Below are 57,671 nucleotides of genomic sequence, written 5' to 3' on the forward strand. Positions count from 1 at the left end.
GCCACCGCGGCGTACCAGATCGAGGGAGCCGTCGCCGAGGACGGACGCGCGCCGTCGATCTGGGACACCTTCTCGCACACTCCCGGAAAGATCGCGAACAACGACAACGGCGACGTCGCCTGCGACCACTACCACCGCTGGCGCGAGGACCTCGGCCTGATGCGTCAACTCGGCGCCAACGCCTACCGGTTGTCGATCGCCTGGCCCCGCGTCATCCCCGGCGGCGACGGCCCGACCAACCCCAAGGGCCTCGCGTTCTACGACGAGTTGGTGGACGGACTCCTGGAAGCGGGCATCACCCCCTCCGTCACCCTCTACCACTGGGACCTGCCCCAGGCCCTCCAGGACCGCGGCGGCTGGCCCGAGCGCGCCACCGCCGAGCACTTCGCCGCGTACGCCTCGGTCATGGCCGAACGCCTCGGCGACCGCGTCACGCACTGGACGACCCTCAACGAGCCCTCCTGCTCGGCCTGGATCGGCCACCTCGAAGGCAAGATGGCGCCGGGTTGGACCGATCTAACGGCCGCCGTCCGCGCCTCCTACCACCTGCTGCTCGGTCACGGCCTCGCCGCCCAGGCGATCCGTGCCGCCGCCCCCGACGCCCAGGTCGGCATCGTCAACAACCTCTCCACGGTGTACCCCGCCTCCGACCGCGACGAGGACGTCCAGGCGGCCCGCCGGCAGGACGGCCACGTCAACCGCTGGTGGCTCGACCCGACCCACGGCCGCGGCTTCCCGGCCGACATGGTCGAGACCTACGGCGTCGAACTCCCGGAGCAGCCGGGCGACTTGGCGACCATCGCGGCCCCCCTGGACTGGCTCGGCCTGAACTACTACTTCCCGGCGACCGTCGCCGACGCCCCCGACGGTCCCGCCCCCTACACCCGCGCCATACGCCGCCTCGGCGTCCCGCGCACCGGCATGGACTGGGAGATCGACGCGTCCGGCATCGAGACCCTGCTGCTCCGCCTCACCGAGGAGTACGACCCCCGCAGGATCTACGTCACCGAGAACGGCTCCTCGTTCCCCGACGTCGTCCGCCCCGACGGCACCGTCGACGACCCGGAGCGCCAGGACTACCTGGTCCAGCACCTCGCCGCCTGCGCCTCGGCGGCCCGCAAGGGCGCCCCGCTGGCCGGCTACTTCGCCTGGTCGCTGCTCGACAACTTCGAGTGGGCGTACGGCTACGACAAGCGCTTTGGACTGGTCCACGTGGACTACGAGACCCAGGTCCGCACGATCAAGGGCTCCGGCCGCCGGTACGCGGACATCATCCGCGACCACCGCAGCCGGGCCCGGCGCGCGGCCTGAGCAAGGCCGCCCCGGTGGGCGCGGGCGGGGGAGCCCGCACCCACCGGGGCACCACCATCCCCACATGTGTCATGCGCACGACAGCCATATGTGCGTCAGCACGAGCACCCCCAGAAGGAGATCCGCCCCTCAAGGAGACCCGCATGCCCGCACGCACCCTGCTCACCGCGCTCACCGCGCTGGCCCTGCTCTCCGCCACCCCGGCCCTCGCGGCCCCCGCCCCGCAGGCCGCAGCCGCCGCGACCTGGGACACCGACCGCGCTGCCGCCGCCTACGCCGCGAACCCGGCCGCCGTCACCGCCTCCGGCAGCGAGAACGCCGGCACCACCCCGGGCCTCGCCTTCGACGGCGACGGCGCGACCCGCTGGTCCAGCAACTTCGCCGACGACGCCTGGATCCGCCTCGACCTCGGCAGCACCCTCCGCATCGACCGCGTCACCCTCGACTGGGAGGCGGCCTACGGCAAGAGATACGTCCTGGAGGTCTCGAAGAACGGCACCGACTGGACGCCGTTCTACACGGAGACGGCCGGCACCGGCGGTTCGGTCACCACGAGCACGTACCCCCAGGAGGTGACGGGCCGTTACATCCGCCTGCGCGGCTTGGAACGTGCCACGCCCTACGGCTACTCGCTCTACTCGTTCAAGGTCTACGGCGGCGAACCGGTCCCCGCGTCCACGACCCGCACCAACCTCGCGCTGAACCACCCGGCGTACTCCAACTACTACCAGCACAACGGCGTTTCACCGGCGTACGTCACCGACGGCGGCTGGCCCGCCAACCTCAAGGACGACGCGACCCGTTGGTCCAGCGACTGGAACGCCGACCGCTGGGTCTCGGTGGACCTGGGCGCGACCTCGACGATCGACACGGTCGACTTCTACTGGGAATCGGCGTACGCCGTCGACTACCTGCTCCAGGTCTCGGACGACAACACCACCTGGCGCACGGTCTACGAACCCTCGGCCGCCGACATCGCCGCCCGCCGGGCGAACATCCAGGCCCCGGCCGACGCGACCGGCCGCCACGACACGGTCACCCTGCCCCAGCCGGTCACCGGCCGCTACGTCCGCATGCTCGGCAAGGAACGCCGCTCCTTCTACAACCCGGCCCCCTACACGGCCCAATTCGGCTACTCCCTCTACGAGTTCCAGGTCTGGGGCACCGGCGGCAGCGCGGCGGCGGCCTACCCCGCACTCCCCGCCGACCAGTCGGGCACGTACCAGACCACGTTCTTCGACGACTTCACGTCGGCGGCCCTGGACCGCTCCAAATGGCGGGTCGTCCGCACGGGCACGGAGATGGGATCGGTCAACGGCGAGTCCCAGGCGTACGTCGACTCGACGGACAACGTCCGTACGCAGAACGGCGAGTTGATCCTCGCGGCGAAGTACTGCAAGGGCTGCACCCAAGCGGGCGGCGGCACTTACGACTTCACGTCGGGCCGCATCGACACCAACACGAAGTTCGACTTCAGCTACGGCAAGGTCAGCGCCCGCATGAAGCTGCCGGTCGGCGACGGATTCTGGCCCGCCTTCTGGCTGCTCGGCAGCAACGTCGACGACCCGTCGGTGTCCTGGCCGGCCTCCGGCGAGACCGACATCATGGAGAACATCGGCTACCCGACCTGGACGAGCACGGCCCTCCACGGCCCCGGCTACTCGGCGGACGGCAACATCGGCGCCCGCCAGACGTACCCGAACGGCGGCACCGCCGACCAGTGGCACACGTACGCCGTCGAATGGACCCCGACCGCGATGCGCTTCTACGTGGACGACACCCTCGTGCAGGAGACCACCCGCAACAAACTCGAATCGACCCGGGGCCAATGGGTCTACGACCACAACCAGTACGTCATCCTCAACCTCGCCCTGGGCGGCGCGTATCCGGCCGGCTGGAACCAGGCGACGACCCCGTACTGGGGGCTGCCGCAGTCGAGCGTGGACAAGGTCGCGGCCGGGGGAGTGCAGGCGGAGGTGGACTGGGTGCGGGTCGAACAGAAGAAGTAACAGCTGGGCCGGTCCGGAGCGCGGCACCGGACCGGCCCGTTCCGCCGCCGGTCAGCAGTCCCTGAACTCCGGTGACTGGTTCAGCACTTGGGATCGCACCGACGTGAACCGCGCATACGTCTCCCCGTCCAGCGCCCCCGGCCGGAACGCCGCCACCCGATGGCAGTTCTGGAAGGCCAGGGCCACCCCGAAGTGGCGCTCCAGGCTGGCCCGGATCGCGTCGCTGGCCAGCGCCCGCAGCAACTGGCCGCGTTCCTGTTCGGACGGGGGCGGGGTCTGGTTGTCGGTGAACTCGGCTGTGCCGTCGCGGAGTTCGGTGGCGAGGCCTGCGATGAGGTCGTAGGCGTACGGGAGGGACGTGCGGACCGTGTCCACGAAGTCCGCCTCGCGGATGTCACCGTGCTCGGCCTCGGCGAGGAGCTTCGGGGAGACGTCGAGAGACATGAAAAGGGGTGTCCTGTCCGGTAGTTGGGGATGGGGGGCGGGGTGTCGTCAGGGCTGTGATGTCGGGCCCGGCACGTAGTCCGGGTCCACCTGGGCCGCGAGGTTCAGGCCCGTTGCCCTGTCCCCCCACGCGGTGGCGTTGCGGAGGTGGAAGTCGACGGCGTGGCGGTGCAGGGTCGGCCAGTCCCTCGGGTGAGCGTCGACCGCCTCGCGCAACACCTGCATGGCGTGCACGTTGTGCGGCTCCAACTCGCCCTGGGCCCGCCCCTGTTCGGCGGCGCGGACGGCGGGGGAGTGGACCAGGTGGGTCAAGAGGTCGTCTCCCACCTCCTCCTTGAGGAAGAGCAGGTCGTCCTCGCCGCTGATCTTGTTGCCGATCACGGCGAGGCGGATGCCGAACTCCCGTGCGTGGTCGCGGTACTGGCGGTACACGGAGACGCCCTTGCGGGTGGGTTCGGCCACCAGGAACGTCAGGTCGAAGCGGGTGAACAGGCCAGAGGCGAAGGCGTCGGCGCCGGCCGTCATGTCGACGACCACATATTCGCCTGGGCCGTCGACGAGATGGTTCAAGTACAGCTCCACCGCGCCGAGTTTGGAGTGGTAGCAGGCCACCCCGAGGTCGCTCTCCTCGAACTCGCCCGTCGCCATCAGCGGTACGTCACCCGCACGGACCACATGCCGGGCGTGCACCTCGTCGTCGCCGAGCAGGCGCAGAAGGCGTGAGCCGCGTCCCGGTGGGGTGGTCTTGATCATGGCCTCGGGGGAGGCGATGCGGGGGTTGGTGCCGCGCAGGAAGTCCTTCAGCTCGGTCAGGTGGGCGGCCAGGGGTGGGGCGGTGACCGGTTCGGTGCCGGGAGACGAGCCGGGGGACGTGCCTGGGGACAGGGCCTCGGCCAGGTGCTGGTTGATGTCGCCGTCGATGGCGAGCACGGGGGCGCCGGCGCGGGCCAGGTGGCGGGCGAAGAGGGCCGACAGCGTGGTCTTTCCGCTGCCGCCCTTGCCGACGAACGCGACGCGCACTAGCGGTCCGCCGCGATCACGGTTTTGAAAATGAATGTCATGTGACTAGGTTTTAGGCGGTGGCCGCGAGGCTGTCAAATCGAGTGGATCAAGGGCGATCCAGGAACGGTCCAAGAGTGATCAAGGCCCAGGAGTCTTAATGCATATGATGTGCAAGTGCTTGACTACTGCATCAGGGCGGCAGGCCCGGACGATATCGACGGTGCGCGTGCCGTGATGCTCGACACCGTCTACCGCGACTTCCGCACCGGCTACGTGCCCCGCTGGCACGGCGACGTCATCGACCCGGCCGCGGCCTATCTCGCCCCGGCCCGCCACACCCTCCTCGTGGCGCTCGACCCCGCCGACGGCACGGTCGTGGCGACCGCCGCACTCGACTCCCGTGGACCGGTCCACCCGCCGAACCCGCGCGACCTCGCCGAGCGCTACCCCTCCGGCGAGACCGCGCAACTGCGCCGCGTCTACGTCCGCCCCGCGCACCGCCGTCGCGGCCTCGCCCGGGTCCTCGTCGCCGAACTCCTCGCGTTCGCCGCGGCCGACGGCGGCTACCGCGCCGTATATCTGCACACCGATCCCGCCGTGCCCGGGGCCGAGGCCTTCTGGCGGTCGCTCGGGAAGGTCGTGCACGACGAGCGCGACGATCCGGGTGGCGGGCAGGGGATCGTGCACTTCCAACTGGCGATGGAGCGATGACCGTAATGCGACCTGGACGAACCCGCCCTGCCCGCCTGCTCCTCGCGCTCACCCTCGCCCCGCTCCTCACCGGTTGTTTCGCCTCCGCCGGTGAGGAGAGCGGGGACACGACCGAGGAGTCCGGTTCACGGCTGCGCGTCGCCCTCGCGTTCCCGCCCGCCGAGAACCTCTCCCCGTACGGCGCCGACGCCACCATCCTCAGCCGCCTCGGCGTCACCGAAGGCCTGACCTCCCTGGACGCCAACGGCTCCGCCGCCCCCGCGCTGGCCCGGTCCTGGCAGCGGGAGGGCGATCGCGGCTGGCTGTTCACGCTCCGCGAGGCGATCTTCCAGGACGGCACCGAGGTCACCCCGGCCCGCGTGGCCACCGCCCTCGGCCATGCCGCCGAGGCGAAGCCCGCCCCGGCCGCGCTCACCGGTGTCACCCTCACCGCCGAAGCCGTGGGCGGCGACCGCCTGCGCATCACCACCAACTCCCCTGATCCCGTACTGCCGTTGAGGCTGGCCGGGCCCGCCCTCGCCGTCCTCTCGCCGAAGGCGTACGAGGAAAAGGACCGCGTCGACCCGGTCGGCACCGCCACCGGTCCCTTCGAACTGACGAAGGTCACCGGCTTCACGGCGGCCACCCTCGACCGCTTCGACGACTACTGGGGCGGCCTCGCCCAGGCCTCCGGAATCGATGCACGGTTCATCGCGGACGGCACAGCCCGCACCAACGCACTGCGCACCGGGCAGGTCGATGTCGCCGAGGCGATACCCGTCGCCCAGGCCGCCACGCTCGACGCGGGCACCCGCCGGGAGACCGCCACCACCCGCACCACGAGCCTCCAACTCAACACCAGGACAGGCCCGTTCAAGGACCCGAAGCTCCGCGCCGCCGCCCGCGAGGCCGTCGACACCTCCACACTCGCCAAGGGCGTCTATGAAGGTCATGCCGACGCGGGTACGGGCATCTACGGCCCGGCCGTCACCTGGGCCGCGGGCAAGCGCGAGCAACCGGTGGGCCGGGCCGAGCCCGTGACGCCCGGCGGGCGGACCATCACCCTCGCGACGTACGACAACCGGCCCGAACTCCCCGAAGTCGCGCAGGTGTTGAAGCAGCAGCTGGAAAAGGCCGGATTCAAGGTCGAGTTGGAGGTGCGCGAGTACTCGCGGATCGAGAGCGACGCGCTGGCCGGGAAGTTCGACGCGTTCGTCGTCGCCCGCAACACCCTGGTGGACACGGGCGATCCGGTGGCCGTGCTCGCGAGCGACTACACCTGCGACGGCGGCTACAACCTTGCCCTGCTCTGCGACAAGGACGTCGACCGGGCCGTGGCGAAGGCGGAAGGCACGGCCGACACCTCCGCACGGCAGAGCGCCGCGATGACGGCCGAGGCCGAGATCCTGGGCACCGACGCCGTCGTACCGCTCGTCCACCAACGGGTCGTCACCGGCGTCGGCACCTCGGTGCGGGGCGTCCTCCTCGACCCGTACGAGCGCACCCTCGTCGGCCCCGGAACCCGGCGCTGACCATGCCGCACCGCACGGCCACGCTCCTGTGGCGCGCCTTCCTCGCGGCTGCCCTGGTGAGCGCGGTGGGCCTGCTGCCCTGGCTCTCCCGCACCGACCCGGCCCTCACCGTCCTCAAGGGCCGCTCGGCGGAACGCGACCCCGACCCCGAGGTCCTCGCCACCATCCGCACCCAACTCGGCCTCGACGACGGCCCGTTGCGGCTTCTTGGCCAGTGGCTCACCGGCCTGCCGCGCGGCGACGCCGGCCGCTCCTGGATCTCCGGCGCCGAGGTCATGCCCGGAGTGCTCCAAGCCCTGGGCGCGTCCCTGCTGTTGATGGGCGCGGCGACTGCAGTGGCCCTTGTCACGGCCGGGTTGGTGTGCGCGCGGACGTTGCGGCGGGGCGGGCGTGCGGTGGACCGCCCCGGTGGCACCGGCTCCGCCGCTCTCGCCGCGCTCCCCGAGTTCCTCACCGCGTCCGTGCTCGCCACCGTCGTCGGGGTGCAGCTCGGGTGGTTGCCCGCGCTCGGGTGGTACGGGCCGCGTTGGGTGGTGTTGCCGGCGCTTGCGCTGGGGTTGCCCGCCGGGGCTGTGCTCGGGCGGTTGCTCGACGACTTGCTGCCGGGGGCGTTCGGCGAGCCGTGGGTGCGGGCCGCTGCCGCGCGGGGGTTGTCCGGGCGACGTATCGCCCGGCAGGCCGTGCGGCGGTGTCTGCCCGGGCTGTTGCCCAACATGGGTTTGTTCGTCGTCGGGTTGACCGGTGGGGCCGTCGCCGTCGAGCAGATCTTCGACATCCCGGGGCTCGGCCGCACCACCCTCCAGGCAGCCCTCGCCCAGGACTTGCCCGTGCTGCAGGCCGGCACCCTCGCCCTTCTCCTGCTCGCCGCCGTCGCCGCCGGACTCACCCGCCTCGCGGCACGCCTCCTCATCGGCCCCGCCCTGGGCGCCGACGCCCTCCCCTCCCTTCACGGGCCCAGCACCCCAACTCCCGGACGAACCCTGCCCTTTGTCTACGGCGCACTCCTCCTCGGTGTCGTCGCGCTCGGTCTGCCCCGCGATCCCCTCGCCCTCGACACCGGGCTGCGTCTCCAACACCCCACCTGGGCGCACCCGTTCGGGACCGACGCGCTCGGCCGGGATCTCCTCGCGCGGGTCGCCCACGGTGCCGTCGACACTCTGCTGCTCGCCCTCGCGATCAGTGCCGTCGCGCTCGGTACCGGCGTACTGCTCGGGCTGTTGCCCCGGCTGTCCAGGCCGCTCGTCGACACGGTGAACGCCGTACCGCCGGTCCTGGCCGCCCTGTTGGTCACCGCCGTCGCAGGAAGCGGGGCGGGGACACCCGCCCTCGCCGTGGCCGCGCTCGCATGGACCCCCCTCGCCGCGCACACCTCCGCACTGCTGCTCCAGGAACGTGCCACCCTGCACGTGACCGCCACCAGGGGCCTGGGCGCGGGCCGTTGGCACATCCTGCGCCACTCACTCCTGCCCGCCGTCCTGCCACCCGTCACCCGGCACGTCCTGCTCCGCCTGCCCGGTGTCGCCCTCGCCCTCGCCTCGCTCGGCTTCCTCGGCCTCGGCGCGCAACCGCCCTCCCCGGAATGGGGGTTGCTCCTCGCCGAGAACCAGCCCTACGCCGAACGCGCCCCCTGGGCCGTCCTCGCCCCCGCCGCTGTACTCGCCCTGCTCGGCGCACTGGCGGTCACGGCGGCCGGAAGTACGCAAGGGGCCAGAGGGCGAAGGGAATTGGCCGCCCCATGACCTCCGTGGCTCTCGTGCGGACCCCGCTCTCGCCGCTGCTCCGGCTGCTGATCCTCACCCAACTCGCCTTCAACATCGGCTTCTTCGCCGTGCTGCCGTTCCTCGCCGAGCACTTGGCGGACGCGATCGGCATGGCGGGCTGGCTGGTCGGGCTTGTGCTGGGACTCAGAACTTTCAGTCAGCAGGGGCTGTTCGTCGTCGGCGGGGCCCTCGCCGACCGGTACGGCGTCCGGCCCGTGGTGCTCGCGGGGTGCGTGCTGCGGATCGCCGGGTTCGGCTGGCTCGGGTATGCGGAGGAGACCTGGGGCGTCGTCGGGGCCGTACTGCTCATCGGGTTCGCCGCCGCGCTGTTCTCACCGGCCGTGGAGTCGGAGGTGGCGCGGCAGGCCGTCGAGTGGGAGGAATCGGGCGGGGGATCCCGTACGCGGGTGCTCGCGTTGTTCACTGTCGCGGGTCAAGTGGGGGCGTTTGTAGGGCCGTTGCTCGGTGCGTTGTTGCTAGCCGTGGACTTCCGGGTTGCGTGTCTCGTCGGGGCCGGGGTCTTCGTGCTCGTTCTCGCGGGGCATGCGTGGTTGCTTCCGCAGCACATTCCCGGGCGGGCGCGGGTGACGGAGAGGGGCGGCCCTCGGGCCTTGGTGCGCAACCGGCCCTTCCTGGCGCTGTGTTGTGCCTACGGCGCCTATCTCCTCGCCTACAACCAGCTCTATCTCGCCCTGCCCGAGGAGGTGGAGCGCGCCGCGGGCTCGCAGGCGCCGTTGGCCTGGCTGTTCGCGCTGTCCTCGCTGCTCGTGGTGACGGCGCAGTTGCCCGTCACCCGGTGGGCGGGGGAGCGGCTCGATCCGCGCCGTTCCATGGCGGCGGGGTTGCTGCTGATCGCCGTAGGGTTCGTGGCCGTGGCGATGGCACGCCCCGCCCAACTGACCGGTATCACCGGGCTGTTGCCCGCGACCGCGCTCGTCGTTCTGCTCACCCTGGGTCAGATGCTCATCGCCCCCGTCGCCCGCGCCTGGATCCCCGACCTCGCCGAACCCGGCCGCCTCGGCCTCTACACCGGGGCCTTGTCCTCCGTGTCCGGCCTGATCGTCCTCCTCGGCAGCGCGGCCACCGGCACCCTCCTCGACACGGGGTTGCCCGCGGCCGTGACGTGGCTGGTGCTGGCCGCCGTACCGCTGGTGGCGATCGGACTGTTGCCGCGCCGGCCACGCCAACTGCGCCTGAGATGAGCCGCAGGGCCCCCGCGTCCCTGGGCCCCCGCGTCCCAGGGTTCCCGTATCCCAGGGCCCCGGCGTCCTAGGGTCCCGTGTCCCACGGCCCCCGCGCTTGGACCGGTCCCGCAGCGCCGTATCCCGGTAAATCAACGCATGCCCGCACGAGTTCCCCCACTCGCACTGAACGCCCCACCCGCCCCCGCCGTACCAAGCCATGAACCAGATATGAGCTGCCCCCTAAACCGCCATCGACGGCTTCGGCGGCAGCGGTGCGTGGGAGGATCCGTCACCATGAGCGCATCGTCGGCGGTTCGGAGCCTGCGCGCCGCGGTGTTCGCCGCGGTGTGTGTGCTGCTGGCTGCCGCCGGGCACGGGCTCGCCACCGGTGCCACGCCTCCGTTGTGGGCGGACGGTGCCGGATTCCTCGTCGTGTTCGTCATGGGGTGGCTGCTCGGCGGGCGGGAACGGTCCCTTTCCGGCATCGGTGCCGCGATGCTCGCCACCCAGGCCGGACTCCACCTCGGGTTTGACGTCGCGCGGCCACGGACCGGCATGGCGATGGCCGGCATGGCGCACATGTCGGGGCACGCCATGGCTCCCATGCGGCAGACGCAGGCGATGACCCCGCACGCCGTGGCCGCCCATGTCGTCGCCGCGCTCGTCGCGGCCTGGTGGCTGCGGCGCGGGGAGGCCGCGCTGTGGTCGCTGCTGCGCTGGGCCGTCGCCTTCGTGCCGGGGCTGGTCGCCTGGTGGCGGGACGCTCCCGTGCCCCAGACCGCCCGTACCGCCCGCCGTCCCGGACGTTCCGCCGCCGACGCGGCCCCCCTGCGCCAGCTCCTCCTGCGGCACGCGGTCAGCCGTAGAGGACCACCGGTCCCGATCCCGTACCCGGTCTGACCACCCAACTTCCTTTTCCCGTACGGAGATCACCTCACCATGTCCGCACACCGCACCACCCTGCGCCGCGCAGGCACCGTCGCCGCGCTCGCCACCGCCGGAGTCCTGGCCGCCGCCGGGGTCGCCTCCGCGCACGTCACCGTCCACCCGGAGAGTTACGCCAAGGGGGCAACGGACGGTGTGCTCACCTTCCGCGTCCCCAACGAGGAGGACAAGGCGAGCACCACCAAGGTCCAGGTCTATCTGCCCACCGACCACCCCGTCCTCGGCGTGCTCGTCACCCCGCAGAACGGCTGGACCGCGAAGGTCACCACCAGCAAGCTCAAGACGCCGGTGAAGACCGACGACGGCACCATCACCGACGCCGTCTCCCAGATCACCTGGACCGGCGGGAAGATCGCGGCCGGACAGTACGAGGACTTCAACGTCGCCTTCGGTCAACTGCCCGACGACACTGACCAGTTGGCGTTCAAGACGCTGCAGACCTACTCGGACGGCGACGTCGTCCGCTGGATCGAGCAGACCACGGCCGGGGACGACGAGCCGGAGAACCCGGCGCCCGTCCTCAAGCTCACCGCCAAGGAGAGCGAGGACGGCGACGCGACACCGGCCGCCTCCGCCTCGACGGCGGCCAGCGCCACGAAGACGACGTCCGCCTCCGCCTCCTCGTCGAGCAGCGACTCGACCGCCCGCGGGCTCGGTATCGCCGGGCTGATCGTCGGCGTGCTCGGCCTCGCGGCGGGCGCCTTCGCGATCGTGCGCAGCCGGACCCCGCGGTCGTAGCACCCAAGGGGTACGCCGAAGGGCCCGGATCATCAGTGATCCGGGCCCTTCGGCGCAACCGTCCCTACTGCGAGACCAGTTCCAGCAGCTTCTCCTCCGCCGGAACCTCCTCGACGAGGGAGGTGCGGGAGGTGCGCCACAGCCACAGGATGTCGCGGCCGAAGGACCACACCAGCGTGCCCAGCGCGAGGGCCACCACGCCGATGTTGGCCGCGTGGGGCAGCAGGTTCGCGCCCGCGAGGAGCAGCAGGATGCCCTGCGTGGCGGCGACCGTCTTGCGGGCGGTGCTCGGCGGCAGCGGGGCGTTCAGCCACAGCCAGACGCGGGCCGCGGCGACGAACCCGTAGCGCATCGCGCCGATCAGCAGGACCCACGGGCCGAGCTGCGTGGAGACGTACACGCTGAGCACCAGGATCAGGAACGCGTCGACCTCCATGTCGAAGCGCGCGCCCAGCGCGGTGGAGGTGCCTGTGCGCCGGGCGACCTTGCCGTCGACGCCGTCCAGGATCAGGGCCACCGCCGTCAGTCCGACGAACAGCGTGACCGGCGGCGAGCTCTCGAAGGAGTCCGCGACCAGTGCGGTCACCCCGCCGACCAGGATGGCCCGGCCGAGCGTGACCCGGTTGGCCGGGCCGAAGGAACGGGTCCGGGTCCGGTGCAGCGCCTTGGAGAGCACGGCCCAGGTGGCGATCGCGAATGCCAGGCCGGTCAGCCAGCCGGCCGGTCCCATCCCGATCGCCGTGCCGAGCAACGCCAGCAACAGGATCTGAACGCCCGCTCCCACAGCGGTCTCCTGCTGGACCAGCCTTGCTTCGTATGTGTTGTTCAGGGCCACCGCACACCCTCCGGCCGTATGACAGAGTCGATCAACGCCGCGTACTGTGCGCGGCCTGTGGTTACCCGTACGTGAACAGCTTCCCGATCGTTCAGGAGGAATCCGATGAAGCGCACCGCGAGGGCGTTTTGGATCGGTCCACCGGGTCACGGCGAGATACGCGACGTCGTCCTGCCCGACCCCGCCGAGGACGAGGTGGTGGTCCGCTCGCTGTGGTCGGGCGTGAGCCGCGGCACCGAGACCCTGGTCTTCCGCGGGGGCGTCCCCGAGAACCAGCACGCGACCATGCGGGCCCCGTTCCAGGAGGGCGACTTCCCAGGTCCGGTCAAGTACGGCTACCTCAATGTGGGCGTGGTCGAGGAGGGCCCCGAGCGACTGCTCGGCCGTACCGTCTTCTGTCTCTATCCGCATCAGACGCGCTACGTCGTCCCCGCGAGCGCCGTGACACCGGTGCCGGAGTCCTTGCCCGCCGGGCGGGCCGTCCTCGCCGGGACCGTGGAGACCGCCGTCAACGCCCTGTGGGACGCGGCGCCGCTGGTCGGTGACCGGATCGCGGTGGTCGGGGGCGGCATGGTCGGCTGCTCGGTTGCCGCGCTGCTGGGCCGTTTCCCGGGCGTGCGCGTGCAGTTGGTGGACGCCGACCCGGCGCGCGCGAAGATCGCCGAGGCGCTCGGCGTCGGCTTCGCGCTGCCTTCGGACGCGCTCGGCGACTGCGATCTCGTCGTCCACGCGAGCGCCACCGAACAGGGACTCACCCGCGCGCTGGAACTCCTCACCGCCGAGGGCACCGTCCTCGAACTCAGCTGGTACGGCGACCGGAAAGTGAGCCTCCCGCTCGGCGAGGCCTTCCACTCCCGCCGCCTGGTCATCCGCAGCAGCCAGGTCGGCACCGTCTCCCCGGCGCGCGCCAGCCGGAGCTACGCCGACCGGCTCGCCCTCGCCCTCGACCTGCTCGCGGACCCGGCGCTGGACGCGCTGGTCACCGGGGAGAGCGACTTCGAGGAGCTGCCGGAACTGCTGCCCAGGCTCGCCTCGGGGGAGATCCCGGCGCTGTGCCACCGGGTGCGTTACGCCGACAACGGCTGAGAACTGTTCAATTCCGTACGAGCAAGAGCGTCTGACCTGAGAAAAGAGTGAGAGTCGGCTGAACAGGGGGAGTCGTGGAGCCGTACTACACGGCATCCCCCGGCAGGGATCAGCCGGGGGACCAGACGCGCCGCACCTGGAGGGTCGTCCGTTGTTCAGCATCACCGTTCGCGATCACATCATGATCGCCCACAGCTTCCACGGCGAAGTGTTCGGGCCCGCCCAGCGGCTGCACGGAGCCACGTTCCTGGTGGACGCCACCTTCCGGCGCGAGCAGCTGGACGACGACAACATCGTCGTCGACATCGGACTGGCCACCCAGGAACTGGGCGCCGTCGTGAGCGAGTTGAACTACAGAAACCTCGACAACGAACCCGACTTCGCCGGGGTCAACACCTCCACGGAGTTCCTCGCGAAGGTCATCGCCGACCGGCTCGCCGAGCGGATCGAGAAGGGCGCGCTCGGCGAGGGCGCCCGCGGCCTCACCGGACTCCAGGTCACCCTGCACGAGTCGCACGTCGCCTGGGCGAGTTACGAGCGTGCCCTGTGAGCGACGTGACCATCGACCGCGCCCCCTCGCTGGGATTCCTGCCCGCACAGCGCGCGGCCTCCCGGAATGCCGAGATCATCCCCATGTCCCTGCGCACCGTGCACTTCGTGATGCCGGGCGGTGTCGACGACCCGGCCACGCCGAGCGGCGGCAACGCCTACGACCGGCGGGTCAGCCTGGACCTTCCCGGCTTCGGCTGGCAGGTCCACAAGCACGCCGTGGACGGCGAGTGGCCCCGGCCCGGTTCGGCCGCCCGTGCCGAACTCGCCCGGGTGCTGCGGGAGTTGCCGGACGGCGCCGCCGTACTGCTGGACGGGATCGTGGCCTGCGGGGTCCCCGAGATCATCGTCCCGGAGGCCGACCGGCTGAGCCTGGCCGTCCTCGTCCACCTCCCGCTCGGCGACGAGACCGGCCTGGAGGCCGCCGTCGCCGCGGAGCTGGACGAGAAGGAACGGACGGTCCTGCGCGCGGTGTCGGCCGTCATCGGCACCAGCGAGTGGGCGGTCCGCCGCCTCGTCTCCCACCACGGCCTCGCCCCCGAGCGCGTCCACGTCGCCACCCCCGGCGCCGACATCGCGCCCCTCGCCTCCGGCACCGACGGCGTCTCCCACCTCGTCTGCGTCGCCACGCTGACTCCGCGCAAGGGCCAGCACCGGCTGATCGAGGCACTGGCCGCAGCGGCCGACCTGCCGTGGACCTGCGAGTGCGTCGGCGGCTTCGGCAACGACCCGGAGTACGTCGACCACCTGCGCGACCTCATCAAGCGCCACGGCCTCCAGGACCGGCTGCACCTCGCCGGCCCGCGGGCCGGCGCCGAACTCGACGCCACCTACGCTTCCGCCGACCTCATGGTCCTGATGTCGTACGCCGAGACGTACGGCATGGCCGTCACCGAGGCCCTCGCCCGCGGCATTCCCGTGCTGGCCACGGACGTCGGCGGGCTGCCCGAGGCGGTCGGACGCGCCCCCGACGGCGGGGTGCCCGGCATCCTCGTCCCGCCGGAGGCCCCCGCCGCCCTCGCCGTCGAACTGCGCGGCTGGTTCGGCGAGGCCGACGTACGGCGGCGGCTCAAGGCGGCGGCCCGCGGCCGGCGCGCGGCGCTCGACGGCTGGGCCACCACGGCCCGCAGCCTGGCCGGCGTCCTCACCCGGCTCCCCAGCGAGCCCCGGAGGGCGGCATGAGGAACACGCAGTCCGTACGGGCCGCGGCACAGGCTGGACGGATCCCGGCGCAGCCGGGGCCCAGGGGCGTACCGCTGGGCATGCTGGTCGCCCCGGTGCAGCCCGACGCGAAGGACCTGACGGCTGGACAGCCGAGGCCGGAGGACATCATGGCGGGAACGGTCCAAGCGGACGCCGACGAGCAGACGGGGCCAGGTGCGGTGATCCCCGGCGCCGGACCCGCGGGCCGCCCCGGTGAGCGGGCCACCGTACGGCTGCGGGACGTCGGGCCCGACGATCCGCCGCGCTACGCGCCCGAGTGGCTGGAGCTGCGGGAGGGTGCCGACGCCGTCGCGCGGGCGCCGGAACTGCTCGACCCGCTGCGCATCCGGCTGGCCAACCTGCCCGGCCGTTCCGGGGTCGTCATCCACGACCTGGGCTGCGGCACCGGCTCGATGGGACGGTGGCTCGCGCCCCGCCTCGACGGCGCCCAGCACTGGATCCTGCACGACCGCGACCCCTACCTCCTGCACTTCGCCGCCGTCGCATCGCCCCGCGCCGCCGCCGACGGCAGCCGCGTCACGGTGGAGACCCGGCGCGGTGACGTGGCCCGGCTGACCCCGGACGCGCTGGTCGGCGCCTCGCTGGTGACGGCCTCCGCACTGCTGGACGTTCTCACCCGCGAGGAGGTCGACGCCCTCGTCGCCGCCTGCGTCGGCGCCGGCTGCCCGGCGCTGCTCACGCTGTCGGTGGCGGGCCGGGTAGAGATCACCCCGGCCGACCCGATGGACGCGGAGATCGCCGACGCGTTCAACGCCCACCAGCGGCGCGACGGCCTCCTCGGCCCGGACGCCGTCACCGTCACCTGCGAGGCCTTCGCCGCCCATGGCGCGACGGTTCGCGTCCACCCGAGCGCCTGGCGGCTCGGTCCCGACGAGGCCGCGCTCACCGCCGAGTGGCTGCGCGGCTGGGTCGGCGCGGCCGTCGAGGAACGCCCCGAGCTGAAGGAACGCGCCGACCAGTATCTGGAACGGCGTCTCGCGGCTTGCGCGGCAGGGGAGTTGAGCGTGCTCGTCCACCACAGCGACCTGCTGGCGCTGGCCAGGCCGACGGGGGGCACGTCATGAGCGTCGAGACGATGCGGACGGTCGCACCGCGGCCGAGCACCAGGACACGCCGGGTGCGCGTGGACCGGTCCACGCCGGTGGCCCTCGCCCTGCGTACAGAGACCGCCGTAGAAGAGGTACGCCGGCCCAAGCACACCCCGCCGCTGCACAGTTCGGCCGTCTCCGGCGACCGCATCGGGGTGATCGTCGCCGCCCCGCGCCCCGGCACCGACCGCGCCTCCGGCGCCCGCCGCGTCCTGCGCGCGATCCTGACCCGGGTGAACTCCCGCGCGGTACGCACCCACTTCGGCACGGTCGCCGGCGTCACCATCCTCGGCGTCCTCCTCTGGCGCCTCGGCACCGGCGTCTTCCTGGACGGCCTGCGCCGCATCGACGCACCGACGCTGCTGATCGGCCTCGCGATCGGTGTGGTCACGACGGTGTTCAGCGCCTGGCGCTGGGCCCTGGTGGCACGCGGCCTGCGCATCAAGCTGCCGCTCGGCCCGGCCGTCGCCGACTACTACCGCGCCCTGTTCCTCAACGCGGCCCTGCCCGGCGGCATCCTCGGCGACGTGCACCGCGCGGTACGCCACGGACAGAGTGCCGGCGACATGGGCCGCGCCGTACGCGCCGTCGTCCTGGAACGTGTCGCGGGTCAGATCGCGCTGGCCGTCGTAGGAGTGACGGTCCTGCTGGGCCTCGACTCCCCGGTGATGGCCGACGCCCGCAGCGTCGCCCCGGTCGTGCTGCTCGCCGCCGTCGGAGCACTGGCCGTCGTGGCCGCCGTCCGCATGAACCGTCCGGCCACCGCCACCCGCCGGGGCCGCGCGCTGCGCACCACCCTCGACGAGGCGCGCGCCGGACTGTTCTCCCGCGCCAACTGGCCCGGCGTCACCTTCTCCTCGCTCGTCATCCTGGCCGGCCACCTCGCGATGTTCGTGGTCGCCGCCCGGGCCGCGGGATCCGCCGCCACCGTCGCCCAGTTGATGCCGATCGCGGTCCTCGCGCTCGTCGCCATGGGCCTGCCGCTCAACGTCGGCGGCTGGGGCCCCCGCGAGGGCGTCACCGCCTGGGCCTTCGGCGCCGCGGGCCTCGGCGCGACCAGCGGCCTGTCCGTCTCCGTGATCTACGGCGTGCTCAGCTTCGTCGCCGCCCTGCCCGGCCTGGTCGTGCTGGTCGCCCGCTGGGCCGCGGGCCTGCGCACCGCTCCCGGGCCCGGCACCGCCGTACCGGACCCGATGCCCGCTCAGGCCTCCGCGGTCAGCATCGAGAAATACGCGCCGAAGGAATCGGCGAGGCTCGCCAGCAGTGCCTTCCCCTTTTCCGCCGAGCCGAGGGACGGGCGCCCGATGACGCCCGACTCGGTATAGCCGGACATACCGAGCGTCAGGAGATGGCGACGGTCGTCGGCGACGAAATCGGAGGTTTCATATCCGGGACGGATCAATTCGGGGTGGGCGTGCAGAAGAATGGAGGTCTCGATTTCCCCCGCATGCATATCGGTGAGCAACGAGGTCAGTACCCCGGCCCGCTCCAGCGCCGTCTCCCAGTCCTCGGCGGCGGGGAACAGCGCCATCCGCTCACCGCGCGCGGAGGACTCCTGAACGACGTTGCCCAGCACGTAGTTTCCGCCGTGGCCGTTGACCACCACCAGGGTCCCGACCCCCGAGCGGCGGAGCGAGTCCGCGATGTCCCGCACCACCGCATGAAGGGTCACGGAAGAGATGCTGACGGTCCCCGGCCAGGCCGCGTGCTCGTGCGAGCAGGCCATCGTCACCGGCGGGAGGAGATGTACCGGGTACGCCGCGGCGATCTCCCGGGCCACGGCACAGGCGACCAACGTGTCGGTCGCCAGCGGAAGATACGGGCCGTGCTGCTCGAAACTGCCGACCGGAAGGACGGCGACCTGTGTTGATACTTCTGCCCCCCTAGACCGCACGTCCTCCGTGGTGTCCGCCGGCACCAGTCCGTATGCCGCCGTCCGTGAGCCCGAACCATTCATTTTTTCACGGCCTTTCGTCTCTGCTTAGGAACCAGATCATGACAGAAAACATTGGCGTACTCGGCAAGCAGAAGTCCGCGCAGCCCAGGGGCGCGGAACGCGTCGTGAATGCTCCCTTGCCCACCGTGTACGGCAAATTCCAGGCGATCGGCTACCTGGACCACGACCGCGGTGACGAGCAAGTGGCCCTGGTCTACGGTGACATCGGCACGGACGACGTACTCACCCGGCTCCACTCGGAGTGCCTGACGGGCGATGCCTTCGGCTCCCAGCACTGCGAGTGCGGCGACCAGCTGGACGCCGCGATGCGGGCCGTCGTCGCCGAAGGCCGGGGCATCGTCGTCTACTTGAGAGGGCACGAGGGCCGCGGCATAGGCCTGCTCGCCAAGTTGCGCGCGATGGCCCTGCAGGCGGAGGGCCTCGACACCGTCGAGGCGAACCTCGCCCTCGGCCTGCCGGTCGACGCCCGCGACTACGGCGTCGCCGCCGAGATCCTGCACGACCTCGGGGTGGCGAGCGTCCGTCTGCTCTCCAACAACCCGCGCAAACGCGAGGCGTTGCTGGAACACGGCATCAAAGTCTCCGAAGAGGTACCGCTGTTGATCCCGCCCTGCGAGAACAACATCACCTACCTCCGCACCAAGCGGGAGCGTCTCGACCACCACCTGCCCCATCTGGACGCGGTGGCGCACTGGTCCTGATTCGGGTGAGCGCGGTCCGGACAGGAAGAGGGAATGACCGACGACGTCCTCTTCCTCTCCGGCGACCGGGTCAGGCACCTGCTCGACGCCGACACGGCCATCGCCTCGCAGCGCGCGGCCTTCACCGCGCTCGGTGACGACAACGCGGACCTGCCCGGCAAGATCATGCACCCGAGCCGTTTCGACGACAGCGTCGTCTTCGCCTACGTCTCCCGGCTGTCGGCGGACACCGGGGCGGTGGCGAAGTTCGGCAGCGTCAACCCCGCCAACGCCCGCGCCGGACTGCCCACGATCCACGCGGTGATCAGCGCCCTGGACCGGTCCACCGGACAGCTGGTCGCGGTCATGGACGGCACGGCGGTGACGACCCTGCGCACGGCCGCGGGCAGCGCCGTGGCCGTGGATGCCCTGGCCGTCCCCGATGCCGACCGCCTCGCCGTCCTCGGCTCCGGCACCCAGGCCCTCGCCCACGTCCGCGCGATCGCCCGGGTCCGGGACCTGAAGTCCGTACGACTGTGGAGCCCGAACCCCGAGCGGCGCGCACGGGCCGCTGAGACGCTGACGGCCGAACTGCCGTTCCCCGTCGAGGCGGTGGCCACCGCGGAGGCAGCCGTGACCGACGCGTCCGTGATCGCGGCCTGCACGCTCAGCACCACCCCCGTGGTGCACGGCGCCTGGCTCACGCCCGGCTGCACGGTCGTCAGCGTGGGCTCCTTCGAACCCACCCGCAGCGAGGTCGACCAGGAGGTCCTGCGGCGATCGGCGGCCGTCGTCGTCGACGACCCGGAGACGGCCGCCGGGCACGCCGGGCCGATCGTCGACGCCCTGCGCGCCGGTCTGCTCGTCCCCGGTGACCTGATCCCGCTCGGCGCCGTCCTCACCGGCCGCCGCACGGCCCGTACCCGACCCGACGACATCGTCCACTACAACAGCGTCGGACTCGGCATCCAGGACGCGGCCGCGGCCTGGGCCGTCATCGACGCGGCCAAGAAGGAGCGCCCGTGAAGCGTCAGGCAGAGGTCGTCGTCATCGGCGGCGGGGTCATCGGCACCAGCATCGCCTACCACCTGGCCCGCGCCGGAGTCCGTGACGTCGTCCTCGTCGAACGGGACGAACTCGCCGCCGGGTCCACCTCCAAGGCGGCCGGCGGAGTACGCGCACAGTTCTCCGACGGGCTCAACGTGCAGCTCGGCGCCCGCAGCCTGGAGGCCTTCGGACGCTTCGAGGAGGACACCGGCCACGACATCGGGTTACATCGCGTCGGCTACCTGTTCCTCCTCTCGACACCCGAGGACGTCGCATCCTTCGAGAAAGGCGTCCGGCTGCAGAACTCCCTCGACGTGCCCAGCCGCATCATCGACCCCGCCGAGGCCCGCCGCCTCTCCCCGCTGATCAGCACCGACGGCCTCATCGCCGCCGCCTACTCGCCCGACGACGGCCACTGCACCCCCGAGGCCGTCGTGCACGGCTACGCGGCCGCCGCCCGGGCCCACGGCGCGACGATCCTGCGCCACACCGACGTCACCGGCATCGAGACCCACGGCGAGACCATCACCGCGGTCGTGACGACCCTGGGCCGCATCGACACCAACACGGTGATCTGCGCGGCCGGCGCCTGGTCCAAGGGGATCGGCGCGATGGCGGGCGTGGACCTCCCTGTGGAACCGCTGCGCCGCCAGATCGCCGTCACGGAACCGGTCACCGGACTGCCGCCGGACCTCCCCATGACGATCGACTTCACCACCAGCCTCTACTTCCACACCGAGGGCCCCGGCCTCCTCGTCGGCATGTCCGACCCCGACGAGCGCCCCGGCTTCGCCACCGACACCCACGACCGCTGGATCCCCCGCCTCGCCGACGCCATGCGCCGCCGCGCCCCCGACCTCCTGGAGCTGCGCCGCACCGGCGGCTGGGCGGGCCTGTACGAGAACACGCCGGACCACAACGCCCTGATCGGCGAGGCGACTTCGGTCTCCCGCTTCCTCTACGCCACCGGCTTCTCCGGCCACGGATTCCTCCAGGGACCGGCCGTCGGCGAGGTCGTCCGCGACCTGTACCTCGGCCACGTACCCTTCGTGGACGTCAGTCCCCTGAGCGCCGGCCGGTTCGCGGCCGACGCCCCGCGCCCGGAGGTCAACCTGGTATGACCGAGCTCCATCTGTGGCTGCGCCACGAGCCCCGCACGACCGAACGCCGCACCCCGGTCGTCCCCTCCGACGCCCGCCGCCTCGTCGAGAGCGGGGTGACCCTCACGGTCGAGGAGTCCCCGCAACGGATCTTCCCCATCGAGGAGTACGGGGCGGTCGGCGTCCGCGTCGCACCCGCGGACTCCTGGGCGTCGGCGCCGCGGGACACGGTGATCCTCGGCCTCAAGGAACTCCCGGACGAGCCCACCGAGTTGACCCACCGTCACATCTTCTTCGGGCACGCCTACAAGGGCCAGCCAGGGGCGAGTGACCTGCTGAGCCGGTTCGCGGCCGGGGGCGGAGCGCTGCTCGACCTCGAATACCTGGTGGACGACAAGGGACGCCGCCTCGCCGCGTTCGGCTTCTGGGCGGGCTACCTGGGAGCGGCCCTGGCCGTCCTCCAGCACCGGGGCCGGCTGGTCGCACCGCTGACGCCCACGTCGAAGGAGGAGTTGGACGAGCTGCTCCAACCCGCCGCAGGGGACGCCGAGTTCAGCGCGCTGGTGATCGGCGCGCTCGGGCGCAGCGGGCGTGGAGCGCGGGTCGCGTTCTCCACGGCCGGGATCGAACCGACCTGTTGGGACATGGCCGAGACCCAGAACCTCGACCGCCCGTCCCTGTTGGCCCACGACGTCCTGGTCAACTGCGTTCTGGCCACGACCCCCGTCCCGCCCTTCCTCCGCGAAGCGGACCTCGACGACCCTACCCGCCGCCTCCGCACCGTCTCCGACGTCACCTGCGACGTCGGCTCGCCCCTCAACGTCCTGCCGGTCTACGACCGCACGACCGAATGGGACGACCCGGTACGGCAGTTGCACGAGCGCCCCCCGCTCGACCTCATCGCGATCGACAACCTGCCGTCCCTCCTGCCGAAGGAGTCCAGCACCGACTTCTCGGCCGCGCTGCTGCCCCAACTCCTGGACTTCGCGACCGGCGAGGCGTGGGGACGCGCCCTGGACCTGTTCCGTACGAAGTCCCGTGCACTCGGAATTGCCGTGGCGGAAGGGGAGTTGGGCCATGTCTGACGTGGTGCGCGCGAGCGGTGCCGTCCACTGGATCGGCGCCGGACTCTCCACGGGCAGCGGCCTCGCCCTGCTCTGCGACACGGCCGAGCGGGTACGGCTGTGGCACCGCACCGAGGAGCGTGCGGCGCAGGCTCTGGACCACCTGGGCCTGACGGGACGCGCCGAACCGCGAGCGTTCGGACTCGCCGCGCTCACGGCCGAGTTGGCGCCCGGAGACGTCGTCGTCTCCATGCTGCCCGCGCCCGAACACGCGGCGCTGCTGGCGGTCTGCGTGCGGCGTCAGGCACACTTCGCCTGCTCCAGCTATGTGTCCGACGCCGTCCTCGAACAGGTCCCGGCGGCCGAGAAGGCGGGGATCGTCGTCCTCACCGAGGCAGGTCTCGACCCCGGCATCGACCACCTCTTCGCGCACAGCCTCGTCGCCCGCGCCCGGGAGGCGATCGGCGAGGGCACGGCGGCCTCGTACAGCCTCACCTCGTACTGCGGCGGGGTTCCCGCGGTGCCCAACGACTTCCGGTACCGGTTCAGTTGGGCCCCGGCCGGAGTGCTGGGCGCGCTGCGCTCACCGGCGCGGTACCTGGAGGACGGCGAGGAGACCACGGCCGACCGGCCCTGGGAGGTGACCCGGCCGCATGTCGTCGACGGCGAGACCTTCGAGGTCTATCCGAACCGGGACAGCGTGCCGTTCATCGGGCAGTACGGGCTGCCGGCGGGCTGGACGCCACGGACGTTCGTGCGCGGCACGCTGCGCCTCGACGGCTGGCTGCGGGCCTGGGACGCGGTGTTCGAGGAGCTGAAGGCGGGCGACGACACCCGGATCGCCGCGCTGGCAAGGGAGTTGGCGGCGACCTATCCCACCACGGACGCCGACCACGACCGGGTCGTCCTCGCGGTGTCCCTGGACGTGCGGGGCGACGCGGGCGGGACCTGGTCCGGCAGCTACCTCCTCGACCTGGTCGGTGACGAGGAGGAGAGCGCGATGGCCCGCTGTGTCTCGCGCCCGCTCTCCCTCGCCGTCCGCCACATCCTCTCCGACGACCTGCCGTCCGGCCTGAACCGGGCGGCGGAGACGGCGGAACGGTCGCGGGAGTGGCTGAGTGAACTGGCGGGGGAGGGGCTGGAGTTCACACTGCGAGTCGATCAGTAGCAGGTGCCGGGGGAGTGGCTGAGCCTCAGTCCGTGACGGCCTCGTGCACCAGCTGCTTCAGCTCGGGGATGATCTTCAGGGAGTGCTTCGGCCGGAGCTGGGTCATGAACTGCACGGTGAGATCGCGGCCCGGGTCCACCCAGAACGTCGTCGTCGCCGCGCCGCTCCACCCGAACGCGCCCAGTCCCATGGGGGATTGGGTGCGCTCGGGGTCGATGACCACGGACACGCTGAGGCCGAAGCCCATGCCGTCGTTGCCGGGTTCCTGGTGCGCGGGGCTGCCGAAGGCACGCATGTCGGCGCCGCCGGGGAGATGGTTGCTGGCCATGAGGTCGACCGTCTCGGGGGCGAGCAGCCGGGTACCGTCGAGTTCGCCCCGGCGCCGCAGGAACTCCGCGAACCGGTGCACGTCGTACGGGCTCGCCGCCATCCCGCCGCTGCCCGAGAGGAACCGCGGCCGGCCGCCCCGCAGCGGCAGCCCGGCGATCGGCTCGATACCGCCGCCGTCGGCGTCGCCGTACAACTCGGAGAGCCGGTCTGCCTTTTCGTCCGGGACCGAGAAGCCGGCGTCCGGCATGCCGAGCGGCCGGAAGATCCGCTCGGCGAAGAACTCGTCGAGCCGCTGCCCGGAGACCACCTCGATGATCCGGCCCAGGACGTTGGAGGCGACGGAGTAGTTCCACTGCGTGCCCGGCTCGAACTGCAGCGGCAGGCTCGCGTAGATGTCGATCGTCTCGGCGAGGTTCGCGCCGGGCGGCACGGACGACTCCAGGTGCGCTTCCCGGTACAGGGCGTCGACCGGGTGCGAGTGGTAGAAGGCGAAGGTCAGGCCCGAGGTGTGGGTCATCAGGTGGCGGATCAGCATCGGCTGTTCCACCGGCCGTGTCTTCACGTCGGCGCCGGAGCCGCTGTCGTAGACCCGCATGTCGGCGAAGGCCGGCAGATGACGGCCGACCGGGTCGTCCAGGGAGAGCTTGCCCTCCTCCATCAGGATCAGCGCGGCGACCGCGGTGACCGGTTTGGTCATGGAGTAGATCCGGTACAACGTGTCCGGCGTGACGGGCTGTTGGGCCGCGACATCGCGGTGCCCGTGGGCGGTGAGGTGGGCGACGCGGCCGTGACGGGCCACGGACACCAGGAAGCCCGGCAGGCGCTCCACGTCGACGTAGTGGGCGAAGTGCTGGTCCAGGCGGTCCAGCGCCTTGTGATCCAGTCCGACCTCGTCCGGGTCGACCTCTTGTCGCAGCTGTGCCATGGCTCTCCTCCGAATTGCGTTCACGAGGTGGGGTCCCGCATACCCGGCCCCGGACACCTCGGAACTCATCGTCGCGCAGGAACACCTGCGCGGTCTCCTGTAACGGGGGGATGTGTGAGCGACGCGATGTCCGCCCGGGCAGCGCGAGACAGGCGAGAGAGCCGGTCAGGGCCACCGCGGCGAGGATTCCGAGCGCCGACTCCCGGCCACCGGCGGCCATCAGCGCACTTCCCGCCGCGACCCCGAGCGTCGGCCCCACGTTCACCGCGGTCTGCTTGAGCCCGCCCGCCACCCCGGCCGACTCCACGGCGGCTTCCCGTACGACCACTTGGGTCGCCGCCACCAGGACCGTTCCAAACCCGGCCCCGAGCAGGGCGAAACCCCCACATACGGCCACCGTGCCGGAGGCCCGGGACAGCACGAGAACGGCCAGGGCTACGACCACCATCGCCACGCCGGCCGTGGAACGGTCCCCGACCCGGCGCAGCACCATGGCGGTCGCGGGTGCCGCGAGCACCATCGCGGCGGCCAAGGGCAGCCCTCGGAGGGCGCTTTGGAACGGGCCAAGTCCCATCGTGTCCTGCAGGAAATAGGTGACGACGAACAGCGTCCCGGAGAACGCGGCCGACGCGGCGAGCAGCATTCCGAGCGCCCCACGGATCGCCGTCGAGCCGACGACGTCCGGCGGCAGCAGCGGATGTGCCGTACGACGCTCATGCCGTACGAAGGCGAGGGCCGCGAGCACGGACACCGCGAGCCCGGCCGCCGAACCTGGGAGATCCACCAGGGCCTGGATGAGCGAGGCGAGGCAGAGCGCGAGGAGCAGGGCGCCGGGCAGATCGAACCGGACGCCGTCTGCCTGCCGTTGTCGCGGTCCTCGAACGGTGAGGGCGAGGACGCCGAACACGAGCGAGGGCACGACGTTGAGGAAGAACACCGCCCGCCAGCCCACCGCGCCCACCAACGCCCCGCCCACCAATGGCCCGGCAGCGGCCGCCACTCCGATCACACTCGTCCGTACGGCGATCGGCATGCCCAGCCGGTCGGGCGGGAACGCGGCGCGCAGCATGCCGAGCGTGGCCGGTTGGAGCAGCGCCCCGAACACCCCTTGGACGACCCGGAGTCCGATCACCCACCCCACCCCGGGCGCCAGACCGATCCCGGCCGAGACGAGTCCGAAGCCGAGCATGCCGAGTCCGAACACCCGCTGGTGCCCGTACCGGTCCCCGATCCGCCCGGCCGACACCAACAGGCTCGCCACGGCGACCAGATACGCGGTGCTCGTCCACTGGACCTGCGCGAGCGAAGCCCCCAACTCCCGTTGCAGGGTCGGCTGTACGACGGTGAGCACGGTGCCGTCGAGCGCGACGATCGCCGCCCCTGCCGCACTGCTCGCCAGCATGAGCCTTCGGTGGACCGTCATCGGGTGGCCTCCGGTCCCAGGTGCGCGTCGAGGGCCGACCGCAGCAGGGGGGCGAAGTCGGCGGAACCGGTGGCGAGTTGGAGGCTGCCCCAGCGCCAGAGCTGGGCGACGCCGTGCAGGTTCGCCCACAACGCGCCCGCGACCAGACGGGCGTCCACGTCGGGACGCGCCCGGCCGACCATGTCCACCAGGACACCGAACAGGGGAAGGCTGGTGTCCCGTAGCCCCAAGTGCCCGCTCTCCAGGAGATCGTGACGGAACATCAACTCGTACATGCCGGGGTTGTCGAGGGCGAACTCCAGATAGACGTGCCCGAGCGCCGTCAATTGCGCGCGGGGGCTCGCCTCGCCTTGCCCGAGGGCTTCCGTCGCCCGCTCGCCCAGGTCGGCGAAGCCGCGTCGGGCGATGGCAGACAGGAGTTCCAGGTGGGTGGGGAAGTAGCGGCGGGGTGCGCCGTGGGAGACACCGGCCCGCCGGGCGATCTCGCGCAGGGTCAACGCCTGCGCACCCTCCTGGGCCACCAGCTCCACACCTACGTCGACCAGGCGGTCCCGTAGCCCTGCTTCTGGTTCGCTCACGCTCATAGACACTGTCTACCAGCGATCCGTAGACAGTGTCTACTCACTGGTTCCCGGCTCGGGGAATGCGTGACCTGCTTCACACGGTTGATGAATGCATGACTCACGACGCGACGCAGGACGCACTGCTCCAGTTGCTCTCCGAGGGCCACGGCGGGGTACTGGTCACCCTCAAGAAGGACGGCCGGCCCCAGCTGTCGAACGTCAGCCACGCCTACTACCCCGACGAGCGGATCATCCGCGTGTCGATCACCGACGACCGCGCCAAGACCCGCAACCTGCGCCGGGACCCCCGCGCCTCGTACCACGTGACCAGCGCCGACCGCTGGGCCTTCACGGTCGCCGAGGGCACGGCCGACCTCACGCCGGTCGCCGCCGACCCGCACGACGACACGGTCGAGGAACTCATCAAGCTGTACCGCGATGTTCTCGGCGAGCATCCGGACTGGGACGACTACCGGGCGGCGATGGTGCGGGACCGGCGGCTGGTGCTGCGATTGCGGGTGGAACGGGCGTACGGGATTCCGGCGGGGGCGAACCGGGGTTGAGCCGTCCCGAACAGAGGTGACCCATCGTCACCATCCTTCACCGGCGCTAAGGTTGATCCGCTGATCGTGAGCGGACGACGGGGGAGTGCACGAGGTGATGGATCTGCTGTCCACGGGCGCCATCGGTGCGGTGTTCGGGGCCGTCGGCTCCGGGATGGCCGGTGAGGCAGGCAAGTTGGCCTGGGAGTCGGCCGGTGGGATGGTCCGTCGCCTCGCCGGACGCGAGGTGACGGCACCCGCCACCCCCGATGAGGTGAACGCGATCGCTCGCATGGTCCACGACCGTGTCCACAGTGACCCCGAACTCGCCCTCGCCTGGACCCGGTTCGCGCGAGGTGTGCGCATTCCGGAACCTCTCACCGGACCGGGGCGCCAGTGCCTCCCGTCGGCACCCCGTTCCTTCACGGACCGTCAGGACGCCCTGAAACTCCTGGACAAGGAGGCGACCCGCGCCTTCGACGGCCGTCCACGGCTGGCGCTCCTCCATGGTCCCGAGGGCATCGGCACCAGCACCCTCGCCTTCCACTGGGGCGCACGTCAGGTGGCCCGCTTCCCCGACGGGCAGCTCTACGCCGACCTGCGCGCGCTCGGCCCCGAACCGGTCCTGGCCACGCTGCTGCGCCAACTCGGCCTGCCCGACGAGGACATACCGCCCTCGATCGCCGACCGGGCCACCCTGTTCCGGTGCTCCCTGACCGACCGCCGCGCTCTCGTCGTGCTCGATCACGCGCGCTCCGCCGCCCAGGTACAGCCGCTGCTGGCACCGGCGCCGGACGTGGTCACCCTCGTCGTGGCGCGGAATCCGCTCATCGGCCTCGACGCCCTGCGAATCCCGGTCGGGCCGTTGGGTCGCCGGGACGCGAAACGGCTGCTCACCGAGCTGGTCGGCAAGCCCGCGGTCAGCGCCGCCCGCGCTACGCTGCCCGCCGTACTGGACCGCTGCGCCGGCTCGCCCTACGCACTGCGCGCCGCCGCACCCCGGCTGACCGAACCGCCCCTGCCGCCGGAGGCGTTCGCCGGGTCCGAGAACGACCCGGTGAGTTCCGCCGTCGAGGACTCGTACCGCCTGCTGGCCCCGGACGCCGCCCGCCTCTACCGCCTGACCGGCCTGTACGACTGGCCCGCCCTCGACGCCGCCTCGGCCGCCCGCGCCGCAGACATCGACGAGGCCGAAGCCGCCCGGCTCCTCGACGAGTTGGCCGGTGCCCTGCTCATCGAGCTCACGGACGACGCCCGTTACCGCTACCGGCCCGCCGTCCGCGCGCACGCCGCCCGCACGGCCGCCGGCGTGGACGGCATCGCCGCCTGCTCCGCCGCCGTGTCCCGCACTGTCGAGGGCTATCTGCACCTCGCACTCGCCGCGGCTCAGGCGGCGTTGCCCGAGAGCTGGCGCGTCCCGGCCACGCCCACACCGCTGTCGTACGAGAACCGGGGCGCGGGCGTCGCCGCACTCGCCGCCGAGGCCTCGAACCTGGTCCAAGCGGTGCACGCCGCCGAGGAGTTCGGCGACTGGGACACCGTCGTCCTGCTGGGCCAGGCCCTTTGGCCGCTCCAACTCAAGGCCGGCCACCACGACATACTGCTGCCCGCGTTGCAGGCCGGGGTCCGTACGGCGGACTCGCACTTCCCCGGCACCCGTATCGCCGGCGCTCTGCACGCCCAACTCGCCCACAGCCTGATGGAGTTGCGGCGCTGGGACGAGGCGGAACCCGAGGCGCTCGCGGCGGCACGGGACGAACGGGCGGGAGGGCATGTGCGCGGCCGGGCCTCCGCCGTCGAGTTCCTCGGCCTGCTCCGGCTGCGCCAGTGGCGCTTCGACGAGGCGTACGCGGCCTTCGGCGAGGCGTACCGCATCCTCGACGGCATCGGTCCCGCCGACGAGGGCGCCGCCGATCTGCCGCGCGCCCGCGCCCTGTTGGAACGCCACCGCGGCCGTGCCCTGCGCGGACTGGGCCGTCAGGCCGAGGCCGTCGAGCGCCTGGACCGCGCCCTGGCCTTCTTCCGTGCCAGTGGCGAGGCATACAACACGGCCCGCACCCTCACCGACCTCGCCGAAACCCGCCTGAACAGCGACGAGTTCACGGCCGCCCGCGCTCTGATCGACGAGGCGACCGCCGCCCTCCGCGACGAGAAGGCCGAGCAACACCTGGAGTATCTGCGCAGTCTGCGCGAACGCTGCGAGGGCTAGCCGCGAACGACCCGTACCCGGTGCACGGCCCCTCCTGTGTGCACGGTCAGCCCCTGGGTGACGACCTCGTGCAGTGACTTGCCGGACGCGAGCCAGGCGTGCAGGGCCGAGGCGCAGGCCGCCGGATCGGCGTCCGCGCCCGGCTCGGCGCGCAGGTGCAGGAGGGTGTCGTCCGAGGTGCGGACCGTGCAGGTGCCGGGGCCGGTGATGTACGCGGCGAGGGCGCACTGCGGGTGCCGGGCGAGCACCTCTGTCGTCCAGAGCGCGAGTGACCCGAAGCGCGGATCGTCGGCCGTGCCCTGGCGGAACACCACGTCGGCCAGGGACAGTTGGGACTGATCACGGGTGTCCTCGTGCACCGCCATGTGCGTCTCGCCCGTGCCGTCGGGCCCAGGGTGCGGGCCCGCGTACCGGACGACCGAGACCTCGCCCGAGCCCAACAACTTCGTCAGCACCTGGAGCGGGACCGTGTGCGCCGCGGGCTCGAACGGCGGGAGCGGGAGCGGTTCGAGCAGCGCGGGTGCGTCCGGTTCGGGGATGCCGATCATGTCGTAGAAGAGGCGTCGGAGGCGGGTCGCCGACTCGCCCGGCACGGAGCTGGTGAAGGCGGCGGGGTCGGGCAACGGGCTGTGTGCGGCGATGAGTTGGGCCAGTTGGGGGCGCAGCGGGAGTCCGGGGTCCAGGCGGGGTGCCGTACGGACGAAGGCGTGCACCGGGGCTTCGGGGGCGAGGCAGGCGAGGGGTGCGGCGCCGAGGAGGACCGGGGTGCCGAGTGCGGCGGCGTAGTAGGTGACCGAGCCGTGGTCGCCGATGACGGCGTCGGCGGCGAGCAGCGCCTGGCGCCAGCCGTGCAGGGGGTCGACGAGGGTGAGGCCGGCGCGGCGGGCGCGGTCGAGCCAGGCGCGGATCTGGCCGGGGCCGTGGCCGTGCCAGATGTTGGGGTGCAGGACGGCGGCGAGACGGTACTCGTCGACGGGGAGTTCGGAGGTCAGACGCGGGAGCAGGGAGGGCAGTATGTCGTCGCCGAACAGGGATTCCGGGTTCCAGGTGGAGTTGAGCACCACCAGTCGCTGTGCCCGTCCGACACCGAGCGCCCGCCGGTAGCGCTCCCGGTACGGGCGGGCCGCGAGCATGCGGTCCCAGCAGGGATCACCGGCCAGTACACCCGTGGGCGCGGCCTCGGGGCAGACGGCCCGCAACCGCTCCAACTGCTCGGGGTGCGACAGCACCAACGCGTCCGCGACGGGCCGCCCGCTTTCGTCGAGCAACCACTCCGGCGACAACCCGAAAACCGGAGCCGCCGCTTCCGCCGCCTCGCTGCCGGGTGTTGGGTGTTGGGTGTTGGGTGTTGGGTGTTGGGTGTTCCCAGTTTTTTAGGATATCCGACGCCGTGTGACAACACGGCCAATACACCGGAAAATGCCCGGAGTTGACCGCCGAAGCTCGCCGACACCGCCAAGTCGACCGGAGTCTGAACGGCCTGGTCCCAGGGCACCACCGGCACCCCCGTTTCCGCCAGCAACTCCGCGACCCCCGCCCGGAACGCCGACGACTCCGTGCACGTCACCAGCAGCTGCACCCGGAAGTCGTCGTGGAACAGCGGCAGTACATCGAGCAGCCGGGTCGCGGAGGTCACGTTGTGGACGACGAACAGCACCTTGCGGCTGTGCCCCCGCGTCGCCCACCGCCCGGCGCCGTCGCCGACCGGCACCCGTATCCACTCCTCGGCCCCCGCCACGCCCCTCGACCACCTTTCGCACGTGTGATCGGGCAACGATAGTCAGCCCCCGGCCCGCGTGCCCCGGCCGCCCCTGAAATCGGCCGGGGCACGCGGAGACCCTCCCTCGGCGGTAGCGGCGCTGTTCTTTTCTGCTCGTTCCGGCCGATGTTCTTGCGCGAAACGTCATCTGTCAACGGGGTGTCCGCGCGCGGGGAGAGGTCACGCCGGTCTCGACGGCCGCGAAACCGAAACCCCCGGGCAACGGAGCCCGGGGGTGCGGTACTTGAGGAGTGAGGGTCAGGCCGTCACCGTCTCCGGCTGGGACGCCTCCCGGGGTGAGCGGGTGCCGAGCAGCTCCGTCGGGACCGTGTGGGTCTCGCGAGCCGTGAGCACGGCGATCACCGGCGGGACGCACAGCGCCGCCGTGAACAGCGCCACCGAGGACCAGTCCGTGCCGTCCGGACCCGCGATCTGCGCGGCGAACGTGACCGCGAACCCGGCCACGGCGAAGCCGATCTGGGTGCCGATGGCCATGCCCGAGAGCCGGACCCGGGTCGAGAACATCTCGCCGTAGAAGGAGGGCCACACGCCGTTCGCGGCGCTGTAGACGACGCCGAAAGCGACGATGCCGAGGATCAGGATGAGCGGGTAGGCGCCCGTCGAGATGGCCCAGAGGTAGAGGAACATCGTGATCGCGCTGCCGACCGCGCCGATCAGATACACCGGGCGGCGGCCGATGCGGTCGGAGAGCGTGGCCCACAGGGGGATCGCGGCGAGGGCGACGAGGTTGGCGAACGCGCCCACCCACAGCATCGACGAGCGGGACATGCCGACCGAGTCGCTGGTCGCGTACGCCAGCGCCCACACGGTGAAGATCGTCGAGACCGAGGCGATCAGCGCACCCGCGATCACCCGCAGGACGTCCGCCCAGTGCTCGCGCAGCAGCACCACGAGCGGCAGTTTCACGACGCCCTCGGTCGCCGCCTGCTCGGCGAAGGCCGGGGTCTCCTGGAGGTTGCGGCGGATGAAGTACCCCGCGACCGCGACCAGCACGCTCGCCCAGAATGGAACGCGCCAACCCCACGACAGCAGCTGCTTGTCCGGGAGTTGGGCGACGGCGAGGAACACGAGCGTTGCGATGAGCTGGCCGCCCTGGGTGCCGCCCAGGGTGAAACTGGTGAAGAAGCCGCGCCGGTTCGCCGGCGCGTGCTCCAGCGTCATGGAACTGGCGCTCGCCTGCTCGCCCGCCGCCGAGATGCCCTGCAGCACCCGGCACAGCACGAGCAGCACCGGGGCGAGCGTGCCGACCTGGCCCCGCGTGGGCAGGCAGCCGATGAGGAACGTCGACAGGCCCATCAGCAGCAGCGTGAAGATCATGATCTTCTTGCGGCCGACCCGGTCGCCGAAGTGCCCGAGGAACAGCGCGCCGACCGGCCGGGCCGCGTAGGCCACACCGAAGGTCGCGAGGGAGAGCAGGGTCGCCGTCGCCGGGTCCGAGTCGTCGAAGAAGACCTTCGGGAAGATCAGCGCGGCGGCACTGCCGTAGATGAAGAAGTCGTAGTACTCCAGGGCGCTGCCGATCCAGGCGGCAGTCGCGGCCTTTCTCGGTTGCCCGACGGCTTTGGCGGGGACGGACACGGCTTGCTCCTTCGGGGGAACTCCACCGTAGGCGGAGTGAGCGGCGGGGGAGAAGTGCCGGATCCCTGGGGTGACGGGACGGCCATGCCGGGTGCTGCCCAGCTAATTAACCCACTGGGTAGTTAGTAGCGGTTGGCTACGGATGTTGCGCTCACGTTTCCCGGGTGTCAAGGGGTCGTACCGAAGGATCTCGCGGTTCAGTCCGCGGCCCGCTCGGCCGTCAGATAGGCGATCACCATGTCGCCCAACATCGTCCGGTAGTGCTCGCGCCGGGCCGGAGCCACCAGGTCGCGGCCGAACAGGGCGCCGAAGGTGTGCCGGTTGGCGACCCGGAAGAAGCAGAAGGAACTGATCATCGCGTGCAGGTCGACGGCGTCCACATCGGCCGTGAACAGGCCGGAGCTCTGCCCCGCCTCCAGGATGCGGCGGATCACGTCGAGGGCGGGCGAACCGATCTTGCCGAGCTTCTCGGAGGCGGCGATGTGCTCGGCGCCGTGGATGTTCTCGATGGACACCAGACGGATGAAGTCCGGGTGCTGCTCGTGGTGGTCGAAGGTCAGCTCCGCGAGCCGGCGGATGGCCGCGACCGGGTCCAGGTGCTCGACGTCCAGGCCGCGTTCGGCCTCGCGGATCACGCCGTAGGACCGTTCCAGGACGGCGGTGAAGAGCTGTTCCTTGCCGCCGAAGTAGTAGTAGATCATCCGTTTCGTGGTGCGGGTGCGGGCGGCGATCTCGTCGACGCGGGCGCCGTCGTAGCCGGCCCGGGCGAACTCGTGGGTCGCCACGTCGAGGATCTCGGCCTTGGTGCGGGCCGCGTCACGGATGCGCCCGTTCGGTCGTGCCGGTTCTTCGACGCTGGTCATCGGGTTCCTTGGCTTCCTTCGGGCGTGCGCGCGGTGTGCGGCCGATTGTAGAAGGAGGGACCGGCGGTGAGCGGTCGGGTTCTCGGCCGGGGTCTTCCGGTGGGTCCGCGATCCTGATATAGCTAACGTACTAGTTCGTACATTAGTGAGCCGTTCAGGAGGGCCACCGTGGCCGACGTCTTCAAGGACCCGTCTCGCGTCGACTCGTATCTCGTCGGGCTGATCGGTTCCGGCATCGGCCCGTCCCTCAGCCCCGCCCTGCACGAACGCGAGGCCGACCGGCAGGGGCTGCGCTATCTGTACCGGCTCATCGACATCGACGTGCTCGGCGTCGGCCCGGAAGCGGTGGGCGATCTGGTGCGCGCCGCCCGTGACCTGGGCTTCGACGGGCTCAACATCACTCACCCCTGCAAGCAGCTCGTCATCGAGCACCTCGACGGGCTCGCCCCGCAGGCCGAGGCGCTGGGCGCCGTCAACACCGTCGTGTTCGAGGCGGACGGCCGCGCGATCGGCCACAACACGGACGTCACCGGCTTCGCCGCCTCCTTCGCGCGTGGACTGCCCGACGCGCCCATGGAGCGCGTCGTCCAGCTCGGCGCGGGCGGCGCGGGCGCGGCGGTGGCGCACGCCACGCTCACCCTCGGCGCCGAGCGCGTCACCGTCGTCGACGCGCTGCCGGAACGATCGGCCGCCCTCGCCGACTCCCTGAACCGCCACTTCGGCCCGGGCCGCGCCGTCGGCGCAACCTCCGACCGACTGCCCGACCTGCTCGCCGCCGCCGACGGCATCGTCCACGCCACCCCCACCGGGATGGCCGCCCACCCCGGACTTCCCTTCCCCCCAAGCCTGTTGCACTCCACGCAGTGGGTCGCCGAAGTGGTCTACCGCCCGCTGGAGACCCAACTGCTGAGCACCGCCCGCGCGTTGGGCTGCGCCACCCTCGACGGCGGCGGCATGGCGGTGTTCCAGGCGGCGGACGCGTTCCGCCTGTTCACCGGCCGGGAACCCGACAGCGCACGGATGCTCGCGGACATCGCGGAACTGGCCGGCGCCGTGCCCGCACCGAAGTAACCGTGCCCGCAGCGACATTGAGAGGTACCCCGATGCGCACGTCCATCGCCACCGTCTCCCTCAGCGGCTCCCTCACCGAGAAGCTCACCGCTGCCTCCCGGGCCGGCTTCGACGGCGTCGAGATCTTCGAGAACGACCTGCTCGCCAGCCCGCTCGCGCCCGAGGAGATCCGCGCCCGGTGCGCCGACCTCGGTCTGACCATCGATCTCTACCAGCCGATGCGGGACATCGAGGCGGTGCCCGAGGCCGAGTTCGCCCGCAACGTGCGGCGCGCCCGGCACAAGTTCGAGCTGATGCGCAGGCTCGGCACCGACACCGTCCTCGTCTGCTCCAGCGTCTCCCCGCTCGCCGAGGACGACGACGCGCTAGCCGCCGCCCAGCTCAGCCAACTCGCTGACCTGGCCCAGGAGTTCGGGGTCCGCGTCGCCTACGAGGCGCTCGCCTGGGGACGGCACGTCAGCACGTACGACCACGCCTGGCGCATCGTCGAGACGGCAGACCACCCCGCACTCGGCACCTGCCTCGACAGCTTTCACATCCTGTCGCGCGGCTCCGACCCCAAGGGCATCGAGGACATCCCCGGCGAGAAGATCTTCTTCCTCCAACTCGCCGACGCCCCGCTGCTCGCGATGGACGTCCTGCAGTGGAGCCGCCACTACCGCTGCTTCCCCGGCCAGGGCGGCTTCGACGTCGCCGGACTCGTACGGCACGTGCTGACCGCCGGTTACGACGGCCCGCTCTCGCTGGAGATCTTCAACGACGTGTTCCGGCAAGCGGAAGCCGGCCCGACAGCGGTCGACGCCCAGCGCTCGCTGCTGGTCCTGCAGGAGACGGTCGGCGTATCCGAGCTGCCCGCCCCGGTCGTCCCCACGGGCATCGCCTTCGCCGAACTCGTCACGCCCGACGCGGAACCCGTCTCGGCTTTGCTCGGCGCCCTCGGCTTCACCCGCACGGCCCGCCACCACGGCAAACCGGTGGACCTGTGGCAGCAGGGCGACGCCCGCATCCTGGTCAACACCGGCCCCGCCCTACGCCGGGACGGCACCGCCCTCGCGGCGATCGGCCTGGAATCACCCGACCCGCAGGGCGCCGCCCGCCGCGCCGAGGCACTCCTCGCGCCGGTCCTGCCCCGCCGCCGCGCACCCGGTGACGCCCAACTCGACGCCGTGGCCGCACCGGACGGCACGGAACTCTTCTTCTGCGCCCAGGACACCCACGAACTCCCCGGCTGGCGCGCCGACTTCACCGACACCACCGGTCAACTGCCCGCAGGGACAGGCGTCCGGCGCATCGACCACCTCGCCCTCACCCAGCCCTGGCACCACTTCGACGAGGCAGCTCTCTTCCACCGCAGCGTCCTTGGGCTCCACGCCCAGGAGAGCGTCGACGTCGCCGACCCCTACGGCCTGCTGCGCAGCCGCGCCGTCACCACCCCCGACGGCAGCGTCCGTATCGCCCTGAGCGTCGGCGCGGCCCCGAGCGAGGACGGCGCCCACGCCCAGCACATCGCCCTCGCCACCGAGGATGTCGTCGCCGCGGCCCGCCGCTTCCGCGAGTCCGGCGGCCGACTGCTCAGCATGCCCGCGAACTACTACGACGACCTCGCGGCCCGATTCGCCTTCCCCGAGGGCGAGTTGGAGACGTACCAGGACCTCGGCATCCTCTACGACCGGGACGCGGGCGGCGAGTTCAGGCACTGCTACACCCGGACGGTCGGGCGCGTCTTCTTCGAACTGGTCCAGCGCGAGCCGGGCTACCGGGGTTACGGCGCCCAGAACGCGCCGGTGCGCCTGGCCGCCCAGCACACGGCGAAGCGGCTCACTGGCGGCTGACGGACCGGGTCACGCCGGTGACGACCGTGGTGGCCAGGATCCAGCCGGTGATGATCAGGCCGTAGGCGAGGTACTGGTACCAGCCGTCCGGCGCGAACGCCTCCTCCTGGCCGAAGGAGATCACCGGGAGCAGCAGGTCGAGCGTGTAGAACACCGGGTTGAAGTGCGGGGCCTCGGACACCTTGAGGGCGTGCGGGTGGTGCAGGCCGTAGGCGAGGGAGCCGATCGCCAGCAGCGACAGCAGCCAGGCGCAGGCGCGCAGCGGGCGGAAGCCGTAGCCGACGGTGGCGTCCTGGGCGTAGCCCCAGATCCGGTAGTACCACCGGAGGGTGCCGCGCAGGCGGCGCTGCTTGGCCAGTTGGACGTTGCGAGCGGCGTAGTCGTCGCCGACGCGGCGGTACGCGGCGGCCAACTCCTCGTAGGCGTGCGGGACATAGCCGTCGCCGTCGCGCTCCAGCATGGTCAGCCGGCGGTCGGCGGGCTCGTGCGGGATGAGCGAGGTGTAGGTGAGGCTGGTGAGGAAGACCTGCTCCGGCAGGACCTCCGGCTCCAGCAGCAGGACGTCGATCTGGGCGCTGCGCAGCACGACCCCACCGTTGATGGGCGGGCTCTCGCGCAGCCAGAGTTCCCCCATGGTGGTACTGCTCGCCAGCAGCACGGGGCCGCCGGGATTGGACAGGGTCGAGTACGACAGGTCCAGGCGGCCCGCGATCCGGGCGCCGCGCAGGCCGATCCAGCCGTCCACGTGGGCTTCCCGGACGAGGACGTTGCCCTCGACGGTGAGGATCTCGGCGTCGACGGCGGAGTCCCCGGGGTTGGAGAGGTGCGCCGTGCTGAGGTCGACCGATCCGGCGACGCTCGCGCCACTGAGGCGTATCTGACCCTGCGTGCGCAGTCCGGCCGCCCGGAGATCGTCGCCGACGGCCGCCTGATTGAGCTGGAGCACCGGCTGCTCCGCGTCCGGGGCGATGATCTCCGCGCTCTCCATGTACAGGCTTCCGGTGATCTTCGCCCCGGCGAGCCGCACCACCCCGCGGAACCGGGACCGTGTCATCCGCAGCACGCCGTCCACCCGCATCGCGTGGGCGGTGAGACCCGGCAACACCGACTCGCTGAGGTTGAGTTCACACAGCCGGGAGGCGTAGAAGCGGGGCACCTCGTCGAAGTAGCAGTTCCGCAGCCGGACGGGGTGGTCGATCGTCGCGTACTGCAGATCGAGTCTGCCGACGATCCGGGCGCCCGCCAGACTCAGCGAGGCTATTTCCCCTGCTTCCTGCGGCCCGTTGAGCAGCAACGCCCGCAACACCTCGGCGCGCACGGTCCGTTCGGGCCCCCAGTCGGCGCCGAGGGCGACGTCCTCGTCCTCCGTCGTAAGGAAGTCCACGGACTCGCCCAACGGGAAGGCCCGCCACACCTGTTCCTCGGCCGGTGTCAGATCGTTGATCTCCATCAAGCGGGACTCTAGCCGCGCGGAGGCCGCGGGCACAGGGGACGACAACGGCCCGGACCGCACGTCAACGTACGGTCCGGGCCGGGGAGTTGTGCCGTTACGGTCGGGTGTTCCACTCCGCGATCACCGGGCGGTCGTGCTCGGTGGACAGGCGGCTGACCGTGCCGGTAGCCAGTTGGAACAGGCGGCCGTCCGCCGCCGTCAGGCCCAGTCGGCGGGCGGTGAGCACCCGCAGGAAGTGGGCGTGGGCCACGAGGATCACGTCACCGTCCACGAGTGCGGTGTCCACCCGCTTCAGGACCCGGTCGGCCCGGGCACTGATCTCGTCCGGGGACTCGCCCGGGTGTCCGGCCGGGCCCGGCGGCACGCCGTCGGTCCACAAGTACCAGTCGGGGCGGGTGCGGTGGATGTCGGCGGTGGTGACGCCCTCGTAGGCGCCGTAGTCCCACTCGTGCAGGTCGGGGTCGGGTACGGCCCCGGTGATGCCCGCGAGTTCGGCGGTGCGTATCGCACGGTCGAGCGGGCTGGTCAGTGCGAGCGCGAAGGTCCGGTCCGAGAGGAGCGGAGCGAGGGACTTGGCCTGTTCCTCGCCGTGCTGGGTGAGGGGCAGGTCGGTCCAGCTGGTGTGCTGGCCCGACACGCTCCACTCCGTCTCGCCGTGGCGGACCAGCAGAAGATCCCCCACGGCGCGCCTACTTGGACTCGACGGCGTGGCCGCCGAACTGGTTGCGCAGCGCCGCGATCATCTTCATCTGCGGCGAGTCGTCCTGACGCGAGGCGAACCGCGCGAACAGGGACGCCGTGATCGCGGGCAGCGGCACCGCGTTGTCGATGGCCGCCTCGACGGTCCACCGGCCCTCGCCGGAGTCCTCCGCGAAACCGCGCAGCTTGTCCAAGTGCTCATCGCCGTCAAGGGCGTTGACTGCGAGGTCGAGCAGCCACGAGCGGATGACGGTGCCCTCCTGCCAGGAGCGGAACACCTCCCGCACGTCCGTGACGGAGTGAACCTTCTCCAGCAGTTCCCAACCCTCGGCGTACGCCTGCATCATGGCGTACTCGATGCCGTTGTGAACCATCTTGGAGAAGTGCCCGGCGCCCACCTTGCCGGCGTGGACGAAGCCGAACTCGCCCTCGGGCTTGAGGGCGTCGAAGATCGGCTGCACCTTCGCGATGTTCTCGGCGTCGCCGCCGACCATCAGCGCGTAGCCGTTCTTCAGGCCCCACACGCCGCCGGAGACACCCGCGTCGACGAAGCCGATGCCCTTGGCGCCCAGCTCCTCGGCGTGCTTCTCGTCGTCCGTCCAGCGGGAGTTGCCGCCGTCCACGATGACGTCGCCGGGCTGGAGCAGCTCGCCCAGCTCGTCGACGACCGACTGGGTCGGGGCGCCGGCCGGGACCATCACCCATACCGTGCGCGGCGCTTCGAGCTTGTCGACCAGTTCGGCGAGGCTCTCGACGTCGGTCACTTCGGGGTTGCGGTCGTAGCCGATGACGGTGTGGCCCGCGCGGCGGATGCGCTCGCGCATGTTGCCGCCCATCTTGCCGAGGCCGATCAGTCCGAGCTGCATGTCAGTTCACTTCCTGAGAATCCTGGGAATTACGGAGCGTCCGGTAGGTCGCCACGAGAGCGGCGGTGGAGGGGTCGAGGCCGGGTACGTCGGCGCCCTCGGTGAGGGCGGGTTCGACGCGCTTGGCGAGGACCTTGCCCAGCTCGACGCCCCACTGGTCGAAGGAGTCGATGTTCCAGACCGCGCCCTGCACGAACACCTTGTGCTCGTAGAGCGCGATCAACTGCCCGAGCACGGACGGGGTCAGCTCGCGGGCCAGGATCGTCGTCGTGGGGTGGTTGCCCTTGAACGTCTTGTGCGGCACCAGTTCCTCGGGCACGCCCTCCGCGCGCACCTCGTCCGGTGTCTTGCCGAAGCCCAACGCCTGTGTCTGCGCGAAGAAGTTGGCCATCAACAGGTCGTGCTGCGCCTTGAGGCCTTCACTCAACTCGTCGACCGGGTTGACGAAGCCGATGAAGTCCGCCGGGATCAACTTCGTGCCCTGGTGGATGAGTTGGTAGTACGCGTGCTGCCCGTTCGTGCCGGGCGTGCCCCAGACCACCGGGCCGGTCTGCCACTCCACCGGATTCCCGTCCCGGTCCACGGACTTGCCGTTGGACTCCATGTCCAGCTGCTGCAAGTAGGCGGTGAACTTGGAGAGATAGTGCGAGTACGGCAGCACCGCGTGCGACTGCGCGTCGAAGAAGTTGCCGTACCAGACGCCCAACAGGCCGAGCAGCAAAGGTGCGTTGGACTCGGCGGGTGCGGTGCGGAAGTGCTCGTCGACGAGGTGGAAGCCGTCGAGCATCTCGCGGAAGCGGTCCGGGCCGATGGCGATCATCAGGGAGAGACCGATCGCCGAGTCGAAGGAGTAGCGGCCGCCGACCCAGTCCCAGAACTCGAACATGTTGTCCGTGTCGATGCCGAAGTCCGACACCTTCCCGGCGTTCGTCGACAACGCCACGAAGTGCTTCGCGACCGCCTTGTCGTCACCGCCGAGACCCTCAAGGAGCCACGTCCGGGCGGACGTCGCGTTGGTGATCGTCTCGATCGTGGTGAAGGTCTTGGACGCGACGATGAAGAGCGTCTCGGCCGGGTCCAGGTCGTGGGTCGCCTCGTGCAGGTCGGCGCCGTCCACGTTCGACACGAAGCGGACCGTCAACGAGCGGTCGGTGAACGCGCGGAGCGCCTCGTACGCCATCGCGGGACCGAGGTCGGAGCCGCCGATACCGATGTTGACGACATTGCGGATACGACGACCCGTGTGGCCGGTCCACTCGCCGGAGCGGACGCGGTCCGCGAAGCCGGCCATCTTGTCGAGCACGGCGTGGACCTGGGGCACGACGTTCTCGCCGTCGACCTCGATCACCGCGTCGCGCGGGGCGCGCAGGGCGGTGTGCAGGACCGCGCGGTCCTCGGTGACGTTGATCTTCTCGCCGCGGAACATGGCGTCGCGGAGGCCGAACACGCCGGTGGCGGTGGCCAGTTCCTGGAGCAGGGCGAGGGTCTCGTCCGTGATCAGATGCTTGGAGTAGTCGATGCGCAGATCGCCGACGGTGACGACGTACCGCTCCGCGCGCCCCGGGTCCGCCGCGAACAACTCACGCAACTGCGGCTGCAGTTGATCCGCGCGGTGGTCCTCCAGCGCGGCCCACTCCGGTCGCCGGGTGAGCTTGGGGGAGTCAGACATGAGAAGGGGTCTCCTTGGTGCCCTCGGCCCGGAGGGCGATGGCGTACATCTCGTCGGCGTCGAGGCGCCGCAGCTCCTCGGCGATCAGTTCGGAGGTCGTGCGGACCTTCAGCGCGAGGGTGCGGGACGGCTGCCCGGGCAGGGTCAGGGTGGCCAGCGGGCCCTCGGGACGGTCGATGACGACCTCGCCGGCGCCGGTGCCCAGCCGGACGGCCGTGATGACCGGTCCCGCGGTGACCACGCGGTCGATCTTCACCTTGAGGCGGGCCTCCAGCCAGCGGGCCAGCAGCTCGGCGGCCGGGTTGTCGGCCTCGCTCTCCACCGCACCGGAGGTGATCTTGGACTTGGCCTGGTCGAGGGCCGCCGCCAGCATCGAACGCCACGGCGTCAGCCGGGTCCAGGCGAGGTCGGTGTCGCCGGGCGCGTAGGCGTGGGCGCGGGCGTCCAGCGCCTCCAGCGGGTTCGCCGCCGCGTACAGGTCGGTGATCCGGCGCTGGGCGAGGGCGCCCAGCGGGTCCTTCGCCGGGATCTCGGGGGCGTCCCCCGGCCACCACACGACGACCGGCGCGTCCGGCAGCAGCAGCGGCAGCACCACGGAGTCGGCGTGGTCGGACACCTCGCCGTAGGTCCGCAGCACGACCGTCTCGCCGGTGCCGGCGTCGGCGCCCACCCGGACCTCGGCGTCGAGGTGCGAGTTGGTACGGTCCCGCGGGGTGCGGGCGTGCCGCTTGATGACGACCAGGGTGCGCGAGGGGTGCTCGTGCGAGGCCTCCTCGGCCGCCTTGATCGAGTCGTAGGCGTTCTCCTCGTCCGTGACGATGACCATCGTCAGGACCATGCCCACGGCAGGGGTGCCGATGTCGCGGCGACCCTGCACGAGCGCCTTGTTGATCTTGCTTGCCGTGGTGTCGCTCAGGTCGATCTTCATGGCCTGCGCCAGCTCCGTCCGTCTCGTGCGAGCATCTCGTCCGCCTCCTCGGGACCCCAACTGCCCGAGGAGTACTGCGCGGGCCTGCCGTTCTGTGCCCAGTACTCCTCGATCGGGTCGAGGATCTTCCAGGACTCTTCCACTTCCTGGTGGCGCGGGAACAGGTTGGCGTCGCCGAGCAGCACATCCAGGATGAGCCGCTCGTACGCCTCCGGGCTCGACTCCGTGAACGACTCGCCGTAGGCGAAGTCCATGGACACGTCCCGGATCTCCATCGAGGTGCCCGGCACCTTGGAGCCGAACCGGACCGTCATGCCCTCGTCGGGCTGGACGCGGATGACGATCGCGTTCTGGCCCAGCTCCTCGGTGGCGCTGGAGTCGAAGGGGGAGTGCGGGGCGCGCTTGAAGACGACCGCGATCTCCGTCACGCGCCGCCCGAGCCGCTTGCCGGTGCGCAGGTAGAAGGGGATGCCCGCCCAACGGCGGTTGTCCACCTCCAACTTGACGGCCGCGTAGGTGTCGGTCTTCGACTGCGGGTCGATGCCGTCCTCCTGGAGGTAGCCGACGACCTTCTCGCCGCCCTGCCAGCCCTCCGCGTACTGCCCGAACACCGTGTGCTCGCCCAACTCCTGGGGCAGCCGTACCGACTTGAGCACCTTGAGCTTCTCGGTGAGCAGCGCCTCCTCGTCGAAGGCGATCGGCTCCTCCATGGCGGTCAGCGCCATCAGCTGCAGGAGGTGGTTCTGGATGACGTCGCGGGCCGAACCGATGCCGTCGTAGTACCCGGCGCGCCCGCCGATGCCGATGTCCTCGGCCATCGTGATCTGGATGTGGTCGACGTAGGACCGGTTCCAGATCGGCTCGTACATCTGGTTGGCGAAGCGCAGCGCCAGGATGTTCTGGACCGTCTCCTTGCCGAGGTAGTGGTCGATGCGGAACACCTGGTCCGGGTCGAACACCTCGTGCACGATCTTGTTCAGCTCACGCGCGCTCTTCAGGTCGCGCCCGAACGGCTTCTCGATGACCGCGCGCCGCCAGGAACCCTCGGCGGCCGTCGCCAGACCGTGCTTCTTCAGCTGCTGGACGACCTTCGGGAAGAACTTCGGCGGTACGGAGAGGTAGAACGCGTAGTTGCCGCTGGTACCCCGAGACGTGTCCAACTCGTCTACGGCGGCGCGCAGTTGCTTGAACGCGGTGTCGTCGTCGAAGTCGCCCGGGATGAACCGCATGCCCTCGGCGAGCTGCTGCCAGACCTCCTCGCGGAACTCGGTCCGGGAGTGCTCGCGCACCGAGTCGTGCACCACCTGCGCGAAGTCCTGGTCCTCCCAGTCCCGCCGGGCGAACCCGACGAGCGAGAAGCCCGGCGGCAGCATGCCGCGGTTGGCCAGGTCGTAGACGGCCGGCATCAGCTTCTTGCGGGACAGGTCACCGGTGACCCCGAAGATGACCAGCCCGGACGGGCCCGCGATGCGGGGGAGCCGGCGGTCGCGGGGGTCACGCAGCGGGTTGTCCCAGCCGGCGGCCAGCGCGTCGGTGAGTTCTTCGACGGTCAGTTCCTGCACGGCTGCTTCGGCCGCCTCGGCCGGTTTCGTTTCGGGAAGTTCCTCGGTCATTCCCCGTCGACCCCCTTGCTGCTCAGCGACTTCGCGATGGCGCCCAGCAGGTCCTGCCAGGCCACCTCGAACTTGGCGACGCCCTCGTCCTCCAGCTGCTTGACGACGACGTCGTACGAGATCCCCAGCCGCTCTACGGCGTCCAGGTCGGCGCGGGCCTGCGCGTAGCCGCCGGTCACCGTGTCGCCGTGGATGTCACCGTGGTCGGCGGTGGCGTTCAGCGTCGCCTCCGGCATGGTGTTGACCGTGCCGGGCGCGACCAGCTCGTCGACGTACAGGGTGTCCTTGTAGGACGGGTCCTTCACGCCGGTCGAGGCCCACAGGGGGCGCTGCTTGTTGGCCTTCGCACCCGCCAGAACGGTCCAACGGGCCGAGGAGAAGACCTCTTCGTAAGCCTCGTACGCGAGCCGCGCGTTGGCGAGCGCCGCCTTGCCCTTCAGGGCGAGGGCCTCGTCCGTGCCGATCGCGGTGAGGCGCTTGTCGATCTCGGAGTCGACGCGGGAGACGAAGAAGGAGGCCACGGAGTGGATGGTCGCCAGGTCGATGCCCGCGGCCTTCGCCTTCTCCAGGCCGGCCAGGTAGGCGTCCATGACCTCGCGGTAGCGCTCCAGGGAGAAGATCAGCGTGACGTTGACGCTGATGCCCTCGCCGATGACCTCGGTGATGGCCGGGAGACCGGCCTTCGTCGCCGGGATCTTGATCATCACGTTGGAACGGTCCACCAGCCAGGAGAGCTGCTTGGCCTCGGCGATGGTCGCCGCCGTGTTGTGGGCGAGCCGCGGATCGACCTCGATCGACACCCGGCCGTCCCGGCCGCCGGTCGCGTCGTAGACCGGGCGCAGGATGTCTGCGGCGGCGCGGACGTCGGCGGTGGTCATCATCCGTACGGCCTCTTCGACCGTCACCGCACGCACGGCCAGGTCGGCGAGCTGCTCCTCGTAGCCCTCGCCGGAGCCGATGGCGGCCTGGAAGATCGACGGGTTGGTGGTGACACCGACGACGTTCCTGGTGTCGACGAGTTCGGCGAGGTTGCCGGACTCGATCCGCTTGCGCGACAGGTCGTCCAGCCAGATGGAGACGCCCTCGTCGGACAGGCGCTTGAGAGCTCCCGCGGTGGCGGTCACTTCGGTCACTGTGATCATCTTCTTTCTGGCGATCGGATCAACCGCGCGCGGCGGCAAGGGATTCCTTGGCCGCTGCGGCGACGTTCTCGGCGGTGAAACCGAACTCGGCGAACAGGGTCTTGGCATCGGCGGAGGCGCCGAAGTGTTCGAGGGAGACGATGCGTCCTGCGTCACCCACGAACCGGTACCACGTGAGACCGATCCCGGCCTCGACCGCAACGCGGGCCTTCACGGACGGCGGAAGGACGCTGTCGCGGTACTCGCGCGACTGCTCCTCGAACCACTCCACGGACGGCATCGACACCACCCGGGTGCCCACGCCCTCGGCCTCCAGCCGCTCCCGCGCCTCGACGGCGAGGTGCACTTCCGAACCGGTCGCGATGAGCACGACGTCCGGGGTCCCGGTGGAGGAGTCCTTGAGGACGTAACCGCCGCGCGCCGCATCGGAGTTGGGCGCGTAGGTCGGCACACCCTGGCGGGTCAGCGCGAGGCCGTGCGGGGCGGGGTGGGTGGCGTGCCGCTTGAGGATCTCGGCCCAGGCGATCGAGGTCTCGTTGGCGTCGGCCGGACGGACGATGTTCAGGCCCGGGATGGCGCGCAGCGAGGCGAGGTGCTCGACCGGCTGGTGGGTGGGGCCGTCCTCGCCGAGACCGATGGAGTCGTGGGTCCAGACGTACGTCACCGGGAGCTGCATCAGCGCGGACAGGCGCACGGCGTTGCGCATGTAGTCGGAGAACACCAGGAAGGTGCCGCCGTAGACACGGGTGTTGCCGTGCAGGGCGATGCCGTTCATCTCGGCCGCCATCGAGTGCTCGCGAATACCGAAGTGGATCGTACGGCCGTACGGGTCGGCCTCCGGCAGCGGGTTGTCCTTCGGGAGGAAGGACGAGGTCTTGTCGATGGTGGTGTTGTTCGAGCCGGCCAGGTCGGCGGAGCCGCCCCACAGCTCGGGCAGGACCGGTCCAAGCGCCTGGAGGACCTTGCCGGAGGCGGCGCGGGTGGCGACGGAGGAACCCTCCTCGAAGACCGGCAGGGACTGCTCCCAGCCCTCGGGGAGCTGACCGGCGACGATCCGGTCGAAGAGCTTCGCGCGCTCGGGCTGGGCGCCGCGCCACTTGTCGAGCTGCTTGTCCCACGCGGAGTGCGCCTCGGCGCCCCGGTCCAGTGCCTGACGGCTGTGGGCGATGACCTCGTCGGCGACCTCGAAGGACTTCTCGGGGTCGAAGCCGAGGACGCGCTTGGTGGCGGCGATCTCGTCTGCGCCGAGTGCGGAGCCGTGGGCGGCCTCGGTGTTCTGGGCGTTTGGAGCGGGCCAAGCGATGATCGTGCGCATCGCGATGATCGAGGGGCGCCCGGTCTCGGCCTGCGCCGCCTTCAGCGCCGTGTACAGCGCGTGCGGGTCGATGTCGCCGTCGGCGGCGGGCTCGATGCGCTGGGTGTGCCAGCCGTAGGCCTCGTAGCGCTTCAGGACGTCCTCGGAGAAGGCGGTCGCGGTGTCGCCCTCGATGGAGATGTGGTTGTCGTCGTAGACGAAGACGAGGTTGCCGAGCTGCTGGTGGCCGGCGAGGGAGGAGGCCTCGGCGGAGATGCCCTCCTCCAGGTCGCCGTCGGAGACGATCGCCCAGACGGTGTGGTCGAAGGGCGACTCGCCCTCGGGGGCCTCGGGGTCGAACAGGCCGCGCTCGTAGCGGGCGGCCATCGCCATGCCCACCGCGTTGGCGACACCCTGTCCGAGCGGTCCTGTCGTGGTCTCCACACCGGCCGTGTGCCCGTACTCGGGGTGACCAGGCGTCTTCGACCCGTGCGTGCGGAACGCCTTCAGGTCGTCCAGCTCCAGCTCGTACCCGGCGAGGTACAGCTGCGTGTACAGCGTCAGCGAGGTGTGGCCGGGGGAGAGGACGAAGCGGTCACGGCCGGTCCACTCGGGATCCGCGGGGTCGTGACGCATCACCTTCTGAAAGATCGTGTACGCGGCGGGAGCCAGGGCCATCGCGGTGCCTGGGTGGCCGTTGCCGACCTTCTGCACCGCGTCAGCGGCCAGAACACGGGCGGTGTCGACGGCTCGACGGTCGAGATCGGTCCACTCGAAGCTGTCAGGTGTGTGCGCGTTCATCTTCAAGAAGTCCTCGGTAAGAGCGGAAGAACTGCTCGGACGTCTTCAAATCTAAAAGTCTGACTTTTACGAGGGAAGGTGTCGGTGTGCCAGCCTGTGGTGAAAGTGGGACACCGGTATCAGCGCTGAGGCGACACGAGAAGGACATGACGGACAGAACTATCCAAGACGTCGGCGGTGACGGCGACGTGATCAGAACGTTTCCCTTCCCTGTCGATCTGAGTGTCTGCGGTGTGGGCATGCAGGTCGGCCCGATGGGCACCGACCGCGCCTGGCACGCCGACGCACCCCTGCACCGCGTCCACCGCATCGACTTCCATGTGGTGATGCTCTTCTCCGGCGGCCCGGTCCGCCACATGATCGACTTCGCCGAGTGCGAGGTGAGCGCCGGCGACGTCCTGTGGATCCGCCCCGGCCAGGTCCACCGCTTCTCGCGGTTCGACGAGTACCACGGCACCGTCCTGACCATGCAGCCCGGCTTCCTCCCGCGCGCCACGGTCGAGGCGACGGGCCTCTACCGCTACGACCTCCCACCCGTCCTGCACCCCGACGAACCCCGCCTCGCCGCACTGCGCGCCTCCCTGGGCCAGCTCCAGCGCGAGTACGAGGACACCGAGACCCTCCCGCTCACCCTGCACACCTCGGTCCTACGGCACTCCCTGACGGCGTTCCTGCTGCGCCTGGCCCACCTGGCAGCGAGCTCGGCGGAAGACGCCGCCCGGCAGGCCGACACGACGTTCACGCTCTTCCGCAACGCCGTCGAGAAGGGCTTCGCCACCAACCACAGCGTCAGCGCCTACGCCGACGCCCTCGGCTACTCCCGCCGCACCCTCGTCCGCGCGGTCCGCGCCGCGACCGGCGAGACCCCCAAGGGCTTCATCGACAAGCGCGTCGTCCTGGAGGCGAAACGGCTGTTGGCCCACACGGACCTGCCGATCGGCCGTGTCGGGGCGGCAGTTGGCTTCCCCGACGCGGCGAACTTCTCCAAGTTCTTCCAGCAGCACACGGATGTGACACCGGCGGGGTTTCGGGCGGAGTTGCGGTGAGGGGCGTACGGACCTGACCGTTCCGCTGCTCGCGACGGCCCCGACTCCCTATGATCCAGGGAGCGTTGTGAGGGGGACGCGGTCCCCGTGACGTCGGCTCGGGGGGCCCGATGGATCCGGCCAGTATCGGTACGACCGCCCGCATCGCCTCTTCGGTGGCGCGCCCGATCATCGCCAGGCTTCTCGTCAAGGAGAGCCCGGGCGCGGGACTTGTCGACCGACCGGTGCGTATGGCGCGCCTGGTGAGCTGGGGCGAGAAACGCAGTCTGAACAACCTCGACATGTGGAAGATCGCCAGGGAACTCGTGACGGCGGCGGTCGAGGCGAACCCGCACGAACCCCCGGTGGCCTCCGACGAGCGCGAAGCACTGGCGGACGCCCTGGCCGCGACACTCGGAGCACTCGGCGACCTGGACATGGACGACGTCCAGGCCGTCCGGCTCGGCCATACGGAACTGGCCCGGCGTCTGACCTCCGCCCGCCCGGACGCCACTCGGGACCTCACGGCCGATGCCACCGCCCTCCACGCGAGCCTGGTGGACCTGAGCTGCCTGCACATCCTGCACTTCTTCACTCAGCGCTCGACCTTCGTCGCCCGCGCACAGGTGGCGCAGACGCGCCTGCTCGACGAGACACTCCGCCTGCTGGACGCGCTGGTGGACCGGTTCCCCCGGCCCGGCAGCGCGGACGAGGAGTTCGAGACCCGCTATCTCGCCCACATCGAGCGCAAGTACGGCAAGCTCAACATCTTCGGCCTCGACCTCAGCGACCCGGGCCGCGCCCGCTGGCCTCTGGACACCGCCTATCTGAACCTGGAAATGGCCTCGCAGCGTGACGGCGGATCGCCCTCCGCCAACCGCCGACGGGTCGAGGAGGCCCTCTCCGGCTGCACACGTGCGTTGCTGCGCGGTCTCGCGGGATCCGGCAAGACCACTCTGATGCAGTGGCTCGCCGTCTCCGCCGCACAGAACTCGTTTCCCGACGAACTGGCCGCACTGCGTGGCCGTGTGCCCTTCGTGCTCCCGTTGCGCGCGCTGGATTCGGGGCTGCCGCTTCCCGAGGACTTCCTCGGCGCCGTCGGCAACGTCCTGCACGGACTGCAGCCCGAGCACTGGGTCGATCGAGTGCTCCGCGGCGGCCGGGGCATGGTGCTGATCGACGGAGTTGACGAGGTGTCCGAGAGCGAACGGCCAGGCGTGCGACGCTGGTTGCTCGACCTCGTCGACCTCTACCCGAGGACGTTCTTCCTCGTCACCTCCCGGCCTTCCGCAGTGGACGTCCACTGGCTCGCGGAGGTCGACTTCGCCGAGTTCAACCTGCTCCCGATGAGTCGTCACGACGTCGACCGTTTCGTCCACCGCTGGCACGAAGCGATCCTGACGACGGTGGACGAACCCGACGAACAGCTCACGGTCGAACGCCTCCGGGACGCCCTGCGGGTGAATCTCCGCCAGAAGCACGACCTGTACCGGCTGGCCACCAACCCGCTGATGTGCGCCCTCATCTGCGCCCTGCACCGCGACCGCCTCACCCACCTCCCGGTGCGCCGCATGGAGCTCTATGCCGCCGCGCTCACCATGCTGCTCGTACGACGTGACAAGGAACGCGCGATCCCCGTGCCACAGGGTCTCGCGCCCACCGAGGAGGCACTGGTCCAGCTGTTGCAGCGGATCGCGTACTGGCTGATCCGCAACGGGCGTTCCGAGGCGGCGCAGACCACCGCGGTGCGCATCATCCGCGAGAAACTCCCGGCCATGCCGGACATGGCGCGGCCGGATCGAGCGGAGGACGTCTTCCGTCACCTACTGCTGCGCAGCGGACTGCTGAGGGAGCCGTCGGTCGGGATGGTGGACTTCATCCACCGCACCTTTCAGGACTACCTCGGAGCCAAAGCGGCCGTGGAGGCGGAGGACCTCGACCTGCTCGCAGAGTCGGGGCGCGACGATCAGTGGGAGGACGTGATACGGCTCGCGGTCGGTCACGCCCGGGACGGTGAACGTGCCTATCTCCTGCGCAAGTTGATTCAGCTGGGCGACCAGACCGTCGACCCGAAGCTGCGCCGCCGCTATCACCTTCTCGCCGCCGCGGCACTGGACCATGCCACCACCCTCGACCCGGCCGTCCGAGCGGCCGTCGCTCTCCGCGCCTCGGCCCTGATACCTCCCGACACACCGGCGGACGCGGAGCAGCTCGCCACCGCGGGGGACATCGTCCTCGATCTGCTGCCCGGCCCCGGGAAGCTGACGTCCGACCAGGCACGTGCGACGGTGATGACCATCGCCCGGATCGGAGGGGAGGCCGCGCTGGACCGACTGGCCCCCTTCACCCGCGTCGCCGACCGCGGTGTACGGCAGGAAGTCGCCCTGTCCTGGCCCTACTTCGACGCCCGTTCCTTCGCCGAGGAGATCCTGGCCGGTCTTCCCGTCGACGACCTGACCCTCCACCTGTCCGGCCCGGAGCAGATCGCCTGCCTCGATGCCCTCGGCCGCGTCCCTCACCTCTCGCTCAGAGGCCAGATCCTCACGGCCGACGTGGTCGGCGCGATCGCGCCGCTGGGCGTTCACTCACTGTCCGTCGAGGCCGCTACGACGGTCTCCTTCATCCTGCCCTCGCTGGCGCCGCTGAGCCGACTGCACCGGCTCACCATCGAGTCGTGCGACGTGATCAGGGACCTGACGGCCCTCGCCGAGAGCCCGGCCGAGGAACTCGCCCTTCACCGCCTGCCCGGCGGCGTGGACCTCGGCTTCCTCGCGGGGGTCGCGAACCTCACGTCCCTCACCCTCACCTCGCCGTACGGCATCCCGCTTCCGGCGGTGCCGCTGCGTCAGGTCACCTCACTGGAGGTGGAGGGGGTCCTGGTCGGCGAGCGGATTCCGGATGTCGCCGCGGTGTTTCCCGCGCTGAATTCCCTGAAACTGCGCCTGACCTGCCAGAGCCACGAGGCCGCAGTCGACCTGTCCCCGCTGCGGAACGTGCTGCGGGGACAGGTCGACGTGGTCCTCGTCGACGCCGGAAGGGTGCACGGTCTGGACGTCCTGCCCGTCGACCGGATCTCGGTGCGGCAGGAAGGCAGTGGCAGGGCCGAGGGAAGAACCAGACCGGGCATCCTTCGGCGCTTCCGGGCGTGAACCGACCGGAGTCCTGAGGTCAGTGACCGAAGTCGAACCAGTTCACGTTCACGAAGTCCGCCGGCTGGCCGCTGGTGAAGGTGAGATAGACGTCATGGGTGCCGGTGACCGAGCTGATGTTGGCCGGTACCGTCTTCCATGACTGCCAGCCCCCGGTGTTGGCCAGCGCGAAGCTGCCGACCGGGGTCGCGGTGGGGCTGTCGAGGCGGACCTGGACCAGGCCGCTGACGCCGGTCGCGGCGCCGCTCGCGACCCGGGCGTAGAACTGGGTGGCCGCCGTGGAGCCGAAGTTGACGCCCTTGTAGAGGGCCCAGTCGCCGTTGGCTATCGAGCCGATGTCCTGGCCGCCGCCGGTGTCCGTGGTGGTCTCGGCGATGGTGCCGGACTGACTGTCGTAGGACTCGGCCTGGATGGCGCTGTAGGCGTCACGGCTGCCGGTCGGCGGGGTCGTGGTACCGCTCCCACCGCCCGTGGACGAGAGCACCTGGACGTAGTCCACCGTCATCGGGTGGTTCGGGTCGGTGGCGCTGGTGGGGCCGCCGCCGAACGCGTCCGGGAAGCCGCCGCCCATCGCTACGTTCAGGATGATGAAGAAGCCGTGGTTCGTCGCGTTGGCCCAGGTCGTCGCGTCGACCTGACTGGAGTTCACCGTCTCGAAGTTGACGCCGTCGAGGTAGTAGCGGATCTGCTCGGGGCTCGTGGAACGGTCCCACTCCATCGCGTACGTGTGGAAGCCCGCCTGGCAGGTCGTGCCCGTGCACGCCGTCGAACCGCCGATGCCGGTCGTCTCGTTGCACGGACCGCCCGGGCTGGTACCGCAATGCACCGTGGACCAGTCGGTGTTGAGACCCTGGACGTTCTCCATGATGTCCAACTCGCCCACGCTGGGCCAGTTCTGGTAGTTGCCCCGGTACGGCGCGCCCAGCATCCAGAACGCGGGCCAGTAGCCGAGCGCCGACGAGCCGGTGACGTTGGGGAGTTGGATACGGGCCTCGACGCGGAGCTTCCCGCCGGCCGGTGGCTGGAAGTCGGTGCGGTTGGTCTCGATCCGGCCCGAGGTCCAGTTGCCGGAGGCGTCCCGGCGCGGGGTGATCAGCAGGTTGCCGTTGCCGTCGAGGGCCACGTTGTTGGCGGAGGAAGTCATCGTCTCGACCTCGCCGGTGCCCCAGTTGGCGGCCCCGCCCGGATACGAGGTCCCGGTGTCGTACTGCCAGTTGGTGGTGGAGACACCGGTGCCCGCGGAGCCGTTGAAGTCGTCCAGGAAGACCTGCGTCCAGCCCGACGGGGGCGTGGGCGCGGACGCGTTCGCGGGCAGGGTGAAGGCCGTGGCGGTGGCGGCCGCCAGGCCGAGGGTGCTGAGGACGGCGATCAGGACACGCCGTAGGGGACGGGGTCTGCGCTGCGTGCCGGAGGGTTCACTCATCGGTGCCTCTCGGATACGGAGTGGGGGTGCGGGTGCTGTGCCTGCCTGAGAGCGCTCTCACGCAGTGGGTGCGCGGTCAATGTGCTCTCAGCCACTCCGGGCGTCAAGAGGTGAAGCCGGGAAAGTCCTTTCGCTGTGCGGGAGTTCAGGCGATGAATCCGGTGAAAGCGGAGGTTTCCGATCCGCCTCCCGGGGTGGCGGGCCCTAGACCGCGCTCCCCGCCTTCCAGTCCGCCCAGGACAGGTTCCAGCCGTTGAGGCCGTTGTCCGCCGCCACGGTCTTCTCGCCGGAGTTCTTCACGATGACGACGTCACCGAGCATCGAGCTGTCGTAGAACTTGTAGCCCGCCACCGACGTGTTGTTCGCGCCCTTCGCGTCGTGCAGGCCGACGCAGCCGTGGCTGGTGTTCTCGCTGCCGAACACCGACGTGGACGCCCAGTAGTTGCCGTGCACGAACGTGCCGGAGGTGGTGAGACGCTGGGCGTGCGGGACGTCGGAGATGTCGTACTCGTCGCCGAGCCCGACCGTCGAGGACTCCATGCGGGTCTGCTTGAACCGCTCGCTGATCACCATGATCCCGGACCAGGTGGTGTGCTGGGCGTTGCCGCCGCTGACCGGGTAGGTCGCGAGGGTCGTGCCGTCCCGCTTGACGGTCATCTCCTTGCTGGACAGGTCGACCGTGCTGATCTGCTCGCGGCCGATGTCGAAGGTGACGTCCTTGGACTGGACGCCGTAGATGCCGTCCTGGCCCTCGATGTCCTTCAGGCGCAGGCTGAGGGTGATCTTCGTGCCGGCCGCCCAGTACGTCTCGGGGCGGAAGTCGAGCCGGGTGTCGCTGAACCAGTGGCCGACGACCTCGACGGCGGGTTCGGCGGTGACCGTGATCGCCTTCTGGACGGTGGACCGGTCCTTGACCGCGTGCGTGAAGTTGATCGACACGGGCATGCCGACGCCGGAGGTGGAGTTCGCCTCGGGGGTGAAGTAGCCGACGAAGGTCTCGCCGGGCGACTTCGTGGTGAAGGTCACCGTCTTCGCGGCGGCGCCCTGCGCCTGTGCCGCGACCGTGTACTTCGTGCCCGAGTACGGGTTCTTCGCGGACGTCCACTTCGTCTTCGCGTCGTTGAACGTCCCGGCCAGCGTGGAGCCGTCGTTGCCGGTCACCTTCACCGCGGCGAGGGTGCCGTCGGTCACGCCGACCGTGACCGGGGTCGTGAAGTCGGCCTTCTTGGTGCCGTCCGCGGGCAGGACCGTGACGGTCGGCGCCTTCGCGGCCTTCACGGACGCCGTCGCCGACGAACCGCCGGACGACGAGCTCTCCGCGGCGCCCGCCGAACCGCTGCAACCGGTCAGGACGGCGGCCGGCACCACCCCGAGCACGGTGAGGACCCCACGACGGGACCACCTCTCCGACTGCTTCTCGGACCGGTTGGATATGTGCGACACGCCCACAGCACGCCTTCCTCCGCATGTCGCGCACACCCACTGGCCGTACGCGACGAGATCACCAGTGCCGTTGCATCCTGCGCCACTTCCATGGGTTGAATCTTTGAATCCCAGGAGCTCCACCTGAGATTCCTGTGAAGAGAGCCTGAAAGAAGTCCTGAAACCACGGTTGCCGGACGCTTCCCGAGTGTGAACAGAGTATGAAGGCGCCGACCGGTGCCCTGAGTATCCGGTGAGATCCCCGTCCCGCCATGGCTTCCCCACCTACCCGGTCGGAATAGTGAGGAAGGAACTGAAGGCGGAGTTCCGTTTCGGCGGCTCCGCGGCAGACCACGCCGGAGGTATTCGTGACCGAAGTCCGCAAGCGGCCCACCGTGGCGATCGTCGGAGCGGGCGCGGCAGGCACCCTGACCGCCGTCCAGCTCTGCGAGACCGCCACCCGCCGCCGGACCCCGCTCGACCTGGTGCTGGTCGACCCGGCCCCGGAAGCCGGCCGCGGCACCGCCTACGCGACACCCGATCCACGCCACCGGCTCAACGTCCCGGCGGGCGGCATGAGTTGCTACCCCGACGACCCCGGCCACTTCACCCGCTGGCTCTGCCGTCACGGCGAACCCACCGTCAGCGGCACCGACTTCGCCACCCGCTACCGCTACGGCGCCTACCTCGCCGACACCCTCGCCCAGGCCGTCGTCCGCTCCCACGGCACGGTCTCCGTACGCCGGCTGCGCACCCGCGCCGAGAGCTGTACCGGCACCCCCGAAGGCCCGGTGGAACTCCACCTCGCCGACGGGGGACTCCTCACCGCCGACAGCGCGGTCCTGGCCACGGGCCCCGCCGCTCCTACGGCCGCCTGGGCCCCGCCCGCGCTGCGCGCCTCGCCCCGCTTCGTCAACTCACCCTGGAAACCCGGTGCGTTGGACGCCGTACGCGAGGACACCGCCGACATCCTCCTCGTCGGCACGGGCCTCACCGCCGTGGACCTCGCCCTCACCCTCGACCGCCCCGAACGCACGGTCCACGCCGTCTCCCGCAACGGACTCCTGCCGCAGCCGCACGCGTTGGGGCCGGCTGGCGCGATGGAGGCGCCGAGCTGGCCCCGCGACCCGACACTGAACGCACTGCGCCGAACCGTCTACCGGCACGTCAGCCGCTCGGTCCGCACCCACGGCGACTGGCGCCCCGCCCTGGACAGCCTGCGCCCGCACACCGCGCGGCTCTGGCGCAGCCTCACCCCCGAGGAACGCGGGGAGTTCCTCGCCCATGAGGGCGCCCTCTGGAACACCCACCGCCACCGCATGGCACCCACCACCGCCGAGTCGGTCACCCGGGCCCGCACCGCACGCCGTCTCCAGGTCCACGCGGGCACGATCACCGATGTGGTGGAATCCGGCGACCAGTTGGCGGTCGCGCTCTCCAACGGCCGTACGCTGCACGTGGGGTGGGTGATCGACTGCACGGGACCCGGGCAGCGGCTCGAAGACCCGCTGTGGCGTGGGCTGTTCGAGACCGGTACGGCCGTGCCCGGACCGCTCGGCATGGGCGTCGCCACCCGCGACGGACGCCTCCTCGACGCCCAAGGCCGTTGCGTACGACCGCTGTTCACGCTCGGCGCCCCCAGGCGCGGCGAGTTGTGGGAGACCACCGCGATCCCCGAGATCCGCGTCCAGGCGGCCACCCTGGCCCAGCAGTTGCTGGCGCCACCGGCCCGCCGCGCCGCGCGCCGCAGGCCCGTCGACGGACTCGGACTCCCGCTGTCGACCCACGCCGAGGCCGCCACCGCCTACCGCAACGGACTCGACCGGGTCCTCAAGGTCCGCGCCGGAGCCGAGGACGCCTTCGCCCGCGCGATCGCCCTGGACCCCGGATTCGCCCTGGGACACGCGGCGTTGGCCCTGCTCGGCCACGAGTGCGGAGCCGCAGTCGACGTACCCCGGGCACTCGCGGACGCCCAGCGCTGCGCACACGAACGCGCCGACGAACGCGAACGCTCCTTCGTGGACGTGATCACCCGCCGGGTCCAATCCGCCGACGGCGACCGCGCGTTGATACGCCACCTCGACACCCACCCCGCCGACGCGCTCGCCCTCGCCGCAGCCGTCCCCACCATCGCCTTCTCCGGGGTCACCGACTTGGACGACGACTACGCGCTACGGCTCGTCGAGCGGACGTCCCCCGCCTACGACGGGCACTGGTTCCACACCTCGCTGCTCGCGTTCCTCCGCCAGGAGCAGGGCCGGCTGCACGAGGCGGGTGAACTCGCCCACCGCGCCCTGGGAGTTGAGCCCGCGTCCGGTCACGCCGTGCACGCGCTGGCCCACGTCCACTACGAGTCCGGCGCCCACGAGGCGGGCCGGGACTGGCTGGACGGCTGGGTGTCCGGGCAGGGCCGGGGTGCCGTCCACCGGGCCCACTTCTCCTGGCACATCGCCCTGCACGAACTCGCGTTGGACGACCCGGCCGCCGTACGCAGGCGCTGGTTCGCCCAGTTGGCGCCGGGGCGGGTGACCGGGGTGCGCGCGCTGGTGGACTCGGGGTCACTGCTGTGGCGGGCCCGGCTCAGCGGCAACTGGCAGGGGGAGCTGCCCACTTCGGACGTCCTGGACACCGTGGCCTGCGAGGTGCTGGAGCGTCCGGCGACGGCCTTCACGGCCCTGCACGCGGCGGTGGCTCTCACGGCGGCCGGAGACCTCCCGGCCCTCCGCCGCCTGCGCGACCACGCGGCGGGCGCCGACCCGGTGCAGCGCGAGGTCATCGCCCCGCTCTGCGACGCCTTCGCCGCCCTCGTCGAACACCGCTTCCACGAAGCCGCCCACGGCCTCGACGCGTTGCTGCCGGTGCTGCGCAAGGTGGGCGGCAGCGCGGCCCAACGCGAGGTCGTCGAGGAGACGTTGCTGTACGCGCTGGTGTCGGCGGGGCGGTGCGACGCGGCACGACGGTTGCTGGACGCACGGCTGGACCGGAAGGCGGCGCCTCGGGATCGGCGGATGCTGGCGGGGTTGCCCGGGTGAGAGGGGCGAGGGGGCGAGAGGGGCGAGAGGCCTGAGACGGGTGGGGCGGGCGCCGGTGCTGGACGCGCGTCCCGGTCGTAGGTCTGGGTCTGGATTCGGCGCGTCGGTCCCGGCGGATGTCGGCCGGGGTGGCTGGCCAAAACGGGTGGGACGAGCGGGAGTTGGATGCGTGTCCCGTCGTAGGCCTGCGTCTGGATCCGATCTCGTGGTCAGTCGTCGAGAGTGGGCCGCTCGCGGGGCTCGTCCTCCGGTGTCGAGGGGAGGTTGAGGGTGGCTTCCAGGCCTCCGGTGGGGGTGGCGCCGAGGTGGAGGGTGCCGTGGTGGAGGTGGGCCTGTTGGTCGACGAGTGCGAGGCCGAGGCCGGAGCCGGGGGAGCGGGTGCGGGTGCCGCGGGTGAACCGGGCCTTCATGGCCTGCCGTTGGGCGGCAGGGATGCCGGGGCCGTCGTCGCCGACCGTGATCCGGACTGTGTCGCTGTCCTGGGTGAGCCGGACGTCCACCGTGCCTTCGGGGCGGCCGTGGAGGGCCGCGTTGTCGAGGAGGTTGTCGACGGCCAGGCGTAGGCCGACGGGCCAACCGTCCACGGTCGCGGGGGAGTTGGCCGTCAGCCGGTAGGTGGTCGTGGG

Annotated in this window: 45 protein-coding genes and 2 pseudogenes (2 of these 47 only partly in view); 26 read left to right on the plus strand and 21 right to left on the minus strand. The window is 71.0% G+C overall.

What is annotated here, in order from left to right; genetic code table 11:
* Together OG496_RS45285 and OG496_RS45290 are read left to right on the plus strand one after the other, a co-directional pair.
* Nucleotides 1-1,311: the 3' portion of a GH1 family beta-glucosidase gene (locus tag OG496_RS45285; protein ID WP_393757634.1), read on the plus strand. The gene continues 48 nt to the left of window position 1, outside the view; only the last 1,311 of its 1,359 coding nucleotides appear in the window; the start codon falls outside the window, past its left edge; it ends in the stop codon at nt 1,309-1,311.
* A gap of 143 nt (nt 1,312-1,454) precedes the next feature.
* Entirely contained in the window at nt 1,455-3,320 is a 1,866-nt protein-coding gene (locus OG496_RS45290) for a discoidin domain-containing protein (protein ID WP_405975011.1), read from the plus strand.
* Between the two features lie 51 nt (nt 3,321-3,371).
* Here the strand turns inward: OG496_RS45290 and OG496_RS45295 are convergent, their stop codons facing one another.
* Nucleotides 3,372-3,764 carry an SCO5389 family protein gene (locus OG496_RS45295; protein WP_405975012.1) on the minus strand — a complete coding sequence of 131 codons (393 nt, stop codon included), beginning with the start codon at nt 3,762-3,764 and terminating at the stop codon, nt 3,372-3,374.
* A 48-nt stretch (nt 3,765-3,812) separates the two neighbouring features.
* Entirely contained in the window at nt 3,813-4,784 is a 972-nt protein-coding gene (locus OG496_RS45300; protein WP_405975013.1) for an ATP-binding protein, read from the minus strand.
* A gap of 156 nt (nt 4,785-4,940) precedes the next feature.
* On the opposite strand from OG496_RS45300, the gene OG496_RS45305 reads away from it, so the two are divergent.
* From OG496_RS45305 to OG496_RS45330, 6 genes are all read left to right on the plus strand, one after another.
* Nucleotides 4,941-5,477, plus strand: a complete 537-nt coding sequence (locus tag OG496_RS45305; RefSeq protein ID WP_405975014.1) for a GNAT family N-acetyltransferase — start codon at nt 4,941-4,943, stop codon at nt 5,475-5,477.
* Nucleotides 5,478-5,482: 5 nt separating this feature from the next.
* Nucleotides 5,483-6,988 (plus strand): ABC transporter substrate-binding protein, encoded by a 1,506-nt coding sequence (locus OG496_RS45310; RefSeq protein ID WP_405975015.1) that lies wholly within the window; start codon nt 5,483-5,485, stop codon nt 6,986-6,988.
* Between the two features lie 2 nt (nt 6,989-6,990).
* Nucleotides 6,991-8,727 carry an ABC transporter permease subunit gene (locus tag OG496_RS45315; protein WP_405975016.1) on the plus strand — a complete coding sequence of 579 codons (1,737 nt, stop codon included), beginning with the start codon at nt 6,991-6,993 and terminating at the stop codon, nt 8,725-8,727.
* On the plus strand, nt 8,724-9,950 hold the full coding sequence (locus OG496_RS45320) for an MDR family MFS transporter (RefSeq protein ID WP_405975017.1): 1,227 nt from the start codon (nt 8,724-8,726) through the stop codon (nt 9,948-9,950). Before OG496_RS45315 ends, OG496_RS45320 begins: the two co-directional genes overlap by 4 nt.
* Nucleotides 9,951-10,226: 276 nt before the next feature.
* Entirely contained in the window at nt 10,227-10,832 is a 606-nt protein-coding gene (locus tag OG496_RS45325) for a hypothetical protein (RefSeq protein ID WP_405975018.1), read from the plus strand.
* 39 nt (nt 10,833-10,871) lie between these two features.
* Complete coding sequence (locus OG496_RS45330) at nt 10,872-11,615, plus strand: YcnI family protein (RefSeq protein ID WP_405975019.1); 744 nt, start codon at nt 10,872-10,874, stop codon at nt 11,613-11,615.
* Between the two features lie 64 nt (nt 11,616-11,679).
* Here OG496_RS45330 and OG496_RS45335 read toward each other — a convergent pair whose 3' ends face one another.
* A complete protein-coding gene (locus OG496_RS45335; protein WP_405975020.1) occupies nt 11,680-12,450 on the minus strand; it encodes a CDP-alcohol phosphatidyltransferase family protein in 771 nt (256 codons plus the stop codon).
* A gap of 105 nt (nt 12,451-12,555) precedes the next feature.
* On the opposite strand from OG496_RS45335, the gene OG496_RS45340 reads away from it, so the two are divergent.
* From OG496_RS45340 to OG496_RS45360, 5 genes and pseudogenes are all read left to right on the plus strand, one after another.
* Nucleotides 12,556-13,536: a zinc-binding alcohol dehydrogenase gene (locus tag OG496_RS45340; protein ID WP_405975021.1), complete on the plus strand. Its 981-nt coding sequence runs from the start codon at nt 12,556-12,558 to the stop codon at nt 13,534-13,536.
* 151 nt (nt 13,537-13,687) lie between these two features.
* Nucleotides 13,688-14,086, plus strand: coding sequence for a 6-carboxytetrahydropterin synthase (locus OG496_RS45345; protein WP_019059043.1), 399 nt, complete (start codon nt 13,688-13,690; stop codon nt 14,084-14,086).
* Complete coding sequence (locus OG496_RS45350) at nt 14,083-15,267, plus strand: glycosyltransferase family 4 protein (protein ID WP_366493562.1); 1,185 nt, start codon at nt 14,083-14,085, stop codon at nt 15,265-15,267. Before OG496_RS45345 ends, OG496_RS45350 begins: the two co-directional genes overlap by 4 nt.
* A 149-nt stretch (nt 15,268-15,416) precedes the next feature.
* A complete protein-coding gene (locus OG496_RS45355; RefSeq protein ID WP_366493913.1) occupies nt 15,417-16,373 on the plus strand; it encodes a trans-aconitate methyltransferase in 957 nt (318 codons plus the stop codon).
* 11 nt (nt 16,374-16,384) lie between these two features.
* Nucleotides 16,385-17,503 (plus strand): annotated as a pseudogene (locus OG496_RS45360) (YbhN family protein); the annotation flags it as partial.
* A 95-nt stretch (nt 17,504-17,598) separates the two neighbouring features.
* On the opposite strand, the gene OG496_RS45365 reads toward OG496_RS45360, so the two are convergent.
* The gene (locus OG496_RS45365) at nt 17,599-18,354 is read right to left on the minus strand and encodes a creatininase family protein (RefSeq protein WP_405975022.1); all 756 of its coding nucleotides are present in this window, start codon (nt 18,352-18,354) and stop codon (nt 17,599-17,601) included.
* A gap of 38 nt (nt 18,355-18,392) precedes the next feature.
* Between OG496_RS45365 and ribA the strand changes: the two genes are divergently transcribed.
* From ribA to OG496_RS45390, 5 genes are read left to right on the plus strand one after another with little or no spacing between them, the layout of a single operon-like run.
* The gene (ribA, locus tag OG496_RS45370) at nt 18,393-19,055 is read left to right on the plus strand and encodes a GTP cyclohydrolase II (protein WP_318019959.1); all 663 of its coding nucleotides are present in this window, start codon (nt 18,393-18,395) and stop codon (nt 19,053-19,055) included.
* A 33-nt stretch (nt 19,056-19,088) separates the two neighbouring features.
* The gene (locus OG496_RS45375; protein ID WP_405975023.1) at nt 19,089-20,060 is read left to right on the plus strand and encodes an ornithine cyclodeaminase family protein; all 972 of its coding nucleotides are present in this window, start codon (nt 19,089-19,091) and stop codon (nt 20,058-20,060) included.
* Nucleotides 20,057-21,202: an NAD(P)/FAD-dependent oxidoreductase gene (locus tag OG496_RS45380; RefSeq protein WP_405975024.1), complete on the plus strand. Its 1,146-nt coding sequence runs from the start codon at nt 20,057-20,059 to the stop codon at nt 21,200-21,202. The genes OG496_RS45375 and OG496_RS45380 overlap by 4 nt, the downstream gene beginning before the upstream one ends.
* Nucleotides 21,199-22,266 carry a saccharopine dehydrogenase gene (locus OG496_RS45385; RefSeq protein ID WP_405975025.1) on the plus strand — a complete coding sequence of 356 codons (1,068 nt, stop codon included), beginning with the start codon at nt 21,199-21,201 and terminating at the stop codon, nt 22,264-22,266. Before OG496_RS45380 ends, OG496_RS45385 begins: the two co-directional genes overlap by 4 nt.
* Entirely contained in the window at nt 22,259-23,413 is a 1,155-nt protein-coding gene (locus tag OG496_RS45390) for a saccharopine dehydrogenase family protein (RefSeq protein WP_405975026.1), read from the plus strand. The genes OG496_RS45385 and OG496_RS45390 overlap by 8 nt, the downstream gene beginning before the upstream one ends.
* Before the next feature lie 25 nt (nt 23,414-23,438).
* Here OG496_RS45390 and OG496_RS45395 read toward each other — a convergent pair whose 3' ends face one another.
* From OG496_RS45395 to OG496_RS45405, 3 genes and pseudogenes are all read right to left on the minus strand, one after another.
* Nucleotides 23,439-24,668 carry a serine hydrolase domain-containing protein gene (locus OG496_RS45395; RefSeq protein ID WP_405975027.1) on the minus strand — a complete coding sequence of 410 codons (1,230 nt, stop codon included), beginning with the start codon at nt 24,666-24,668 and terminating at the stop codon, nt 23,439-23,441.
* A gap of 145 nt (nt 24,669-24,813) precedes the next feature.
* A pseudogene (locus OG496_RS45400) lies at nt 24,814-26,091 on the minus strand (MFS transporter); the annotation flags it as partial.
* Nucleotides 26,088-26,669, minus strand: coding sequence for a TetR/AcrR family transcriptional regulator (locus OG496_RS45405; protein WP_405975028.1), 582 nt, complete (start codon nt 26,667-26,669; stop codon nt 26,088-26,090). The pseudogene OG496_RS45400 and the gene OG496_RS45405, both read right to left, overlap by 4 nt.
* A 98-nt stretch (nt 26,670-26,767) precedes the next feature.
* Between OG496_RS45405 and OG496_RS45410 the strand changes: the two genes are divergently transcribed.
* Nucleotides 26,768-27,217 (plus strand): PPOX class F420-dependent oxidoreductase, encoded by a 450-nt coding sequence (locus OG496_RS45410; protein ID WP_405975029.1) that lies wholly within the window; start codon nt 26,768-26,770, stop codon nt 27,215-27,217.
* Between the two features lie 97 nt (nt 27,218-27,314).
* On the plus strand, nt 27,315-29,405 hold the full coding sequence (locus OG496_RS45415; RefSeq protein WP_405975030.1) for a tetratricopeptide repeat protein: 2,091 nt from the start codon (nt 27,315-27,317) through the stop codon (nt 29,403-29,405).
* Here the strand turns inward: OG496_RS45415 and OG496_RS45420 are convergent.
* The gene (locus tag OG496_RS45420) at nt 29,402-30,673 is read right to left on the minus strand and encodes a hypothetical protein (RefSeq protein WP_405975031.1); all 1,272 of its coding nucleotides are present in this window, start codon (nt 30,671-30,673) and stop codon (nt 29,402-29,404) included. The two genes, OG496_RS45415 and OG496_RS45420, sit on opposite strands and share 4 nt — an antisense overlap.
* A 288-nt stretch (nt 30,674-30,961) precedes the next feature.
* On the opposite strand from OG496_RS45420, the gene OG496_RS45425 reads away from it, so the two are divergent.
* Nucleotides 30,962-31,171, plus strand: a complete 210-nt coding sequence (locus tag OG496_RS45425; protein WP_405975032.1) for a hypothetical protein — start codon at nt 30,962-30,964, stop codon at nt 31,169-31,171.
* 251 nt (nt 31,172-31,422) lie between these two features.
* Here OG496_RS45425 and OG496_RS45430 read toward each other — a convergent pair whose 3' ends face one another.
* Nucleotides 31,423-32,763 (minus strand): MFS transporter, encoded by a 1,341-nt coding sequence (locus tag OG496_RS45430; RefSeq protein ID WP_405975033.1) that lies wholly within the window; start codon nt 32,761-32,763, stop codon nt 31,423-31,425.
* Between the two features lie 197 nt (nt 32,764-32,960).
* Nucleotides 32,961-33,626, minus strand: a complete 666-nt coding sequence (locus tag OG496_RS45435; RefSeq protein ID WP_399389244.1) for a TetR/AcrR family transcriptional regulator — start codon at nt 33,624-33,626, stop codon at nt 32,961-32,963.
* Between the two features lie 168 nt (nt 33,627-33,794).
* On the opposite strand from OG496_RS45435, the gene OG496_RS45440 reads away from it, so the two are divergent.
* Both OG496_RS45440 and OG496_RS45445 read left to right on the plus strand, forming a co-directional pair.
* Nucleotides 33,795-34,697, plus strand: a complete 903-nt coding sequence (locus tag OG496_RS45440; RefSeq protein ID WP_366493546.1) for a shikimate dehydrogenase — start codon at nt 33,795-33,797, stop codon at nt 34,695-34,697.
* Between the two features lie 32 nt (nt 34,698-34,729).
* A complete protein-coding gene (locus OG496_RS45445) occupies nt 34,730-36,529 on the plus strand; it encodes a bifunctional sugar phosphate isomerase/epimerase/4-hydroxyphenylpyruvate dioxygenase family protein (RefSeq protein ID WP_405975034.1) in 1,800 nt (599 codons plus the stop codon).
* On the opposite strand, the gene OG496_RS45450 is transcribed toward OG496_RS45445, so the two are convergent.
* The 8 genes from OG496_RS45450 to tkt all read right to left on the minus strand — a co-directional run bounded on the left by OG496_RS45450 (nt 36,516) and on the right by tkt (nt 46,994).
* On the minus strand, nt 36,516-37,979 hold the full coding sequence (locus OG496_RS45450) for a membrane-associated oxidoreductase (protein WP_405975035.1): 1,464 nt from the start codon (nt 37,977-37,979) through the stop codon (nt 36,516-36,518). The two genes, OG496_RS45445 and OG496_RS45450, sit on opposite strands and share 14 nt — an antisense overlap.
* A 97-nt stretch (nt 37,980-38,076) precedes the next feature.
* Complete coding sequence (locus OG496_RS45455; protein ID WP_405975036.1) at nt 38,077-38,664, minus strand: histidine phosphatase family protein; 588 nt, start codon at nt 38,662-38,664, stop codon at nt 38,077-38,079.
* A gap of 7 nt (nt 38,665-38,671) precedes the next feature.
* Nucleotides 38,672-39,547: a phosphogluconate dehydrogenase (NAD(+)-dependent, decarboxylating) gene (gene gnd / locus OG496_RS45460; protein ID WP_266864271.1), complete on the minus strand. Its 876-nt coding sequence runs from the start codon at nt 39,545-39,547 to the stop codon at nt 38,672-38,674.
* A 1-nt stretch (nt 39,548) separates the two neighbouring features.
* Nucleotides 39,549-41,216 (minus strand): glucose-6-phosphate isomerase, encoded by a 1,668-nt coding sequence (gene pgi / locus OG496_RS45465; protein WP_399389235.1) that lies wholly within the window; start codon nt 41,214-41,216, stop codon nt 39,549-39,551.
* Entirely contained in the window at nt 41,209-42,144 is a 936-nt protein-coding gene (gene opcA, locus OG496_RS45470) for a glucose-6-phosphate dehydrogenase assembly protein OpcA (RefSeq protein WP_405975037.1), read from the minus strand. The genes pgi and opcA overlap by 8 nt, the downstream gene beginning before the upstream one ends.
* Nucleotides 42,141-43,757 carry a glucose-6-phosphate dehydrogenase gene (gene zwf, locus OG496_RS45475; protein ID WP_405975038.1) on the minus strand — a complete coding sequence of 539 codons (1,617 nt, stop codon included), beginning with the start codon at nt 43,755-43,757 and terminating at the stop codon, nt 42,141-42,143. Before zwf ends, opcA begins: the two co-directional genes overlap by 4 nt.
* On the minus strand, nt 43,754-44,899 hold the full coding sequence (gene tal / locus OG496_RS45480; RefSeq protein ID WP_405975039.1) for a transaldolase: 1,146 nt from the start codon (nt 44,897-44,899) through the stop codon (nt 43,754-43,756). Before tal ends, zwf begins: the two co-directional genes overlap by 4 nt.
* 19 nt (nt 44,900-44,918) lie before the next feature.
* Nucleotides 44,919-46,994, minus strand: coding sequence for a transketolase (gene tkt / locus OG496_RS45485; RefSeq protein WP_405975040.1), 2,076 nt, complete (start codon nt 46,992-46,994; stop codon nt 44,919-44,921).
* Nucleotides 46,995-47,140: 146 nt separating this feature from the next.
* Between tkt and OG496_RS45490 the strand changes: the two genes are divergently transcribed.
* Nucleotides 47,141-48,040 carry a helix-turn-helix domain-containing protein gene (locus OG496_RS45490; protein ID WP_405975041.1) on the plus strand — a complete coding sequence of 300 codons (900 nt, stop codon included), beginning with the start codon at nt 47,141-47,143 and terminating at the stop codon, nt 48,038-48,040.
* A 110-nt stretch (nt 48,041-48,150) separates the two neighbouring features.
* Nucleotides 48,151-51,168 carry an NACHT domain-containing protein gene (locus OG496_RS45495; protein WP_405975042.1) on the plus strand — a complete coding sequence of 1,006 codons (3,018 nt, stop codon included), beginning with the start codon at nt 48,151-48,153 and terminating at the stop codon, nt 51,166-51,168.
* 19 nt (nt 51,169-51,187) lie between these two features.
* Here the strand turns inward: OG496_RS45495 and OG496_RS45500 are convergent, their stop codons facing one another.
* Together OG496_RS45500 and OG496_RS45505 are read right to left on the minus strand one after the other, a co-directional pair.
* Complete coding sequence (locus OG496_RS45500; protein WP_405975043.1) at nt 51,188-52,591, minus strand: glycoside hydrolase family 16 protein; 1,404 nt, start codon at nt 52,589-52,591, stop codon at nt 51,188-51,190.
* 204 nt (nt 52,592-52,795) lie between these two features.
* Nucleotides 52,796-54,040, minus strand: coding sequence for an Ig-like domain-containing protein (locus tag OG496_RS45505; RefSeq protein ID WP_405975044.1), 1,245 nt, complete (start codon nt 54,038-54,040; stop codon nt 52,796-52,798).
* A 341-nt stretch (nt 54,041-54,381) separates the two neighbouring features.
* Between OG496_RS45505 and OG496_RS45510 the strand changes: the two genes are divergently transcribed.
* Complete coding sequence (locus tag OG496_RS45510) at nt 54,382-57,045, plus strand: FAD/NAD(P)-binding protein (RefSeq protein ID WP_405975045.1); 2,664 nt, start codon at nt 54,382-54,384, stop codon at nt 57,043-57,045.
* Nucleotides 57,046-57,254: 209 nt separating this feature from the next.
* Here OG496_RS45510 and OG496_RS45515 read toward each other — a convergent pair whose 3' ends face one another.
* A protein-coding gene (locus tag OG496_RS45515; protein WP_405975046.1) for an ATP-binding protein crosses the window boundary here: on the minus strand, nt 57,255-57,671 show its 3' portion. Its footprint extends 981 nt past the window's final position; 417 of the gene's 1,398 nt are visible here — the last part of the coding sequence; its start codon lies off the right edge, out of view — the gene reads right to left on this strand; its stop codon occupies nt 57,255-57,257.

The organism is Streptomyces sp. NBC_00988 (genome assembly GCF_045162645.1).
Classification (GTDB): Bacteria; Actinomycetota; Actinomycetes; order Streptomycetales; family Streptomycetaceae; genus Streptomyces.

Excerpts from the sequence above, each read along its gene's own strand:
- OG496_RS45415 (WP_405975030.1), top strand. The coding sequence starts at position 27,315 with ATGGATCTGCTGTCCACGGGCGCCATCGGTGCGGTGTTCGGGGCCGTC.
- ribA (WP_318019959.1), top strand. The coding sequence starts at position 18,393 with ATGACAGAAAACATTGGCGTACTCGGCAAGCAGAAGTCCGCGCAGCCC.
- OG496_RS45375 (WP_405975023.1), top strand. The coding sequence starts at position 19,089 with ATGACCGACGACGTCCTCTTCCTCTCCGGCGACCGGGTCAGGCACCTG.
- OG496_RS45495 (WP_405975042.1), top strand. The coding sequence starts at position 48,151 with ATGGATCCGGCCAGTATCGGTACGACCGCCCGCATCGCCTCTTCGGTG.
- OG496_RS45320 (WP_405975017.1), top strand. The coding sequence starts at position 8,724 with ATGACCTCCGTGGCTCTCGTGCGGACCCCGCTCTCGCCGCTGCTCCGG.
- OG496_RS45325 (WP_405975018.1), top strand. The coding sequence starts at position 10,227 with ATGAGCGCATCGTCGGCGGTTCGGAGCCTGCGCGCCGCGGTGTTCGCC.
- OG496_RS45290 (WP_405975011.1), top strand. The coding sequence starts at position 1,455 with ATGCCCGCACGCACCCTGCTCACCGCGCTCACCGCGCTGGCCCTGCTC.
- zwf (WP_405975038.1), bottom strand. The coding sequence starts at position 43,757 with ATGACCGAGGAACTTCCCGAAACGAAACCGGCCGAGGCGGCCGAAGCA.
- OG496_RS45395 (WP_405975027.1), bottom strand. The coding sequence starts at position 24,668 with ATGGCACAGCTGCGACAAGAGGTCGACCCGGACGAGGTCGGACTGGAT.
- OG496_RS45500 (WP_405975043.1), bottom strand. The coding sequence starts at position 52,591 with ATGAGTGAACCCTCCGGCACGCAGCGCAGACCCCGTCCCCTACGGCGT.
- OG496_RS45410 (WP_405975029.1), top strand. The coding sequence starts at position 26,768 with ATGACTCACGACGCGACGCAGGACGCACTGCTCCAGTTGCTCTCCGAG.
- OG496_RS45445 (WP_405975034.1), top strand. The coding sequence starts at position 34,730 with ATGCGCACGTCCATCGCCACCGTCTCCCTCAGCGGCTCCCTCACCGAG.
- OG496_RS45450 (WP_405975035.1), bottom strand. The coding sequence starts at position 37,979 with ATGGAGATCAACGATCTGACACCGGCCGAGGAACAGGTGTGGCGGGCC.
- tkt (WP_405975040.1), bottom strand. The coding sequence starts at position 46,994 with ATGAACGCGCACACACCTGACAGCTTCGAGTGGACCGATCTCGACCGT.
- OG496_RS45385 (WP_405975025.1), top strand. The coding sequence starts at position 21,199 with ATGACCGAGCTCCATCTGTGGCTGCGCCACGAGCCCCGCACGACCGAA.
- pgi (WP_399389235.1), bottom strand. The coding sequence starts at position 41,216 with ATGTCTGACTCCCCCAAGCTCACCCGGCGACCGGAGTGGGCCGCGCTG.
- opcA (WP_405975037.1), bottom strand. The coding sequence starts at position 42,144 with ATGAAGATCGACCTGAGCGACACCACGGCAAGCAAGATCAACAAGGCG.
- gnd (WP_266864271.1), bottom strand. The coding sequence starts at position 39,547 with ATGCAGCTCGGACTGATCGGCCTCGGCAAGATGGGCGGCAACATGCGC.
- OG496_RS45330 (WP_405975019.1), top strand. The coding sequence starts at position 10,872 with ATGTCCGCACACCGCACCACCCTGCGCCGCGCAGGCACCGTCGCCGCG.
- OG496_RS45310 (WP_405975015.1), top strand. The coding sequence starts at position 5,483 with ATGCGACCTGGACGAACCCGCCCTGCCCGCCTGCTCCTCGCGCTCACC.
- OG496_RS45295 (WP_405975012.1), bottom strand. The coding sequence starts at position 3,764 with ATGTCTCTCGACGTCTCCCCGAAGCTCCTCGCCGAGGCCGAGCACGGT.
- OG496_RS45390 (WP_405975026.1), top strand. The coding sequence starts at position 22,259 with ATGTCTGACGTGGTGCGCGCGAGCGGTGCCGTCCACTGGATCGGCGCC.
- OG496_RS45365 (WP_405975022.1), bottom strand. The coding sequence starts at position 18,354 with ATGAATGGTTCGGGCTCACGGACGGCGGCATACGGACTGGTGCCGGCG.
- OG496_RS45340 (WP_405975021.1), top strand. The coding sequence starts at position 12,556 with ATGAAGCGCACCGCGAGGGCGTTTTGGATCGGTCCACCGGGTCACGGC.
- OG496_RS45315 (WP_405975016.1), top strand. The coding sequence starts at position 6,991 with ATGCCGCACCGCACGGCCACGCTCCTGTGGCGCGCCTTCCTCGCGGCT.
- OG496_RS45435 (WP_399389244.1), bottom strand. The coding sequence starts at position 33,626 with ATGACCAGCGTCGAAGAACCGGCACGACCGAACGGGCGCATCCGTGAC.
- OG496_RS45355 (WP_366493913.1), top strand. The coding sequence starts at position 15,417 with ATGGCGGGAACGGTCCAAGCGGACGCCGACGAGCAGACGGGGCCAGGT.
- tal (WP_405975039.1), bottom strand. The coding sequence starts at position 44,899 with ATGATCACAGTGACCGAAGTGACCGCCACCGCGGGAGCTCTCAAGCGC.
- OG496_RS45490 (WP_405975041.1), top strand. The coding sequence starts at position 47,141 with ATGACGGACAGAACTATCCAAGACGTCGGCGGTGACGGCGACGTGATC.